This is a genomic window from uncultured Mailhella sp. (genome assembly GCF_944324575.1).
GTDB lineage: Bacteria > Desulfobacterota > Desulfovibrionia > Desulfovibrionales > Desulfovibrionaceae > Mailhella.
In genome coordinates this window covers 1-40,375 of record NZ_CALUWV010000014.1, presented here as the reverse complement: position 1 = coordinate 40,375, position 40,375 = coordinate 1, and the positions used below count along the sequence as shown (strand labels likewise).

At 58.2% G+C, this 40,375-nt stretch carries 35 protein-coding genes, 1 tRNA gene and 1 pseudogene; 23 read left to right on the top strand and 14 right to left on the bottom strand.

What is annotated here, in order from left to right:
• Positions 1 to 187: 187 nt before the first annotated feature.
• The 7 genes from Q0J81_RS03175 to serS all read left to right on the top strand — a co-directional run bounded on the left by Q0J81_RS03175 (position 188) and on the right by serS (position 8,705).
• Positions 188 to 442, top strand: a complete 255-nt coding sequence (locus Q0J81_RS03175) for a ferredoxin family protein (protein ID WP_294445991.1) — start codon at positions 188 to 190, stop codon at positions 440 to 442.
• 70 nt (positions 443 to 512) lie between these two features.
• Positions 513 to 2,183, top strand: coding sequence for an FAD-binding protein (locus tag Q0J81_RS03170; RefSeq protein WP_294445990.1), 1,671 nt, complete (start codon positions 513 to 515; stop codon positions 2,181 to 2,183).
• A gap of 223 nt (positions 2,184 to 2,406) precedes the next feature.
• Positions 2,407 to 3,789, top strand: a complete 1,383-nt coding sequence (locus Q0J81_RS03165; protein ID WP_294445989.1) for an SLC13 family permease — start codon at positions 2,407 to 2,409, stop codon at positions 3,787 to 3,789.
• 126 nt (positions 3,790 to 3,915) lie between these two features.
• The gene (locus Q0J81_RS03160; RefSeq protein ID WP_294445988.1) at positions 3,916 to 5,295 is read left to right on the top strand and encodes an anion permease; all 1,380 of its coding nucleotides are present in this window, start codon (positions 3,916 to 3,918) and stop codon (positions 5,293 to 5,295) included.
• A gap of 53 nt (positions 5,296 to 5,348) precedes the next feature.
• Positions 5,349 to 7,010: an FAD-binding protein gene (locus Q0J81_RS03155; RefSeq protein ID WP_294445987.1), complete on the top strand. Its 1,662-nt coding sequence runs from the start codon at positions 5,349 to 5,351 to the stop codon at positions 7,008 to 7,010.
• Between the two features lie 2 nt (positions 7,011 to 7,012).
• Positions 7,013 to 7,249, top strand: a complete 237-nt coding sequence (locus Q0J81_RS03150) for a ferredoxin family protein (RefSeq protein WP_294445986.1) — start codon at positions 7,013 to 7,015, stop codon at positions 7,247 to 7,249.
• A gap of 175 nt (positions 7,250 to 7,424) precedes the next feature.
• Complete coding sequence (serS, locus tag Q0J81_RS03145) at positions 7,425 to 8,705, top strand: serine--tRNA ligase (protein WP_294445985.1); 1,281 nt, start codon at positions 7,425 to 7,427, stop codon at positions 8,703 to 8,705.
• Here serS and Q0J81_RS12290 read toward each other — a convergent pair.
• A complete protein-coding gene (locus Q0J81_RS12290; protein WP_366937503.1) occupies positions 8,666 to 8,827 on the bottom strand; it encodes a hypothetical protein in 162 nt (53 codons plus the stop codon). The genes serS and Q0J81_RS12290 overlap by 40 nt on opposite strands.
• A 310-nt stretch (positions 8,828 to 9,137) precedes the next feature.
• On the opposite strand from Q0J81_RS12290, the gene Q0J81_RS03140 reads away from it, so the two are divergent.
• A complete protein-coding gene (locus Q0J81_RS03140) occupies positions 9,138 to 10,673 on the top strand; it encodes a carboxylesterase family protein (RefSeq protein WP_294445984.1) in 1,536 nt (511 codons plus the stop codon).
• Between the two features lie 131 nt (positions 10,674 to 10,804).
• On the opposite strand, the gene Q0J81_RS03135 is transcribed toward Q0J81_RS03140, so the two are convergent.
• From Q0J81_RS03135 to Q0J81_RS03115, 5 genes are all read right to left on the bottom strand, one after another.
• Positions 10,805 to 11,980: a GTPase gene (locus tag Q0J81_RS03135; RefSeq protein ID WP_294445983.1), complete on the bottom strand. Its 1,176-nt coding sequence runs from the start codon at positions 11,978 to 11,980 to the stop codon at positions 10,805 to 10,807.
• Positions 11,977 to 13,146: a GTPase gene (locus tag Q0J81_RS03130; protein ID WP_294445982.1), complete on the bottom strand. Its 1,170-nt coding sequence runs from the start codon at positions 13,144 to 13,146 to the stop codon at positions 11,977 to 11,979. The genes Q0J81_RS03135 and Q0J81_RS03130 overlap by 4 nt, the downstream gene beginning before the upstream one ends.
• A 46-nt stretch (positions 13,147 to 13,192) precedes the next feature.
• Positions 13,193 to 13,912 carry a hypothetical protein gene (locus tag Q0J81_RS03125; protein ID WP_294445981.1) on the bottom strand — a complete coding sequence of 240 codons (720 nt, stop codon included), beginning with the start codon at positions 13,910 to 13,912 and terminating at the stop codon, positions 13,193 to 13,195.
• A gap of 55 nt (positions 13,913 to 13,967) precedes the next feature.
• Positions 13,968 to 14,543 carry a hypothetical protein gene (locus Q0J81_RS03120; RefSeq protein ID WP_294445980.1) on the bottom strand — a complete coding sequence of 192 codons (576 nt, stop codon included), beginning with the start codon at positions 14,541 to 14,543 and terminating at the stop codon, positions 13,968 to 13,970.
• Between the two features lie 328 nt (positions 14,544 to 14,871).
• Positions 14,872 to 14,947 (bottom strand) — tRNA-Ala (locus Q0J81_RS03115).
• Positions 14,948 to 15,473: 526 nt separating this feature from the next.
• Between Q0J81_RS03115 and Q0J81_RS03110 the strand changes: the two genes are divergently transcribed.
• Positions 15,474 to 16,463 (top strand): metallophosphoesterase, encoded by a 990-nt coding sequence (locus Q0J81_RS03110; protein WP_294445979.1) that lies wholly within the window; start codon positions 15,474 to 15,476, stop codon positions 16,461 to 16,463.
• On the opposite strand, the gene Q0J81_RS03105 is transcribed toward Q0J81_RS03110, so the two are convergent.
• On the bottom strand, positions 16,439 to 18,088 hold the full coding sequence (locus Q0J81_RS03105) for a sigma-54 dependent transcriptional regulator (protein ID WP_294445978.1): 1,650 nt from the start codon (positions 18,086 to 18,088) through the stop codon (positions 16,439 to 16,441). The two genes, Q0J81_RS03110 and Q0J81_RS03105, sit on opposite strands and share 25 nt — an antisense overlap.
• 230 nt (positions 18,089 to 18,318) lie before the next feature.
• Here Q0J81_RS03105 and Q0J81_RS03100 point away from each other — a divergent pair, with 230 nt between their 5' ends.
• The 8 genes from Q0J81_RS03100 to Q0J81_RS03065 all read left to right on the top strand — a co-directional run bounded on the left by Q0J81_RS03100 (position 18,319) and on the right by Q0J81_RS03065 (position 27,282).
• Complete coding sequence (locus Q0J81_RS03100) at positions 18,319 to 19,404, top strand: TRAP transporter substrate-binding protein (RefSeq protein ID WP_294445977.1); 1,086 nt, start codon at positions 18,319 to 18,321, stop codon at positions 19,402 to 19,404.
• Positions 19,405 to 19,590: 186 nt separating this feature from the next.
• A complete protein-coding gene (locus Q0J81_RS03095) occupies positions 19,591 to 21,498 on the top strand; it encodes a TRAP transporter large permease subunit (RefSeq protein WP_294445976.1) in 1,908 nt (635 codons plus the stop codon).
• A gap of 24 nt (positions 21,499 to 21,522) precedes the next feature.
• On the top strand, positions 21,523 to 21,753 hold the full coding sequence (locus Q0J81_RS03090) for a ferredoxin family protein (RefSeq protein ID WP_294445975.1): 231 nt from the start codon (positions 21,523 to 21,525) through the stop codon (positions 21,751 to 21,753).
• 9 nt (positions 21,754 to 21,762) lie between these two features.
• Positions 21,763 to 23,445 carry an FAD-dependent oxidoreductase gene (locus Q0J81_RS03085; RefSeq protein ID WP_294445974.1) on the top strand — a complete coding sequence of 561 codons (1,683 nt, stop codon included), beginning with the start codon at positions 21,763 to 21,765 and terminating at the stop codon, positions 23,443 to 23,445.
• Between the two features lie 63 nt (positions 23,446 to 23,508).
• Positions 23,509 to 23,760 carry a ferredoxin family protein gene (locus Q0J81_RS03080; protein ID WP_294445973.1) on the top strand — a complete coding sequence of 84 codons (252 nt, stop codon included), beginning with the start codon at positions 23,509 to 23,511 and terminating at the stop codon, positions 23,758 to 23,760.
• Positions 23,757 to 25,442, top strand: a complete 1,686-nt coding sequence (locus Q0J81_RS03075) for an FAD-dependent oxidoreductase (protein WP_294445972.1) — start codon at positions 23,757 to 23,759, stop codon at positions 25,440 to 25,442. Before Q0J81_RS03080 ends, Q0J81_RS03075 begins: the two co-directional genes overlap by 4 nt.
• 149 nt (positions 25,443 to 25,591) lie before the next feature.
• The gene (locus Q0J81_RS03070) at positions 25,592 to 26,671 is read left to right on the top strand and encodes a LacI family DNA-binding transcriptional regulator (RefSeq protein ID WP_294445971.1); all 1,080 of its coding nucleotides are present in this window, start codon (positions 25,592 to 25,594) and stop codon (positions 26,669 to 26,671) included.
• Positions 26,668 to 27,282 carry a hypothetical protein gene (locus Q0J81_RS03065; RefSeq protein ID WP_294445970.1) on the top strand — a complete coding sequence of 205 codons (615 nt, stop codon included), beginning with the start codon at positions 26,668 to 26,670 and terminating at the stop codon, positions 27,280 to 27,282. Before Q0J81_RS03070 ends, Q0J81_RS03065 begins: the two co-directional genes overlap by 4 nt.
• A gap of 191 nt (positions 27,283 to 27,473) precedes the next feature.
• Here the strand turns inward: Q0J81_RS03065 and Q0J81_RS03060 are convergent, their stop codons facing one another.
• Both Q0J81_RS03060 and Q0J81_RS03055 read right to left on the bottom strand, forming a co-directional pair.
• The gene (locus Q0J81_RS03060) at positions 27,474 to 28,298 is read right to left on the bottom strand and encodes a phosphodiesterase (RefSeq protein ID WP_294445969.1); all 825 of its coding nucleotides are present in this window, start codon (positions 28,296 to 28,298) and stop codon (positions 27,474 to 27,476) included.
• Between the two features lie 260 nt (positions 28,299 to 28,558).
• Positions 28,559 to 29,890, bottom strand: a complete 1,332-nt coding sequence (locus tag Q0J81_RS03055) for an MFS transporter (RefSeq protein WP_294445968.1) — start codon at positions 29,888 to 29,890, stop codon at positions 28,559 to 28,561.
• Positions 29,891 to 30,216: 326 nt separating this feature from the next.
• Between Q0J81_RS03055 and Q0J81_RS03050 the strand changes: the two genes are divergently transcribed.
• From Q0J81_RS03050 to Q0J81_RS03025, 6 genes are all read left to right on the top strand, one after another.
• On the top strand, positions 30,217 to 31,293 hold the full coding sequence (locus tag Q0J81_RS03050; protein WP_294445967.1) for a LacI family DNA-binding transcriptional regulator: 1,077 nt from the start codon (positions 30,217 to 30,219) through the stop codon (positions 31,291 to 31,293).
• 61 nt (positions 31,294 to 31,354) lie between these two features.
• On the top strand, positions 31,355 to 31,777 hold the full coding sequence (locus Q0J81_RS03045; RefSeq protein WP_294445966.1) for a C-GCAxxG-C-C family protein: 423 nt from the start codon (positions 31,355 to 31,357) through the stop codon (positions 31,775 to 31,777).
• A 37-nt stretch (positions 31,778 to 31,814) separates the two neighbouring features.
• On the top strand, positions 31,815 to 32,771 hold the full coding sequence (locus Q0J81_RS03040; RefSeq protein ID WP_294445965.1) for an ABC transporter substrate-binding protein: 957 nt from the start codon (positions 31,815 to 31,817) through the stop codon (positions 32,769 to 32,771).
• Positions 32,768 to 33,526: an ABC transporter ATP-binding protein gene (locus Q0J81_RS03035; RefSeq protein WP_294445964.1), complete on the top strand. Its 759-nt coding sequence runs from the start codon at positions 32,768 to 32,770 to the stop codon at positions 33,524 to 33,526. The genes Q0J81_RS03040 and Q0J81_RS03035 overlap by 4 nt, the downstream gene beginning before the upstream one ends.
• The gene (locus Q0J81_RS03030; protein ID WP_294445963.1) at positions 33,523 to 34,284 is read left to right on the top strand and encodes an ABC transporter permease; all 762 of its coding nucleotides are present in this window, start codon (positions 33,523 to 33,525) and stop codon (positions 34,282 to 34,284) included. The genes Q0J81_RS03035 and Q0J81_RS03030 overlap by 4 nt, the downstream gene beginning before the upstream one ends.
• Before the next feature lie 5 nt (positions 34,285 to 34,289).
• A complete protein-coding gene (locus Q0J81_RS03025; protein WP_294445962.1) occupies positions 34,290 to 35,324 on the top strand; it encodes a low specificity L-threonine aldolase in 1,035 nt (344 codons plus the stop codon).
• A gap of 253 nt (positions 35,325 to 35,577) precedes the next feature.
• On the opposite strand, the gene panF is transcribed toward Q0J81_RS03025, so the two are convergent.
• The 5 genes and pseudogenes from panF to panC form a co-directional block, all read right to left on the bottom strand.
• Positions 35,578 to 37,047, bottom strand: coding sequence for a sodium/pantothenate symporter (gene panF / locus Q0J81_RS03020; RefSeq protein WP_294445961.1), 1,470 nt, complete (start codon positions 37,045 to 37,047; stop codon positions 35,578 to 35,580).
• Positions 37,044 to 37,325, bottom strand: a complete 282-nt coding sequence (locus Q0J81_RS03015) for a YhdT family protein (protein WP_294445960.1) — start codon at positions 37,323 to 37,325, stop codon at positions 37,044 to 37,046. The genes panF and Q0J81_RS03015 overlap by 4 nt, the downstream gene beginning before the upstream one ends.
• A gap of 40 nt (positions 37,326 to 37,365) precedes the next feature.
• Positions 37,366 to 38,243, bottom strand: a pseudogene (locus Q0J81_RS03010) (bile acid:sodium symporter family protein).
• A 154-nt stretch (positions 38,244 to 38,397) separates the two neighbouring features.
• Positions 38,398 to 38,787: an aspartate 1-decarboxylase gene (panD, locus tag Q0J81_RS03005; RefSeq protein WP_294445959.1), complete on the bottom strand. Its 390-nt coding sequence runs from the start codon at positions 38,785 to 38,787 to the stop codon at positions 38,398 to 38,400.
• A gap of 3 nt (positions 38,788 to 38,790) precedes the next feature.
• On the bottom strand, positions 38,791 to 39,636 hold the full coding sequence (gene panC / locus Q0J81_RS03000) for a pantoate--beta-alanine ligase (RefSeq protein ID WP_294445958.1): 846 nt from the start codon (positions 39,634 to 39,636) through the stop codon (positions 38,791 to 38,793).
• Positions 39,637 to 40,375: the final 739 nt, after the last annotated feature.

Below are 40,375 nucleotides of genomic sequence, written 5' to 3'. Positions count from 1 at the left end.
CGGTGGTACTGTTTCTTACTATTATTATACGCTATTTCTCGTCAAAAATCAACCATTTGTTGTGACAGAGCCTTTAAAAAAAATGTCGCACGCGCGATATTTTCCCTTCCCGCTTTGTGAAAAAGTGTACGCATCACCAAACAAGATGCCCACCACGCAAGTTCACTTTTTGCGAAGGAGAAGGAATATGCCCCCGGTCATCGACAGAGAAAAGTGCCTCGGCTGCGGCGTATGCGCCGATGTCTGTCCCCTGCAGGTATTCAGTCACAACAGAAAGAAAGACAGGATTCCCGAAGTCAAGCGTCCTTACGAGTGCTGGCACTGCAACGCCTGCGTGCTGGACTGCCGCGCCCACGCCATAGAGCTGCGCCTGCCGCTCACCCACATGCTGCTCTATGTGGATTCCGACACCCTGAAGCCCAGGGATCTGCCCGTCCGCTGAACAAAGCCCGAATCCACCGTGTCATTCCGAAAGGGAATTCTCTTCACTCAACATTTTCCGGAGGTCATCCATGATTCCTCTCAATCAGCAGCATGAAGCCGACGTCGCCGTCATAGGCGGCGGCATAGCCGGACTCATGGCCGCCATTGCGGCGGCGGACAAGGGCGCGAGCGTCGTTCTTCTGGACAAGGCCAACACGAAGCGAAGCGGCGCGGGCGCCACGGGCAACGATCACTTTCTGTGCTGGATACCCGAAAAGCACGGCGACATCAGCGTAGTATACAACGAGTTCATGGACAGTCAGAACGCCACCAGCAACGACACCCCGCTCGTCATGCGCTTTCTTGAGACCAGTCCTAAAATCGTGAACATGTGGAACGACTGGGGCATCAACATGAAGCCCACCGGCGATTACCACTTTGAAGGCCACGCCTATCCCGGTCGTCCGCGCATATTCCTCAAGTACGACGGTCACAATCAGAAAGCCGTGCTTACCGAACAGGCAAAAAAGCGCGGCGTGAAGATTCTCAACCACGCTCCCGTGCTGGAAATGTTCCGCGACGCGGAAGGCGTGACCGGCGTGCTGGCTCTCGACGCATCCGGCGACGAGCCTTCGTTCATCACGGTGAAGGCCAAGGCCGTGGTTGCGGCCACGGGCTACGTGAGCCGTCTGTTCACCACCGATCCCACGCCGAGTCAGATGTTCAACACCAACATGTGCCCTTCCGGCACCGGCGATTCCATAGCGCAGGCGTGGCGCATAGGCACCTATCTCGTGAACATGGAAAAGACCTACCGCCATGCTGGACCGCGTTTTCTCGCCCGCTGCGGCAAGGCTACATGGATAGGCGTATATCGCTATCCCGACGGTCGTCCCGTCGGCCCCTTCATCACGAAGCCCAATGTGGAGACCGGCGACATGACGAGCGACGTATGGTCCTCGGCCTTCACCGACCTTAAGCTGAGCGGTCGCGGTCCCGCCTACATGGACTGCTCCGGAGCGAGCAAGGAAGACCTTGAACACATGCGCTGGGCCATGAAGTGCGAAGGACTCACCGCCCTTCTGGACTACATGGACAAGGAAGGCATTGATCCCGGCAAGCACGCCGTGGAATTCGGCCAGTACGAAGCCAACCTCGTCACCAACGGCATAGAAATCGACATCAACGGCGAAAGCAACGTACGAGGACTTTTCGCCGCGGGCGACATGATGGGCAACATCAGCGGCGACATCGGCGCGGCAGCCGTGTACGGCTGGATAGCCGGCCATCACGCGGCGGACTACCGCACCCGAGCCCTTGGCGACATTTCCCAGGAAAGTGCCGAAGAGCGCATGGCCTTCTACAGCTCCATCTACGAACGCAAAGTCGGCGCGTCCTGGCAGGAAGCCAACTTTGCCCTGCAGCAGATCATGACCGAATACGCCGACTGCGGCCCGCACCGCGTGCGCTCGGACACCATGCTGACGGCAGGCATCAAGTATCTCGGCGACCTGCGCAAAAAAATCGAAACGCAGCTGTACGCCACCGACGCCCATGAACTCATGCGCGCCGCCGAGGTCGTCAACCTGCTCGATCTCGGAGAAGCCCTCATGATCTCGGCCAGAGAACGCAAGGAAAGCCGCGGACGTCACATCCGTTCCGACTACACCTTCACCAACCCGCTCCTGCGCGACAAATTCCTGCGCGTATGGAAGGAAGGCGATGAAGTGAAAACCGCCTGGCGCGATCGTCTCATCTGAGTTCTCTCTCCTCCCCCGGTTTCCCTCTGAGGAAACCGGGGCATGGCGTTGTTTAACGCCCGCGCCGTCCGACATTTACGATCTCACTCTACGGAATTCTTCTCTTCCGCTTCACCAACGCGCTTCAGCACGTTGCCATGCTTCCGCCTTACGGACCGGCGTGCCCCCTCTTCATGAACTTGTCCGGCAACAGCCCGGAACATCCGCCCCACCCGGAGTCTCCATGAAAGTTCTGCCCATGCTCCGTTGGCCCCTTACCCTCATTCTGCCCATCATAGTCTACTTCGCCGCGCCCTCCGACATTTCTCCGAAGGCTCCGCTCTTCATGGCCATGACCAGCATGGCCGTGCTTGCCTGGGCCTTCAACGTGTTTCCCGCCATCGGCGTGGCCGCGCTGCTCACCTTCGGCTACGTGCTCGGCAACGTGGCCCCCATGGAAGTCATTTTCGGCCCGTGGGCCACGGTGCTGCCCTGGATTTCCTTTGCCGCCGTGGTCATAGGTGAAGCCATGGACAAAACAGGACTCGCCAGACGGCTTGCTCTGAGCTGCCTCTCTCTTGCGGGCGGCAGCTTTTTAGGGCTTGCATGGGGCTTTTTTGCAGGCGGTCTCGTTCTTGCCCTTGTGCTGCCTTCTATTCTGGCACGTCTTGTGGTGCTCTGTGCCATAGCCTCCGGCATCATCGACACCCTGAGACTCAATCCCAAGTCCCGCATGTCCTCCGCCATCATTCTCATGGCATTCATGGCGGCAGCCGCTCCTCAGTTCATGTTCCTGCACACTTCCGAGTGCTTCATCTGGGCCTTCACCATGCTTTTCAAGGACGGTACTACCGTGGACTTCTGGCAGTATGCCTGGCACGGTTCCCTTTTCTCCGTCATCTACACGCTTGCCTCCATGAGTGTCGTGTGGCTGGTAAAGGGTAAAGAACAGCTTACCTCCATGGAGAATGTCCGGGCCTTCATCGAAAGCAGCGGCAAGGAGCTCGGACCGCTCAGCTCCAAGGAAAAAATTCTTCTGCTTCTTGTGCTCGGCATGGTACTCGCCTTCATGCTTCAGCCGTGGACAAAGCTCGACCCCGTCTTCATCTTCGCTGTGCTGGCCATGATCTGCTACCTGCCCGGCATACGCATTCTCTCCGAGGAAGGCATAGGCAAGCTGGAGATCATGTTTCTCGTCTTCATCACCGGATGCATGTCCATCGGCTTCGTAGGCGGAGCCGTGGGCTTCAACGCCTGGGCCGTTCAGCAGGTTCTGCCCTTCCTGCAGGGATGGGGAGAAACCATGTCGGTGCTCATTGCCTATGCTTCCGGCGTAATAGTCAACTTTCTGCTGACTCCCTTTGCCGCCACGGCAGCCTTCACTCCCGCCATCGGCGATCTTGGACAGGCACTGAACATGAACCCCCTGCCGCTGTTCTATGCCTTCCAGTATGGTGTGGATCAGTACATTCTGCCATATGAGGCCGTGTACTTCCTCTACATCTTCATCACCGGCCGCGTGACGCTCTCCCACGTCATTCCCGCGCTTGCCCTGCGTGCCATTCTGTGCGGCATTCTCCTCGCTCTTGTAGCCATTCCCTGGTGGAATTTCGTGGGCATCATGTAACCGCTCCAGAAACGCCGGCGTACCGGCAGTTCATGTTCATAAAGGGAACAGCCCCGATATCTGTACCCTTACCCTCTTTACGCGCAGGTCCGTTTTCAGCAACGCTCTACCAAGGTTCGGGTCTCCATGAAAAAAACAACTCTTTTCTGGCTGCTGACCATCATCATCCCCTGTGTCGTCTATGTGGCCGCGCCTCAGGACGTATCTCCCAAAATGCCCCTTTACATGGCCATGACCAGCATGGCCGTGACCGCGTGGGTTTTCAACATCTTCCCGGCCATCGGCGTGGCGGCACTTCTCACCTTCGGCTATCTTCTGGGCGGCGTCGCCGGACCGGGCGTAGTCTTCAAGTCGTGGACCACCGTACTGCCCTGGCTGTCCTTCGGCGCCATCATTCTCGGGCACGCCATGGAGCAGACGGGACTTGCCCGACGCGTAGCACTCCGCTGCATACGGCTCTGCGGCGGCAGCTTCTTCGGACTTGCCTGCGGATTCGTCATCGGCGGTCTGGTACTGGCTTCCTTCATGTCCTCCATTCTGGCCCGCATGGTCATTCTCTGCACCATTGCAACGGGCATCATCGACGCCCTGAAAATCAAGGAAAACTCCCGTCTTTCCTCGTCCATCGTCTTCATGGCGTTCCTCGCCGGCGCCGGGCCGCAGTTCCTCTTCCTGCATTCCTCGGAATCCAACATCTGGGCATTTCAGGAGCTGTTCAAGGGGACCGACGTCATCATCGACTTCTGGACCTATGCCCTGCACAGCACGCTCTTTTCCGTCATCTACACCGTGGTATCCATGGGCTTTATCTACATGGTCAAGGGTAAGGAACAGCTTACGAGCTCCGAGGTCATGGCCTTTCTGTCCGACAGCTACAGCAAGCTCGGCAAGATGAACGCTGGAGAAATCAAGCTTTCCGTCATCTGCCTCATTCTCGTCGCGGCCTTCATGGTTCAGCCATGGACCGGCATCGATCCCGTGTACGTGTTCTGCGTGCTCGCCCTTCTGTGCTACATGCCCTGCGTCAAAATACTCGATCCCGGGACTATCAGCGAACTCGGCATCATGTTCCTTGTCTTCGTTACGGGCTGCATGTCCATAGGATTCGTAGGCGGAGCCGTGGGATTCAACACCTGGGCCGTGCAAAGCATCGTTCCCCTGCTTTCGGGATGGAGCGAAACCGTTTCCATATTCATGTCCTACATGCTCGGACTTGCCGTCAACTTCCTTCTCACCCCCCTGGCAGCCCTCGGTGCCATCACTCCCGCCATCGGCGAGCTCGGCAGAGCCATGAACGTCAATCCTCTTCCCGTGTTCTATGCCTTCAACTACGGGCTCGACCAGTACCTGTTCCCATACGAAACCGTCTATCTGCTCTACATCTTCATCACCGGCAAGATCACGCTCAGACATATCATGCCCGCGCTCTTCGCCCGCATGATAGTGACCGGAATTCTCATTGTCTGTGTCGCCATTCCCTGGTGGAACTTCATCGGTCTCATGTAAGCCGGGCCTTCACGCTTCACTCCATCATTCCCTGAGAAACAAGGAGGACATCCATGTCGCAGAGCCAGTTCACCATATCTCGATACGACACCGACTTTCTATGCATCGGCGGCGGTATCGCGGGCCTCATGGCGGCCATAAACGCCGCGGATTCAGGCCTCAAGTGCATCATCGTGGAAAAGGCCAACATCAAGCGCAGCGGCTCGGCCGGTCTGGGGAACGATCACTTCATCTGCTACATTCCCGAAGTACACGGCGAGTATGAAACCTTCATAGAAGACGTCTTGCGTCTTCAGAACGGCGACCGCCTGCGCCAGATGGGGCCGGAATGGGCGCGAAAGTTCTTCTTCAAGACCAACGAGATCGTCAAAATGTGGGATGCCTGGGGCATTCCCATGAAACATGAGGGCTCCTACTACTTTGCAGGCCATTCCCTCCCCGGACGAACCAGAGCCTTCCTCAAGTACAACGGCCGGGATCAGAAGTCCGTTCTCACTTCCCAGGCCAAAAAGCGCGGCGTGGAAATACACAACCGCCGCATGGGGTATGAGCTGCTTCTCAACGACGACGGGAGCGTTGCCGGAGCCGTGGCCGTGGATACCAGGGAAAGGGCCCTGTACGTCTACCACGCCAAGGCCGTTCTTCTGGGAACGGGCCTGGTGAACAATCTCTGGCCATTCTGCAGCCGCGGCTCCGTGGGCGCGACCCCGGACATGCTCAACCTTACCGCCGACGGCCGCATGATGGCCTTCCGTGCCGGCGCGGAACTGTGCAATCTGGAAATGCCTTCGCTGCACTCAGGCATCAAATACTTCTCGCGCAACGGCCAGGCCACATGGGAAGGCGTACTGCGCGATCCTTCAGGCAAACCTCTCGGCCCCTTCCTTGATGCGCCCAATCCCCTGTACGGCGACATCACCATGGAAGTGCGCAAGGAATTCATCGAAGAGTCCAACAAAGAAGGCCGCGGCCCCATCTTCATGGACATGACGGGCCTGACGGAAAAGCAGATGGAAACCATGCATCACTGGCTGCGCCAGGAAGGCAACTACACGCTGCTTCGTCACTTCCGTCAGGAAGGCGTAGACCTTATGGACACTGCCGTGGAGTTTGCCACCTATCCTCTGCTCATGCCCCCTTCCAGCGGCATCGTCTTCAACGACCGCTCGGAAACCTGCGTGCCCGGCCTCTATGCCGGAGGCGATGAAGGCTACGGCGGCATAGCCGGAGCCGCCGTCACCGGCTGGTGGGCAGCCGATGCCGCAGCCGAATATGTGAGGAACAAAAAAACGTGTGCCGACACCGATGCCGACGCCGTCGTCGGACGCGTCGTGCAAAGATTCAACGCCATGCTCGACAGGGAAAGCGGGGCCCACTGGACGGAAGCTCTGCAGGCGCTTCAGAACATCACCTGGGACTACTGCGGCGAAGTACGCAGCGCCGCCGGCATGGAGCACGGTCTTTCCCATCTGCGCCGCGTGCATGAGCACGCCCTTGCCACTCTGAAGGCGGAAAATCCCCATGAACTCTCCATGTGCCTCGGCATACTCAATCTGTACGAACTTGCCGAGCTCATGTTCGAAATGGCGCTGGAACGCCGGGAAAGCCGCGGCTACCACAAAAGGGCCGACTTCCGGCTGCCTGACCTCCGCCTGAACGGAAAGAAGCACTACATCCGCAAGGATGGCAATCACAACCTCATGAGCTGGAGATAACTATGCCCCCCGTCATCAACAAGGAAAAATGCATTCACTGCGGACAGTGCGTCGATATCTGCCCCATGGACGTCTTTTACGGCTCGAAGAAGGGAGAATTCCCCATAGTTCGCTATCCTGAGGAGTGCTGGCACGCAGAAGCCTGCGCCCTGCAGTGTCCCGTGGACGCCATTGATTTCCGCATCCCGCTCACGCTCATCGTTCCCGTTAAAAAGCTTCCGCACGACGCCATGTCATAGGAAGCCGGCCTTCACCAGGTTTTCCCGCCCGCGCTGAGTCTTCGGCTCAGCGCGGGCTTTCCGCGTTTCCGGCCGTGATTGACGCTCCTACGCTGTAGGGCTAGAATGTTCGTTCCTTTCAAATGCCCGGGCATGAAGCCCTACCGCATAGTACGCAGATTCGAGGAAATCAGCCATGCTTGATCTCAAACTTCTCCAGAAACATCCCGAAGTGGTGGCCAAGGCGCTGGCCGACCGCCATTCCAACATTTCCGTCGACGACTTCCTTAAACTGGATGAACGCCGCCGCGCCGCGCTCACCGAAGTGGAAACACTCAAGAGCAAACGCAATGCCGAATCCGCTGAAGTGGCCCGCATGAAGCGTTCCGGCGAAGACGCTTCCGCTCTTGTGGCCGAACTCGGCAAGCTCTCCGACCGCATCAAGGAGCTGGACGCCGAAACTTCCGAGATCAAGGAGCAGGTCTATCAATGGATGCTGCGCGTGCCCAATATTCCCGACGCCTCCGTACCCGTGGGACTCGACGAAAATGACAATCCGGAACTCCACCGCTGGGGTACGCCGCGCGAATTCACCTTCCCGATAAAGCAGCACTTTGAAGTAGGTGCCGCCCAGAAGGGACTCGACTTCGAGCGCGGCGCCAAGCTCGCCGGTTCCCGTTTCTGCGTGTCCCACGGCGTGTTCGCCAGAATGGAACGCGCCCTCATGAACTTCTATCTCGACACCCAGACCACCGAGTTCGGCGCCACTGAAATTCTGCCTCCCTTCATGGTCAACGCCGCTACCATGCAGGGCACGGGGCAGCTGCCCAAGTTCGAGGAAGACCTGTTCAAGATGCCTGCCTGGGACTACTATCTGATCCCCACGGCCGAAGTGCCTGTCACCAACCTGCACGCCGGCGAAATTCTTGAAGAAGATCAGCTTCCCCTGCGCTACACCGCCGGTACTCCCTGCTTCCGCTCCGAAGCCGGCTCCGCAGGCAAGGACGTGCGCGGCCTCATCCGTCAGCACCAGTTCATCAAGGTGGAAATGGTGCGCTTCGCTCATCCCGACAAGTCCTGGGAAGAACTGGAACACATGCGCCGCTGCGCGGAAATTCTGCTGGAGAAGCTGGAACTTCCCTATCGCACCATCACGCTCTGCACCGGCGACATGGGCTTCGGCTCCGCCAAGACATATGACGTGGAAGTCTGGCTCCCCGGTCAGAACTCCTACCGCGAAATTTCCTCCTGCTCCAACTGCGTGGACTTCCAGGCCCGTCGCGCCAACATCCGTTTCCGTCCCAAAGGTGGCGGCAAGCCCGAGTTCGTGCACACGCTGAACGGCTCCGGACTGCCTACCGGTCGTTCTCTTGTGGCCATCATTGAAAACTATCAGCAGGAAGACGGCTCCATCGTCATTCCCGAAGTGCTGCGTCCCTATATGGGCGGCCTTAAGGTCATCACGCCCGACATGTAATCTCCCTCCAACAGGCACAGACATCGACAGCGGGAGACGGCTTCGGTCGTCTCCCGCTGTTTTTGCGCGCTTTTCCCAGTAAAATCGGCTGGAAGCAGCCCGCCCTTCGCCGTTTCGGACAACCGGCGGAAACAGCCTTTCGAGCCGAATAACTGTCGAGCCCGGACTTATTTGTGCAAAACGAAACATTCTGTCTCGAATTCACGACTCGTCTTCCGTTTCAACGCCGAAAAACGCCTTTCCATCCCCCTGTACACGTCGTTTAGAGCCATTATATCGGCATACTTTTTAACTTGTTGCTTTTCATTGAACAACAATGTGAAATTTTGAGCTTTATTTTTTTGATGTCTTCTGATTCTTCTGAATAACGAAATCCGTTCTTTCTCCTGTACGGATATTCGCCTTTCAACCATTGAATTTCAGGAGTTTCAGATGAACAGACGTCAGTTTTTATACGGAAGCGCGGCCATGGCTCTCATGAGCGCCATGCCCTTTTATGCTCATGCGACGGAAGGCCCTGTCGTCAAGACGCCCAAGGGCAGCGTGCGCGGTCTTGTCATGGACGGCGTGCACGTCTTCAGAGGCGTACCCTGCGGCATGCCTCCGTATGAAGGAAAGTACCGCCTCGCCCTGCCCGAGCCCGTGCCGGCCTGGAACGGGGTCATCGACACCGTCAAGTTCGGCGACATTCCGCTGCAGCCCGGCAGCAAAAACAAGCCCATCGGCGGCGGAGACTGCCTGCGCCTGAACATCTGGACTCCTGCCCCCGGCAAGACCAAGTGCCCCGTCATGGTCTACATTCCCGGCGGCGGAAGCACCCGCTGCGACAACAACGACGTGCGCTTCGATGGTACGGCCTTCGCGCAGGACGGCGTTGTGCTCGTCACCATCAACTACCGCGTGAACGTGGACGGCTTCCTAAAGATCAAGGGCGTGCCTTCCAACATCGCACTGCGCGACATGATATTCGCACTGCGCTGGGTGCAGGACAACATTGCCGCCTTCGGCGGCGATCCCGACAACGTCACGGTATTCGGACAGTCCGCGGGCGCCACGCACATCACCTCCCTCATCTCCTCCGACAAGACGAAGGGCCTTTTCCGCCGCGCCATTCTCCAGAGCCCCTCTGCCATTGCGCAGTACAACGAACAGCAGGCTTCCATGGCGGCTTCCGAACTGCTGTCCTTCTACGGTATTGAAGACAGCCGCGAAGCCGTGGCCGCTCTTTCGCCGGAAAAGCTGCTCACCTTCACCGCCTTTGTCGCCGCCAAGAGCAAGGATCCCGAATGGGGTCGCATGGTTCAGGGCAACGTTGCCGTGTTCAAGCCCTACTTTGACGGCGACATTCTCATGAAGCGTCCCGTGGACGCCATTGCCGAAGGCGCTGCCAAGGACCTGGACATCATAGTCGGCTCTGCCGAGCAGGAATGGCGCTACTACACCGTGCCGAGCGGAGCCATCGACAAGATCGGTGAAGACGCACTCAAGAACTTTGTGTACACCACCGGATTCCCTGCCGACATCGTGGAACGCTACCGCAAGGCCGGCCGCGGCGACACCACCGGTGACCTGTTCACGGCTCTTCAGTCCGACCTCATCTTCAGAATGCCCGCCAACAAGGTACTGGAAAGCCAGAAGGCCGCCGGAGGCAAGGCCTGGGCCTACTCCTTCGCCTGGAAGAGCCCCTGCTACAACGGCAGACTCGGAGCTGCCCACAGCGTGGATCTGCCCTTCGTCTTCAAGACGCAGCACAAGGACTCGCAGCGCGTAAAGAACACCCTCGGAACCAATCCTCCGGATTCTCTGGCAGAAGCCATGCACAAAGCATGGGTAAGCTTTGCTACCACGGGCAATCCCGGATGGACGCCTTTCGACCTCGATCGCCGCATGACCATGCGCTTCGATACCGAAAGCAAGGAAGTCTCCGATCCGTGGAAGACGGAGCGCGAGAACATGCCGCTGAAATAATTCAGCCGTGCAGGTACGAGCCTGTCCTGTCCGCATGACGACAGTTCTGCCGGAATTCTGAACAAGGCAGCCTCATAAAAAAGTAAGGGCGGAGCCATCCTTTCCCGGATGGTTCCGCCCTTACTGTTCTGCTACTTCCAGGAAGGAAAAACGATGCCCGTTCTTCGTTCCAGCTCCTTCAAAAAAGCGCCGATATCCATGCCGTTCCATATCTTTTCCGCCTGACGCAGCAGTACGTCGGAATCAACATGCCATGAGCCGCCATGCATCAGCGCATGAAACGCCATGCCGAGACAATAGGTAAGAGCCCCGGCCACGGCGGCCCCTGCAAGGGATCCCGCCACGGGCACGAACTTGCACAGCTGCGAGGCCAGCATTCTGCCTGCCGAACGCGCCAGCAGAGGCCCGAGGAGTCTGACGGCCACATCCCAGGTGAACGGCCTGTCGTACAGCCTGCTCAGCCGTATGAGCATCCCGATCTGTATGGGAATAATGAACAGGGCGTCAGGTATGCCGGGCAGGGGATTCAGCCCGGCCATCGCCGCACTGACGGAGTGTTCAACAATGATGTCCGCCGCACGCCTGTCGCAAAGCGCGCCGTCAAGTCTGGCGAAATATGTGCGTGCGGCGTCTGGCAGACTTTCATAAATTCTGTTCCGCAGCGCCTCTATGCCGTACCTCTCTTCCGCTCTCTCCCAGCTCTCCCCCGCGCAGCAGGGCAGAAAAGACGTCGCTCCCCCGAACGGCTGACGGATATGCGGCCCCATCGTCCTTTCTACATAGTTCAGCCAAGCGATGATGTTTCTTTCCTTCTCCGATGCCGGAGACGCGAGGTTCAGCGCGGCGGGATTCCAGTCCCTGACGGGCGCTGCGGCATCTATCTTCGTGCACGCCACGATGCAGGGCAGCGGAAGCGCCGTTCCGTAATGCATCTGCACGGCGCCGACAAGCTCCCGTTCATACGTAAGATCCCGCGATGCACAGGGCACCGTCACCAGCAGAATGTGCGCCCGAACAAGGGATTCGAGCAGATGTTCCAGTCTCTGCGCATGCCTTCCCGCCTCGCCCACTCCGGGCAGGTCCACGACGCGAAGCGGCAGCCCGCCTTCCGCAAGCTCATGCTCCACCGGCGTCTGCGTTGTGGGAATCACGCCGGTCTCGCTGACGAACCTCCCGGCCAGCGCGTTCATCAGGCTGGACTTGCCGCTGCCGGTCCGCCCCGCAAGAACAATCGTGGGCACTTCGTCGCAACTGTCGAACTTCGACTTCGCCTCAAGAATGATGTCGGCAATCTGCTGTGCGTTCATGCGTTCTCTCCCCGGCCGGGGCGTCTGCTCGCGGCCATGTTCAGGGCAGAGGCCTGCGCCTCGGCCTTCTTTCTGTTCTTCTCCATGCGCTTCTGAATTTCCTCCGCGGTAGGCCGGAAATTGCCCCCGGCAAAAAGCTCCCGGAAGGAGTAGCCGAGCGCGAGCGTCGTGGGTCCGGCCACGGCCGCGCCGATGACGGCGCCGCCTACGGTGCCCAGGCCGGGAACGAATTTGACAAGCGCCTGAAAAAGCATGCGGCCTCCCACAGCGCAGCCTGCCGTTCCCACCAGACCGGCGGCCGTTCCCAGTGTCATGGTGCAGTTGTAGGTATGCGCCAGCGCAACGATCATGCCCGCCTGTATGGTGGTAATGGCCACCATGTCGGCTATGGGAATCGGCGTGGCGGCCGCCACGGAAGCGGACACCGCCGCGCTCCAGATGATGCCGTCGGCCGTGGAATCCTTGTCCATCTTCACGTTCATGATGCGTGCAAGCATGGCCTTCCGGGCGTCCGGCACGGCATCCACCATGCCCTGCTTCAGAGCCTCAAGTCCGTAACGGCTCTCCGCATCCTCAAAGCCTTCCCCCGAGCATACCGGGAACACCCTGCTGGCACGAATGCTGCACGCGCGACGCAGCGCTTCGATCCATGCGGCAATGTTCCTTTCCTTCTCGCTGGAGGGATGTTTCAGGTCCATGCTGCGGGGATTCCACTGCCGTACCGGAGTCATGAGGTCGATCTTGTTGGCCACCACGAGGATGGGAAAATCTGGATCGCGCGCAAGCACTTCCTGAATGAACCTGCGCTCCAGCTCCCAGGCCCTGTCGGGGGCTCCCGCCACGAGCAGAATGAGATGCGTCGAGGAAAGTCTGTCCAGCATGGCGGCCTGACGCTCTTCATGCCTGCCCTTCTCACCGAAGCCGGGCACGTCGGTGATGACGGTTCTTATGGTCTCCCGTCCGCCGGCGTCCTCCCGGACGACGTCCCAGACATAGTCGCGGATGTCCTGAGTGACGGGCCCTCCACCTCCGACACTGCAGAGCTTCCGCCCGGTCAGCGCATTGATGAGGCTTGACTTGCCGCTGCCGGTACGCCCCGTCACCAGCATGTGAAAGCATCCGTCGTCGGTCATGCCGTTCTCGTTCAACAAAGTATCCATGTCCATGCTTCGTTCTCCATGACAGAAAAGATGATGAAACGCAGGGCCGCGATTAGAAGCGCTTTCCGAATCTTCCGTAAACCGTGCGGAAAAGAGCCTCGAGCAGAGGATCGGACGAGACGCCGTCACGAGTGCGGGAGCGCTGCGCATGGTCTTTCTGAATGTTCCGCTTCCAGTCGCCGTCGATGACGCCCCTGGCGGCGAACAACGAACAGACACCGGCGAGGGATTCGTAAACCGTATGTATGCCTTTGCCGTCGTTCACGAAGTCCACGGCATTTTCCTCGGACAGGCCGAAGCCTCGCGCCGTAGCCACGGCGTCGATGTTTGCGCCGAGGAAGAGAAATTCCCAGCCCTTCTCCCGGGCCTCGGCAATCATGCGCTTCACGTCGCTCTCGGAAAAGCGACGGCTGGCGTTTTCCATGCCGTCCGTAGTGATGACGAAAAGCACGTGATCGGGCACATCTTCCGGCCTGATGTAGCGATGGACATTGCCGACGTGACGCACGGCCCCGCCCACGGCGTCGAAAAGCGCCGTGCAGCCGGAAACCTCATAGTCCTTTCCGGTAAGTGCGGGAACGTCGAGAACGTTCACCCTGTCATGAAGGACGACGCTCTCCTGATTGAAAAGGATGGTGGAAAGAAGAACCGTTCCCTCCGCCTTCTTCTGCTTTTCCAACATGGCGTTGAATCCGCCGATGGTGTCGGACTCCAGTCCGAACATGGAACCGCTGCGGTCGAGAATGAAGACAAGTTCGGTCATGCCGTTCATAGAACCTCCTCAAGGCGTTTGATCGTTAACTGCCTTGTAGAGGAAACGGCACGGCTTAAGGTCGCCGATCCGGCGACAATTCACGGCAGGAATCAGAACCGATCAGCGGAAGGTCGAGTTCCTTCAGGTACTCGTTGATTTTCATGATGTCATACATGCCGGCACGGATGAAAAAGTCGACGGCCAGATCAAACCTTTCATTGGGGGAAAGGGCGTAGCCTGCCCGCGCCAGAAGCTCCCGGGCCTGCTCCGCGTCCAGCTCAAGGGCCAGGGCAAAGGCCAGCACCGTCTTCTTGGCAGGACGGTAATGTCTGTCGCTCAGAATTTTGGAAAACAGCTTTCTGTCGATGTATGCCCGCTGATAGCACTCGGCATTGGTCATGCCCGCTTCCCGTATCTTGCGCAGAAGCAGGTCCGAAAATCCTTCGTCCGGCGAAGAAATGGCCTTTTTGAGTCTGTCCAGCAGGCCTTCCTGTCTGGCATGAAGGCCTTGCCAGAGGACATGCTCGCAGAGAACGACGGCAGGCTTCGACAGCCCCCTTGTCGCGACGAACCCGGAAGGCAGGGAAAAATCCTGCCCACGGGAAGCGATGTAGCGAACAAGATGTTCCTTCAGTGCATCATCCGTCATGATCTCCCCTCCTGCCGGGAACGTCGGCCCCACAACGTAGTACTCAAAAGTTGCCCAAGAAACACACACGGGGCAAAAGGCTTCCGTCAGTTTCAGAACTCCAGGAACGCTGCGTGCGCGGAAAAAGTACCGTGCAAGCGCTGCGGCAGCCCTGCCTTGCGAGAAGAGCCGTTCCGCTTTCGAAATCGCCGACCGGCGTTCTTATTTTTTATGCGGAAGATATGCCTGCTGCAATACCCTTCTCTCTCCTGCAATCCCGTGCGCAAAAGACGAACGAAGATTAAACGAAAAAAAGCTTTCGACGTTTGCCGAAAGCTTTTTCAAATTCTGGTGGAGATGAAGAGAATTGAACTCTTGGCCTCTTGAATGCCATTCAAGCGCTCTCCCAACTGAGCTACATCCCCGTTGCGGAGATTCTTTTGCCAGAATACCCAGCAATAGTCAAGAAAAAAATGGGGACTTTTTTACGACGTGACGCATCCCGTTCCAGGGCAGCCCTCAGGCAAGGCACCGAATGCCGCATTCCCCTGGCAGCGTAAGCGAGTCGTTCCCTTTCCGTTCGACTTTCCCCCTTCTTCCCGACAGAACCTGGTCCTGCTCTTCCCGTAAGTCCGGCCGGGCTTTCGAGCCTTCTTTCCCCTGAAGGCCCGCTCCTGCAGCTCAAAAACAAACGTTACCATATCTCCATACATCCGACATAATGGCGTCATGATTCCGCCGCATGTATATATGCGTGAAGGCAATACCCTTCAGGACGGAAGAATTCATGTCGTCTACCATTCCTGCATTCATGCCGTTCCGACTGCGCCGGAAAGGAGTTCCGACTACGGATCAGGCAAAAGCAGAGCCGCCTGAAGGTCGCCTTCTGCATAAATTAAAAATAAAAACTTTCACTATACAGACAACAACGTCAATCATGGGAGAAAGAGCATGGCAAATAACATTGCCCGCCGCGACCTTCTGAAGATGGGCATGGCCGCCACGGCCTGCGCTGCCGCCGGCATACTGACCGGCGCCTCCTCCGCCGAAGCCAAGGATCAAAAGCGCATTCTCAAGGCCGGCATCATCACCGACATGCACCAGACCACCAAGGCCGACAGCACCACCCGCATCTATTCGGCCTCCATGGACAAGATGAAGGTGTTCATCGATACCATGAAGAAGGAAAAGCCCGCCTTCATCATAGAGCTCGGCGACTTTGTGGACACGCTTGCCAAGGGCACTGATCCCGCCGCCAATCTCCGTAAAATCGAAACGCTGTACACCTCTCTCGGTATTCCCGCCTATCACGTGCTCGGCAACCACGACTTCGACAATCTCAAGCGCGACGAATTTCTTTCCGGCGTGACCAACACCGGCATTGAAAAGGGCAGAACCTACTACTCCTACGACGCGGATGGCGTGCACTGCATCGTGCTCGACGCCGACTACACGCCCGGCAAGTTCCGCCCCTACGACATGAACACGCCCGAAGACACCTTCTGGACCTGGGTGGACACCATCATTCCTCCGCAGGAAATGGACTGGCTGAAGGACGATCTCAAAAAGACCGACAAGCCCGTGATCGTATTCAGCCATCAGACCCTCGACCGCGTGGATACCCAGGATCACAACATCAAGAACGCCTCGGCCGTGCGCGCTCTTCTGGAAGAAAGCGGCAAAGTACTCGCCGTCATTTCCGGACATGACCATCAGGGCGGCTACTCCAACATCAAGGGCATCCACTACGTCGTGCTCAACGGCAACGTCGGCGTGAACGACTACCGCACCTGGGAAGCCACCAGCACGGAAAAGGGACGCGGCGTTCACAAGGACAACCAGTTCTCCATTCTGGAAGTGAGCAGAAACGGCAAGTCCTACCACATTTCCATTTCCGGCTACGGTCGCCAGCCCAGCTACGAACTGGAAAGATCGCTCTGATTCACGGCATTACGGTTTACAACATCTCCCCGTCTTTTACGACTCTTTGACGAAGACTCCGTGTTCCTCCCGGAAACGGAGTCTTCGTCGTTTTCAAGAAGCCCCATCTGAAACATACGGGAACGCAGCGTAGTATAATGAATGTCCAGCAGGCTGGTGGCAGAATCCGTGCCTGTGAGCTTGCCGCCGCAGTGCTCCAGCACTTCGCGGATATATCGATCTTCCACTTCGCGCAGCGTAGGCCACTCTCCCCGACCGCGCAGTACGGGCTCTTCGCCTTTTTTCCCGTTCTGGGCCGCCGTCGGCTCCGGAAGGGAAATAATTTCAAAGTGCACGCTTTTTGCCGAGGTTTCCAGGCTGAACTTGACCAGCGCGCGTTCCACGGTGTGCTCCAGTTCCCGCACGTTGCCCGGCCACTGATACCGGAGCAGGGCGCGCATTTCCTCTTCCGGCACGTGAGGCAGATAGGGCAAGCCCAGCCGGTGCGCCTTCATCTGCATGAAGTGTTCCACCAGAATGGGAATGTCATCGAGCCTCTTCCGCAGCGGCGGCACGCTGATGGGCAGAACGGAAAGCCTGTACCACAAATCCCGGCGGAACCGTCCCTCCACAACCTTGCGCGGCAGATCGTCGTGCGTGGCGGCAATTATCCTCACATTCACCGGCATTTCTCTGGCCGCGCCCACGCGGCGGATCCTGCCCGTATCGAGCACACGCAAAAGACGCACCTGGGATGACAGCGACATGTCGCCAATTTCATCCAGAAACAGCGTTCCGCCATCTGCCATTTCAAAATAACCTGCCTTGGTGCCGGCCGCGCCGGTAAAGGCACCCTTTTCATGCCCGAACAGTTCGCTGTCCACCAGTTCTTCCGGAATGGCGCCGCAGTTGACCTTGATGAAAGGTTCCCCATGACGCGCCGACGTCTGATGAATGGCGTCGGCCACCACCTCCTTGCCTGAACCGGTTTCTCCCAGCACAAGCACGGTGACGTCGCTGCGCGCCACATTTTCCACAGTCTGCCGCACATGGACCAGCCCGGGACTCAGCCCGAGCTTGTCCATGCCGGTAAATTCGGGCTGAGCCTGCGGTCTTGCTCCGTGCAGCTTCATGTCCGAAAGATTGATGCTCAGCTCTTCGGCAAGAGGCTCCAGCAGACGGGAAAGCTCACGCAGATCATCATGGGTGAAGGCCCCTTTCTCATCGGACCAGAAGTTGATGAGAAACACGCTGCTGCTGTTGGTGAACAGAGGAAGCCTCAGCATGGAAGCATGATACAGATAAGGCATGTCGCTCCACTGCGGATTGCTGAGCACCTCGGGATCGCGCTGATAGGGCGAAAGGTCGCCGACAATGACGGGAGAGGCGATTTTATCGCTCATCACCAGAGGACGCGCTTTTGCGGAGCCGGCGGCCTTGTTGGAAACGCTCACGGTACTGGTGTCGGCCATGTTGATGATGTACCGGGCGTCCTTGTCGCAATAGATCGTATTGATGCGCACCACGGGAAGCCGGGTACGCAGAAGGTCATGAAGATAAAGAAGCACATGTCTGAGCCCACCCATACGGTACATGACCAGGCAGGACTTTGCCGCCGTTTCGGAATAGAAGCCCGGATATCCCACGCTGTCTCCCTCCCTGAAAATTATATTTTCGCTTAGTGTTTATATCATAGCTATGTTGTTTTTACAATATATCCCATTAAGACACAAACACTTAACCCACTGTAAATAAATATAATTATAGAATGGCATGAATATTGCTAATAAAATAACAAGCAAACTTTCCTTATTCATCACAATTTGTCCGGAAGGCCGGATCAAGCCCGGATTTCCGCGACGCCATGGAGGTCTCGATGAACAACGCCGGTAAGTTTATCTGTTCCGCCCTGCTGGCTCTGGGCATGATGATTCCCGCCTCTGCACAGGCAGCGCCCGAGTATGTGCTGAGCCTCAATCTTCCCATTCCGCCCATTCATACCCGCTGGCAGGGTCCCCTGCAGGCATGGGTGCAGGAAGTGGAAAAACGCAGCCAGGGCAGACTGAAGATAGAGCCCTATTTTGCCGAAGCTCTCAGCCCCCGCGCCGAAGCCTTTGAATCCGTCAAATCCGGCATTGCTGACATTACCGAATGCGCCTACGAGGCCAATTCCGGCCAGTTCCCCTTCCATGAAGGCATTCTCTCCATTTCCTCCCCCGAGCTCTATCTTGAAGACGGCACAGCTCTGGTGAAGGGCCTGTACGCCAAGTATCCGCAGGCTCTCAAGGAACTCGACGGCGTCAAGCTGCTCTTCACCCACGCCAGCGGTTCGCTCGTCATAGGCACCACCAACAAACCCATCCGCACGCTGGAGGATCTCAAGGGGCTGAAGATCAACGCCAACAGCGCCATGATTGCCGAACGTCTGAAGCAGCTCGGCGTCACCGTGGTTTCCCTGCCTCTTTCCGACATTTATTCCGCCATGGAACAGGGCGTTATTGAAGGCACCACCATGTCTCCCGAACTGCTGGTTTCCCGCCGCTATGGTGACTGCCTGAAGTACGTCACCGAGCTCGCCGTGCAGAACACGCTGTTCTACTGCATCATCAATCAGGACGTGTACGACTCTCTGCCCGAAGATCTGCGCAAGGTGCTCGACGAAGTTTCCGGCGACTTCGCCGACAAGGCCTTTGCCAACTACTGGGAAAGCGTGGATATCGATGCCACGAAGAAATGGAGAGCCGACATGGGCGGCAAGGAATTCATCCTGTTCTCCGACGCCGACTACGCCAAGGCCCGCGAGCTCATGCAGCCCCCGGTCGACGAATGGTTCGAGTCCCTCAACAAGGAAGGTCTGCCCGGCGCCGACATCAAGAAGACCTTCTACGAACTGGAAGGCAAGCTCGGCATCAAGTGGAATGATTCCCCCATCTACAAGGGATATCTGGAAACCGTGAAGTAATCTTTTCCAGAGAGCGGACCTGCTGCGGGAATCGCCCGGAAGAGGCGATTCCCGCGGCAGGTCCCTGAAACCACGTTTCCGCCCCGGTCGACAAGCTTCGGCAGCGGATGCATTCCAGACCCCCGCTTTTTTCCTCCGCTTCCAACTTTCGTTCAGCCCCACGTCTTCGCCTTTTCGGGAGAGCCCATGTCAACGTCAACGATGCCCCGCGAATATCCCATGCTGGAAAAGCTCTGCAACGCCAGCGCATTCATTGAAAAACCGCTGCGCTGGTGCGGCAACATAGGTATTTTCTTCTTCTTCCTCATGGTGATCATCACCTTTGTGGACGTCTTTCTTCGCTACTTCTTCGGCAGACCGCTGGACGGCACCGTAGAAATCACCGGTCTCATGATGGCCATGATCGTGTTCTCGTACACCGGCTACGCCCAGTACACGAAAACGCACATCAACATGGACATCATCACCCACAAGCTCCAGCCCGACACCAAGGCCGCGCTGGAATTCGCCACCACGGTATGGTCCACCTTCACCATTGCCATGTGCATATATGCCATGACCCGCTACGGCATGACCAACCAGAAGGCGACCCCCATTCTCGGCATTCCCTACGCGCCCTTCATCTTCCTCGGCGTGGCCGGCGTGTGCCTGCTCTTCCTCGCCCTCGTGCGCGATACCCTCGTCACCCTGCTGGAAATGCTGCGTCAGGCCGGAAGTACGAAAATCATCATCGGCGTGGCGCTCGCCGTCATACCCCTGCTCGTGGCATGGTACTTCGGCACCCACCGCATCATGGGCCTGAGCGGCCTGCATGTGGGCATCATAGGCATCGTCGTTCTGTTCACCCTCTTTTTCCTCGGCATGCCCATAGGCTTCGCGCTCATGGCCACGGGCCTGCTCTTCGTCTGCGTGCTTCGCGGACAGATGGCCGGCATCAACATGTTCGGCAACTCCTGGTTCAACACCGTATCCAACTACACCTGGGCGCCCCTCATGTCCTTCATGCTCATGGGCTACGCCTGCTACTACAGCCGCTTCGGCGAAGATCTCTACCGTCTCGGCACGGCCTGGATAGGTCACATGCGCGGCGGCCTCGCCATCGGTACCGTGGCGGCCTGCACCCTGTTCGGCGCCGTGGTGGGCGACACGCTCTCCGGCACCATCGCCATGTCGGCCATCGCCCTGCCCGAAATGCGCAAGGCCCGCTACGACGACAAGCTCGCCCTCGGCACTCTTTCCTGCTCCGGCACCATCGGTTCTCTCATTCCGCCTTCCACTACCTTCATTCTTTACGGCGTGCTGGCCGAACAGTCCATCGGCGACCTGTTCATGGCCGGCATTCTGCCCGGTCTGCTCTGCATGATCTGCTTCATGGGCATCATCTGGCTCATGGTGCTCAAAAATCCCGATCTGGCTCCCCGCCGCGAAAAAGCTCCTCTGTCCGAACGCGTCTCCTCCCTCAAGGGCGGACTGCCCATCGTGCTGCTGTTCATTCTCGTCATCGGCGGCATCTACGGCGGCCTGTTCACCGCCACCGAGGGCGGCGCCATCGGCGCGGCGGGCACCCTCATTCTCGGCCTCGTCATGGGCAGGCTGAAGTGGTCCAACTTCCGCAAGTCCATGGAGGAATCCAGCCGCTTCACCGCCATGTGCTTCACCCTGCTCGGCGGCGCCACCATCCTCGGCTACTTCATGACCATGTCCCGCATGCCCACCATGCTTGCCAACTCCATTGCCTCGCTCGACGTGGCTCCCATCGTGGTCATGTGCGTCATCGTCATCGTCATGTGCGTTCTCGGCTGCTTCCTGCCCGCCATTCCCCTCATCCTCATCACGGTGCCCATCTTCCTGCCCATCGCCAAGAGCTTCCACTGGGATCTGGTCTGGTTCGGCGTGATCTTCGCCATTCTGAACAACATGGCGTCCATAACGCCGCCGTTCGGCATCAACCTGTTCGTCATGAAAGGCGTGGCGGACGTGCCTCTCGGCCTCATCTTCCGGGCGGCCATGCCCTTTGTGCTGGCCCTGTTCGTCTGCCTTGCGCTCATCATCGCCTTCCCCCAGATTTCCCTCCTCATTCCCAGCCTCATGTAGGCCAACCGCATCAAGGAGATTCTCATGCCCCCCATCATTCATGCCGACCGCTGCACTCATTGCGGCATGTGCGCGACCATCTGCCCCATGAACATCTTCAAGCACGAAAAGGGGCAGACGCCGAAGGTGGCCTACCCGGAAGAATGCTGGCACTGCAACGCCTGCGTTCTCGACTGCCCGGCCCATGCCGTGGAACTGCGCCTTCCCCTCAACTATATGGTTCTGCATGTCGATGCCGATACCCTGCACGCCTAGGAGACAGCCATGCTTGAATTCAACGCTCCCCTTTCCACTGATGTCCTCGTCGTCGGCGGCGGCATAGGCGGTCTCTGCGCAGCCATTGCCTCTGCCCGCACCGGAGCCAGAACCATGGTGGCCGAAAAGGCCGACACCCGCCGCTCCGGTTCCGGCGCCACGGGCAACGACCACTTTGCCTGCTATTACCCCAAGGCCCACGGCAGCGACATCCGCGTCATCCTCAAGGAACTGCGTCAGAGTCTCGTGGGCGCCTACCACGATGAAAAGCTTTCCCTGCGCTTTCTTGAAGAAAGCATCCACATGGTGGACCGCTGGCAGGAATGGGGCATCAACATGAAGCCCTTCGGCGACGACTACGAATTCATGGGCCATGCCTACCCCGGTCGTCCGCGCATCTGGCTCAAGTACGACGGCCACAATCAGAAGCAGGTGCTCACCAGACAGGCCAAAAAGGAAGGCGTGGAAATAGTCAACCATCTGCCCGTCATCGACCTCATTGAAATGGACGGCGAAATTGCGGGCGCTCTGGCTCTGGACGTTTCCAAGGACACGCCCACCTTCACCGTCATCCGCGCCAGGAAGGTGGTGCTCTCCACGGGTACGGCCAACCGTCTGTATCCGGCCGCAGGCTCCCCGGGCTGGCCCTTCAACACGGCCTTCTGCCCCGCCTGCACGGGCGCCGCTCAGGCTCAGGCCTGGCGCATAGGCGCGAAGATGGTGAACATGGAAATGCCCAACCGTCACGCCGGCCCCAAGTTCTTCGCCCGCGCGGGCAAGTCCACGTGGATAGGCGTATACCGCTATCCCAACGGCAAGCTGCTCGGCCCCTTCGTGGACAGAGCCACCCGCTATGTGGGCGACATCACCTGCGACGTGTGGAACTCCGCCTACACCGACGTGCTTCTGAACGGCAGCGGCCCAGCCTACATCGACTGCACCCAGACCAAGCCCGAAGACCTCGCCTTCATGCGCGAGGGCATGATCAGCGAAGGCCTGACCACGCTGGTGGACTACATGGACCGCACCGGCCTCGACGTTTCCAGGCACGCCGTGGAATTCATGCAGTACGAGCCTCACATCATCGGCCGCGGCCTTGAAATCGACATCGACGGCCAGACCTCCGTTCCCGGCCTCTACGCCGCGGGCGACATGGTGGGCAACTTCCGCGCGGACATCGCGGGCGCGGCCGTATACGGCTGGATTGCCGGCGGACACGCCGGCGCCTCCGCCGCCTCCTGCGAACTCAAGAACGCCGAAACCTCGCCCTGGGTCGCGGAACGCGCGCAGCTCTACAGCAGCTTCGTGGAACGCGAAAGCGGCGCCGCATGGAAGGAAGCCAACCTCGCCGTGCAGCAGATCATGGATTCCTACGCCGCTGCGGGGCCGCATCGTCTGCGTTCGGCCACGCTGCTCACCGCCGGTCTGAAATACATGGCCGATCTGCGCAAAAACGCGATCAACGAAATCTCCGTACCGGATGCGCACAGCCTCATGAGAGCCATTGAAACCCTCGACCTCATGGACAACGGCGAAATCGTCATGCACGCCGCCCTCGAACGCAAGGAAACCCGCGGCATGCATCAGCGCTCCGACTACACCTTCACCAATCCCCTGCTCTCCGACAAGTTCCTCGAAGTCTGGCAGGAAAACGGCACCGTCCGCACCGAATGGCGTCAGTGCTGGAATTAGCCCCTCTGTTGCAGCGCCGCCCGGCAAAGGAGCGGCGCTCCCCGCTCTTCAAAGGAGAAACTCATGCCTCCCGTTATCGATCCCAGTAAATGCGTAGGTTGCGGAACCTGCGCCGATATCTGCAACTCCAACATCTTCGTGTTTGACCGCTCCAGAGACAAAATGCCTCAGGTCAAATTTCCGGAAGAGTGCTGGCACTGCGACTCCTGCGTGCTCGACTGTCCCAAAGGCGCCATCACGCTCCGTATTCCTCTGGCCTTCACGCTGCTCCACGTCGATGCCGGTTCCCTTAAACCCCAGGAGGCAAAGTCATGATTCCCGTTTCAAAGACTATTGATGCCGATGTTGTCATTGTGGGCGGCGGTATCGGCGGCGCCATGGCTGCCATTGCCGCTTCCGAAAGCGGCGCAAAACGTGTGGTCGTGCTGGAAAAGTGCCACGTGAAGCGTTCCGGTTCCGGCGCCACGGGCAACGATCATTTCAGCTGCTACATTCCCGAAGTGCACGGCGACGATGTGGAACCCGTACTCACCGCCCTCATGAACAGTCTTGTGGGACAGGCCAAAGACGTGGAACTCATGCGCCTGCATCTTCTGGAAAGCTTCGACATCGTAAAGAAGTGGGAAGAATGGGGAATCAACATGCGTCCCCTCGGACGCTGGAACTTCCAGGGACACGCCCTGCCAGGCAAGCCCCGCGCCTTCCTGAAGTTCGACGGCCGCAAGCAGAAGGCCGTGCTCGCCGAACAGATGAAGAAACACGGCGTCACCGTGCTCAATCATCATCCCGTAGTGGAACTGGCCAAGGAAAACGGCCGTGTCTGCGGGGCGCTCGCCATTGACGCCAGCACTCCCGACCCCTCGTTCGTACTGGTGAGCGCTCCCTGCGTCATCCTGTCCACGGGGCTCACCCATCGCCTCTACGTCAACGGCACCACGCCCAACTATCTGTTCAACACCGCCCACTGTCCCAACAACGCCGGCGGTCAGGCGCTCGGCTGGCGTATAGGCGCAAGCATGGTCAACATGGAAATTCCCTACACCCACGCCGGCACCAAGTACCTGCAGCGCGCAGGAAAGGCCACGTGGATAGGCGTGTACCGCTATCCCGACGGAAAGCCGCTCGGCCCCTTCGTGACCAAGCCCGATCCCGAATACGGCGACGTCACCTCCGACATCTGGAACTCCGCCTTCCTCGACGTCATGCACAACGGCCGCGGCCCCGCCTACCTCGACTGCTCGGAAAACACGCCCGAAACCCTGGCCTACATGCGCAAGGCCATGTTCGACGAAGGCCTCTCCGCGCTCATCGCCTACATGGACGCCAAGGGCATTGATCCGGCGAGGCACGCCGTGGAATTCACCCGCTTCGAACCCATCCTGCACGGACGCGGTCTCGACGTGGACAAGAACGGACAGACCACCGTGCCCGGCCTCTATGCCGCGGGCGACATGGTGGGCAACGCGGGCTGCGGTCTCGGCCTCGCCGCCTGGATGGGCTGGAGAGCCGGTCACGCCGCCGCGGCCGATGCCGCCAACTCCACAGGAAGCGCAGATCTCGCTTCCAACCCGGCCATCAAGGCCAAGATGGAACTGCTCTCATCCTTCATGAGCAGGAACATCGGCGCCGAATGGCAGGAAGCCAACATCGCCCTTACGCAGATCATGAGCGACTACGCCAACGTAGGCCCCTACAATGTGCGTTCCGAAACGCTGCTCAAGGCCGGTCTCGGCTATCTGGCCCAGCTGCGCGAGGAAACGAACGCCAGCATGAAGGCCTCCTGCTCCCACACCCTCATGCGTGCGGCGGAAGTGCTCGACCTGTTCGACTGCGCCGAATGCATCATGCGTTCCGCGCTGGAACGCAAGGAAACCCGCGGCAACCACAAGCGCTCCGACTACACCTTCACCAATCCGCTTCTTGCCGACAAGATGCTGGACGTCACCAGAAAAGACGACGGCTCCGTCGTCACCTCGTGGCGCAACATGAAACACTGATGGAATGAAAGGAGGGGGCGTCCGCCCCTCCGCCATTCTGACAAGCCGGGAGTATCCGTCCTCCCGGCTCTTCTTTTTTTCGGAAAACGAGCGCGGCCATTTGACGAAACCCCGGCATATCGTTAGCCTTCCAGTTCTGGAGAACCGCCGTGAACAGCAAGAAAAAAGTAACGCTGGGAGACGTGAGCCGCCGCGCCGGCGTGTCGCTGAGCTCCGTTTCCATGATTCTCAACGCCCGGGCCGACGTATCCTTCGCCCGGGAAACGGTGCAGAAAGTCCGACAGGCCGCCAAGGATCTTGGCTACCTCGCGCCGTCGCGCCTTTCCAAAGGACGGCTTCCGGGAAGAAACGTGGTGTTCATCGTCACGCCGAACATAGCCAACGCCTACTATTCAGGACTCGTGCAGGCCATACAGCAGGCCGCCGAGGAGCACAGCTATTCCACGCTCATCTTCACCACCTACCGCGAAGCCCGCAAGGAGGAAGAAGTCCTGGACATGGCGCTCGCCCTGGGGGCGGCCGGCATGATATTTACCCTCACGCCTCAGAGTCTGCGCAAGGTGGAGAAGGTCAACGGCAAGATTCCCATTGTGGTTCTGGGTGACAGAAACTCCAGCCCCAAGGTCGACACCGTGGAGCTCGACAACTACAGCGCCGGCGTCATCATCGGCCGCCATATGCTCGAACTCGGGCACAGGCACATAGCGTTCATCTCCGCCATGATGAACGCCGCCAACGCCATACGCCTGCGCCGACTGCAGGGCGTGAAGGACACCTACGCCGAGCGGCCGGGCTGTTCCGTTCAGGTGTTCACGCGGGACTACACTCCACAGGAAGAACTCCACAGCATAGACCTGGAACAGAGAATAGGCTACGAACTCACTCTGGAGTGCCTCAAAAAGAAAAGCCGCATTTCCGGTTTTGTGGCCGTCAACGACTTCATTGCCTACGGAGTGCTCGACGCTCTTGCGGCAAAAGGGTTCAGGGTTCCCGAAGACTACAGCGTATGCGGCTTCAACAATCTTTCCTCCTCCCGCATTGCCCGCGTCGGACTCACCACCGTGGAACAGCAGACCGAGGCCAGAGGGCGCAGCGCCTTCGACATTCTCTACGAACGCATCTGCGGCGGCAGCTGCGTCAGCGACATCACCCGCATGGAATACACCCATCGCCTGCTGGAGCGCCGCTCCACGGCGCCCTTCCGACAGCCTCTGCAGGAGAAATCATGAAACACCTCGCGCTCTGCGTTCTTTCCCTTCTCATGCTCGCAGGATGCAGCAAGCTGCCCTTCTCTCTGCCCTTCACGGGGAATGAGGAAACAACGCCTCCCGCCGCCGAAGTCAGACAACCGGACCGCAAGGCCACCTACGGCGTCTCTCCCGAAGCTCAGAGCTATCTTGCTCAGGCCCTGGAATACTGGACGGCTTCCGGTGAATGCACGAACCCGGAACAGGCTGCTGCACTTCTGGACAAGGCCATATCCGCCGATCCGCTTGACCCCGCTCCCTACCTCATGCGCAGCCTGGCCCTGAGTGATCTCGGCTACTTCAACGAAGCCTTCGATGACGCCACGCGCGCCATACGTCTTTCCCCAACAGCGCAGGCCTACGCCACGCGGGGACTCGTCTGTCTCAAGCAGCATCAGCCCGAAGGGGCCCGGCGGGACTTCGCCTACGCGGAAAAAATCAATCCCGGAGAACCTCTCATCTATGTGTACCGATCCGCCGGGGCCTTTCTTGAAGGAAAAAACTCCGAAGCCTGCGACGACCTGAAACGAGCCTGCGAGCTCGGCCACTGCCGCCCCTGGAATACCGCTACGGACAACGGCCTCTGCCGCTGATGACTGCCGGTCAGAACGGACGCCCCCTCTGCTCCGCATTCCAAACGTCCCCCTTTCTCCGCATTTACGGAAAAAGGCCGAGCTTCAAAGAAAGCAACGGCCTTTTTCGAGGAGGAATGACAGGGACAGGGACCCCTGGCATAATGCGCGGCATCCGGCCCGGGGACTGGCTGAATGCCGCGAAGGCAGCATCATTCTTCCGTCGGATTCACGGAATCAAGAAAACGGTACGGTCCGGCATAGGTAGGCGTGCCGTAAATCTGGCAGACATGCGTGTTCCACGCACCGTTCTGCCAGTCGTGGAGCAGATAGCCGGGCGCCTCCATGACAAAGGTGTCGCCGCCTTCCGGCGAAATGTCGAGATCTATCTGCATGGAGGCCGCGGGTGCGGTGAGCGCCAGTACTCCGGCCCACTGCGTGAATATGGGACGATGCATATGACCGCAGCACAGACGCACCCAGGGAGCCTTCTCCAGAATTCCACGCAGACGATCGACGTTCTCATACGGCTCATCCATGGCGCCCATGCCGGTGACGAACGGCGGATGATGCATGAAAAGCAGCGTGGGTACGCCCGGACGACGCGCCAGTTCCTTCTCCAGCCATGCGGCGCATCGCTCGGGTATATGTCCGGAGTGCGAGCCCGGGCTCATGCTGTCCATCATGAGAAAACGGACCTCGTTTTCTTCCACGGCATAGCAGAGCCACGGCCCGGTTTCCTCGTTCTCCGGACACCAGTCCTTGAGAATGGCGCGCATTCTGTCGCGACGGTCGTGGTTTCCGGGAACGGCGTAGATGGGGAGGTGAAGAGGAGCAAAGGTTTCATACAGCATTCTGTAGGCGTGCTCGTCACCGCTGTCGGCCAGATCTCCGGTAATGACCATCATGTCCGGCTTCTGGACAAGTCCGAAAATATGCTTCGCCGCAGCTTCCAGGCATTTCGGAGTGTCCACCACCCTGAACGAAAGCCTGCCGTCACCGCGAAGATGAAAGTCTGAAATCTGAAGTATGCGCATATCGTTTCCTTGCGGAAGGGGGAATCCCTTCCGCGTCCGGGTCAGATGCGTCTTCCCTTCGTCACCCGGGGACGAACCGACGACAAAAACATCAGACAAGGTCATGAACCGCTACAGGTGCGCCTTCATGGCTCATGCCTGGGCCCTGGTCGTCTGATTCCCTGCGGCAGACACGGGACAGGAAACAGCGCCCGCCGCAGAGCATCGGGAAAAGGATGCACGATGAATATACCTGTTGCCGGCAAAAATCACGTCGAAAATCAGACGTGTTCCATATTATCGCCGAGACGACGGACGGCGGCATTGTGCTTGCGCTGCACGATGAAGGCCGAAACTCCGCTGGTCAGGGCCGCGAGCATGGTATACAGGCACACATAAATGGGATCGCCGTCGGCAATCTTGATGAGATAGGTACAGAGGCCGGGTACGATGCCGGCCACGATAAAGCCGGGGAACTGGTACACGATGGAAATGCCGGTATAGCGCACGTCGGCGGGAAACAGATCGGAGAAAAGCGCGGCTTCAGGACCGAACACACCGGCATAAAACACGCTGACCGGCACGATGATGGCAAGGCCTATCATGAACAGATTGCCCTCGCTCGCTCCCATGAGCCAGAAGGAGGGGAAGATGGACAGCCCGCAGAGAATGCTGGCCACGCCGTACACAAGGCCACGACCGTAACGGTCGGCAAGACGCCCGGCAATGAGAATGAAGGGACACATGACAAGGGCGGACACCATGACCATGGACAGCGCCTGCGTGCGCGGCACATTCACATACTGCACAAGGTAAGTGATGACGAACACGGCAAGCACATTGAAGAACACGCCGTCTATCCAGCGGGCACCGATGCCGAGGGCAATGTTGCCGGGGTGTTCCCTGCACACCTTCACGATGGGCAGCGTCTTCCTGGCCTTATCCTGACTGGCCTTTTCCTGAGCCTTCTGAAAGTCGGGAGTCTCAAGGATGTGCATGCGGACATACAGGGCGACGCAGACAAGAATGACGCTCACAAGGAAGGCCAGCCGCCAGCCCCAGGAAAGGAACTGTTCATCGGAAAGCCCCCAGGAAAGAAGCGCCACGACGCCGGACGAGAGGCACAGGCCCGTAGCAAGTCCCATCTGCGGGATGCTGGCATAGAAGGCGCGCTCCTTCTTGCTGGCGTATTCATAGGTCATGAGCACGGCCCCGCCCCATTCACCGCCGAGGCCGAGCCCCTGGCAGAGGCGAAAAGTCTGCAGAAGAACGGGAGCGGCAATACCTATCTGCGCATATGTGGGCACAAGACCGATACCTATGGTGGCAAGACCCATGATGAGCATGGTGAGCACGAGCATGCTCTTGCGGCCCAGACGATCGCCGAAGTGACCGAACACGAAGCCGCCGAAGGGACGGGCCAGATAGCCTATGGCAAAAGTACTGTAGGCAAGAAGCGTACCGATGAAGGGGTCTTCCGTGGGGAAATACAGCTTGTTGAAGACAATGCCTGCAACAACGCCGTACAGGAAGAAATCATACCATTCAATGGTTGCTCCGAGGAGACTGGCCAGTACCACCTTGCGGATTTCTTTTTTGCCGGGCGTGCTCATAGTGAAAAAGCTCCTGATGAAGGTTGAGGGAAAACTTCCCGTGCATCGAGGCAAACTTTATTAAAATTTTAATGATAAAGTTTAAAAACTTTTATTAAAATTTTAATCAATTTTTCCTTTACTCGCGGTTATTTTCCCCCTTCTACGATTATTATAGTAATTAATCAAGGCTAATTATTATTTTTTTAAAATTAAAATTTTAATATCAAATTATAAAGTTCTCCAACAAATACCATACTAATTATTAAATTTTTATCTTTTCTTCTTCTCTTCCCTCGTTTGACGAAATTTTCCCCAGCCGTTAGCTTTTCCGTGGAGTTCTGACCATGACGACGAAAAAAAGAATTACCCTGGAAGACGTGAGCCGCGCGGCCGGCGTATCGTTGAGCACCGCATCCATGATACTCAGCGGACGGCCGGACGTGTCCTTTTCTCCGGACACGGTGCAGAACGTCCGGCATACGGCCGACGCTCTGGGATACCGCACGCCCGTGCGGCGCAGAATCCGCCCTCTGACCGCAAGAAAGCTCGTGCTCATCGTCAGCCCCAACGTCGGCAACGCCTACTATGCCAACATGGTGCAGGCCATACAGCAGTCCGCCGAACAGCACGGAGCCTCCACGCTCATATTCACCACCTACAGGGACGCCGAAAAGGAAAGAGAAATTCTCGACATGGCTCTGGAAATGGGAGCCTCCGGCATGGTCTTCACCATGATGCCCCAGAGCGTGGACCTCGTGGAAAAGGTCAACCGGAACATTCCCGTCGTGGTCATCGGCGACAGAAATACCAGTCTCAACGTGGATACCGTGGAACTCGACAACTACAGCGCCGGAATGCTGGTCGGTCGACATATGCTCGGTCTCGGACACAGGCACATTGCCTTCATCTCCACCACGCTCAACGATGCCAACGCCATACGCATACGCAGACTCGACGGCATACGGGCCGTCTACTCCCGGGAACCGGACACGTCCGTGCAGCTCTTCACGCGGGAAATCACGCCGATGGAAGAGCTCAACGACATAGGCATTGAGCACCGCACGGGCTACGAACTCACCATGGAATGTCTGAAGCGCAACGACGAGATTTCCGGCATCGTAGCCGTCAACGACTTTGTGGCGTACGGTGTGCTCGATGCGCTCAAAGAAAAGGGACTGAACGTGCCGGACGACTACAGCGTCTGCGGCTTCGACAATCTGTCCGCCTCCCGGTTCTGGAGCGTCGGACTCACCTCCGTTGAGCATCATATTGAAGAAAAGGGGCGAAATGCCTTCAACATTCTTTATGAGCGCATGACCGGCGCCGGCGCTCCCAACAACATCACCCGTGTGGAATTTTCCCATTATCTCGTGGAAAACAGCTCCACCGCGCCTTTCCGTCAGACGGAAAGAACACGCTGAAAGCCGTACTTTCAGACGCTCCTGCAATACGCGCCTGAAGTGCCGCGCAAAGGAAGGATTCATGATTTCTACCGCCGAACGCGTTCACGAGCTTTACCGAAACCGCAAATGGAACTGCGCGGGAACCATGCTTGCCTGTCTTGGCGAAGCGTTCGACACGCCCGTATCCAGGCAGACCCTGCATACCGTACTCAGAATGCACGGCGCAGGCGGCGTTCCCGGGCCGTGCGGTCTTGCAGAAGGTGCCCTCATCTTCATCGGCATTGCGGGAACCGCGAGAGGCCTTTCCGGCAACGACGTGGAAGCCATGAGCTTCCGCTTTGCCGAAGCCTTCAAGACACGCTTCGGCTCTCTGCTCTGTCAGGATATCCGGCCCGGAGGTCTTTCCGGCCCGCCTCACGTCTGCGAGTCTCTCACTGTCGAAGCCGTCGACTTTGCCGTACACTTCATGCAGAATGATCTTTTTGCTCAGGTTGACGCCTGACGCCGCATTCTCCCACAGCACACTCACGAGGTCAGCCATGCCCATGCTCAAACGTGCGCTCTGCGCTTTCATGCTGCTTGCCGCCGTTTTCTGTCAGAAAACAACCCTTGCCGCCGATACTCTGAAAATCGGCTCTCTCCCTGCAGCCGACTCCCTCATTCTTCATGCCGCAAAACAGGACGGCGTGTTTGCCGCCCACGGACTCGATGTGGACATCGTTCCCTTCCAGAGTGCTCTGGAACTTGGCGCTGCCATGCGGGCAGGCTCGCTGGACGGTCATTTCGGCGACATCATCAACGTGCTCATGCAGAATGAAAACGGAGCGCCGCAGATCATCGTGGCCACAACGTCCCATTCTTCCCCCAGAGCCCGATTCTTCGGTCTTGCGGTAAAACCCGATTCTCCGGCAAAAACGCTCGCCGACCTCAAGGGAAAAACCTGTTCCATCGGCCGCGCCACCATCGTGGACTTTGTGCTGGATTCTCTTCTTGAGCAGGAAGGCGCGGCAGGCTCTCTGGACAAACGCGACATCCGTCAGATTCCCGTCCGGCTCCAAATGCTGCTTTCCGGCCGGATAGAGTCTGCCCTGCTGCCCGAACCTCTGCTCTCGCTTGTGGAAGGCCAGGGCGCCCGCGTGCTTCTCGACGATCGGAACCTGTCCATGCCGCTGGCCGTCATCGCGCTGAAAAAACCGGAAAAAAGCGACGACGCATTTACAGATCGCATCCGGCGCTTCCGCGCCGCGCTTGCCGAGGAAGCCGGGCGCATCAATGCCGAGCCCGACGTCTACAAGGCCATGATGCAGAAACTCGGCCTGCTCTCAGACAAGGCGGCAGAACACTATGTCATGCTCCGCTTCGAGGAGTCTCTCACGCCGCTCGGCCTTCCTTCGGAAGAGGATATCCGGCACTATGCCGAATGGATGAAGCAGAACAGACTGCTGAAAAAGGACGTGCCCGCCCTTGCCGACATCGTCTTTCAGGACGTGAAATGAACGGAAACGTGCTGCGCGTTGAAAGACTGGGCAAGACCTTCGGAGAAAACAGCGTTCTTTCAAACGTTTCCTTTTCTCTGCCCGAAGGATCTTCTCTTGCCATCATAGGCCCTTCCGGATGCGGCAAGAGCACGCTTCTTGCCATTGTTGCCGGGCTTGCCGCAGCGGACTCGGGCAGCGTCGCGCTGCCTTCGCACTGGAAGACGGCCTTCATACTTCAGGACTACGGACTGTTTCCGTGGAAAACCGTGCGCGACAATCTGGCGCTGCCTCTTCAGCTTCGGGGCGTCGCCCGAAAGACGCGCTTTGCCGCCGTCTCCTCCATGCTGAACGAACTCGGCCTTGAAGGACTGGAGCGCCGCTTCCCCGTGCAGCTTTCCGGCGGTCAGCGACAGCGCGTGGCCATAGGCCGAGCCCTCATTTCCCGACCAGATCTGCTGCTCATGGACGAACCCTTTGCCGCACTTGATGCCATCACCAGGGAGCATCTGCAGAATCTTCTGCTCAGCGTATGGCAGCGCCGCCGCATGAGCTTCATGCTGGTCACGCACAACGTGGCGGAGGCGGTGTTTCTCGGGCGTTTCATCATGGTGCTCAGCGGACGCCCGGCCACCAGAACTCTGTGGCTGGACAATCCCTGTTTCGGCGATGCCTCCTGCCGCAACAGCGAAGAGAGCCTCTCCCTTATGCGAAACATTCGCGAAGCGCTGGAAGAGCCCGGAATCCGGGAGTCCGGGGAGAAGGTCATGCCATGAAAATGCTCGACATCCTTTTCCGCTACGCCGTGGCTTTTCTCGCTCTTCTGCTGCTCTGGCAGGTCGGCGCGTGGGCCCTCGGCCCCTATCTTCTTCCGGCTCCGTCGGAAGTGCTCGAGGCCTGGGCGCAGTCCCTGCATGACCCGGTCATGCGCGGGCATGTAGCAAGCAGCGCCATGCGCGTGGGTGCGGCCATGACCTTGGCATTTGCCGTCGCATTTCCGCTCGGCATTCTGCTCGGCTACCGCAGACGCATCGACCGCTACGTCTCGCCCATGGTCTTTCTCACCTATCCGCTGCCCAAAATCGTCCTTCTGCCCGTATTTCTCACGCTGTTCGGGCTCGGAGACCTGTCTAAAATACTCATCATCGCCCTGACCACGGGATATCAGATACTCGTGGTCACGAGAGACGGCATACGCCGCCTTGATGCACGCTATCTCGACGCATTCCGCACGCTCGGAGGTTCCTGCGTCCAGCTCATCCGTCACGTACTCGTTCCCGCGGCCCTTCCCAGCGCCATGACGGCTCTCAAGGTAAGCAGCGGAACGGCCGTGGCCGTGCTGTTCATGGCAGAATCCTTCGCCACGCAGAGCGGACTCGGCTTCCTCATCATGGACGCCTGGGGCCGCGGCGATCAGCTTGAGATGTTCTGCGGCATCCTGTCCATGAGTCTGCTCGGTCTTGCCATTTATGAAATCTGCCATGTTGCCGAAAGGGTGATCTGCCGCTGGAAGCGACTGGAAAACAGGAGATGACGTTCATGCTTCGCTTTGAATCGGACTACGAGGAGGGCGCGCATCCGCGCATTCTGGAACTTCTCACGGCCACCAACCTTGACCAGACCCCGGGCTACGGCGAAGACCGTTACTGCGACGAGGCCCGGAGCCTCATACGCGCAGCCTGCGCCGCGCCGGAAGCCGACGTGCACTTTCTCATAGGCGGCACCCAGACGAACTTCGTCGTCATCGAATCCGCCCTCAGACCGTGGCAGGGCGTGCTGTGTGCCGAAAACGGCCACATCAACGTGCACGAGACCGGCGCCGTGGAAGCCACGGGTCACAAGGTGCTCGCCCTTCCTGCCCATGAAGGAAAAATCACCGCAGCGCAGATCCGGGAAGCCTGCGCCGCGCATCATGCCGACGAGTCCCATGAACACATGGTGCAGCCCGGCATGGTGTATCTTTCCTCACCCACGGAGTTCGGCACGCTGTACTCGAAGGCCGAGCTCAGGGACATCAGCCTTGCCTGCCGTGAACTTGCCCTGCCCCTGTTCGTGGACGGCGCGCGCATGGGGTACGGCCTCATGTCCGAAGCCAATGATCTCACGCTCGCCGACTATGCCGAACTCTGTGACGTCTTCAGCATAGGCGGGACCAAGGTGGGCGCGCTGTTCGGCGAAGCCGTGGTCGTCACCGCCCCCTCGCTCAAAAAGGATTTCCGCTACCTCATGAAGCAGCGCGGAGCCATGCTGGCCAAAGGCAGACTGCTCGGCATTCAGTTTCTGGCACTTTTTCAGGACGACCTTTACATGCGCATTGCCAGGCAGGCCGACGACCTTGCCATGCGACTGCGCCGCGCCTTTCTGGAAAAGGGCTGGCCGCTGCTCCATAACTCCTTCACCAATCAGCAGTTTCCCATCGTGCCCGACGAGGCGCTCAACAAGCTTGCGGAACGCTACTCCTTCAGCTTCTGGCAGAAAACGGACGCAACGCACAGCGCCGTGCGCTTCTGCACCAGCTGGGCCACGACCGAAGAGGCCGTGACGGCCCTCATTGAGGATATCAGAAACATCTGATTTTGCCTCATCGAAACAACCGTAAAAACGGGGATCCATGGGCCATGTCGGTGGAGCCTCGTTTATGCTACGCTCTTTTTGACCTGCCTGATGGACAAATGCCAGCCCTTGTTCTCAGCAAATCAAAAGGAGTGCTCATAACCATGCCCACAGCTATGAGTTTTCGAGAGCCCTCAGCCTGCTTGAGACGCTTTAACCCAAAAGGGCCGTTCTGAAAACGACTTCAGAACGGCCCTTCATACGGTCAGAAGGACTAATCTTCCCAGAAAAGCTTTGTCACCTCGGCAGGCACGGGATTTCCCAGTCTGTTCCCCAGCCAGAAGGCAATCAGGGAAATCACGCATGTCGGAACTATGGCGTGAACACCACCAAGCGGTACATGAAAAACGGAAAGAAGCACGAAGGCGACTACGCCTGCGGCCATGGAACACAGAGCTCCCGTGGCATTGGCGCTCTTCCAGTACATACCGAGCACAATGGGCCAGAGAAACACGGCTTCCAGTCCGCCGAACGCGAACAGATTTATCCACACCAGAAGATCCGGCGGATCAAAGGATGCAAGAAACACCAGGACGCCCACGACGAGTGTGCAGATGAAGCTCATGCGCCCTATCTTACGTGCCGAAATCTTCGATTCATCATTTCCGAGCCTGTAACGGACATACAGATCCTTGATGATGGATGCCGAAACCAGAAGCAGCATGGTGTCCACGGTGGACATGATGGCGGCCAGAGGCCCGGCCACGAACACCCCCGCCCAGAACGGCGGCAGAAGCTCAAGAATGAGCGAGGGAATGATGAGATCGCCGGACGTGAGTCCGGGCATGACGGCCCGGCCGAGAACCCCTGAAAGATGCATGAACAGCAGCAGAAAGCCGATGATGAGCGTGCCCATGATCATGGCGTCGTGCATGGAGCGAGAATCCCGGTAACCAAAGCAGCGCTGCGTGGTCTGCGGGAGACCGAGAATGCCGAGGCCAACCAGAATCCAGAAGGAGAACAGCATAGGCGCAGGAATGCTGCCTCCCGCGCCGGAAGGCGTAATCAGACCGGGATCAATGCCCTTCAGAGTCTGTATGCACTGCTCCATGCCGCCTCCGGCACGAACCACGGCGAACAGAATGACAACGGAGGCAATGAGCATGACAACGCCCTGCAGCGCGTCCGTGACGGCCACAGCCCGGAACCCGCCGACCGCCGTGTAGACGACGACGGTAACGCCGAACAGCGCAAGACCGACTTCATATGGATAGCCTGTGACGGCCTGAAACACACGGGCGCCGCCTATGAACTGCGCCACCATGGATGCCGCAAAAAAGACGAGCACGGCAAGAGAACACAGAATGACGATGGCGTCGCTGCGATACCTGGCATAAAGAAAATCCGTGATGGTGACGGCATGGATGCGCCGGCCGAGAATAGCAAAGCGCTTGCCTAGAACGCCGAGGGTGAGAAACGTCGTCGGCACCTGAATCATGGCCAGCAGCACCCAGCCGAGCCCCAGCTTGTAGGCCACGCCGGGCCCTCCCACGAAGCTGCTCGCGCTCGTGTAGCTGGCAATGATGGTCATGGCCAGTACGAAACCGCCCATGGTACGTCCGCCGATGAAATATTCTTCAATAAAGCTTCTGCCCGCGCCCTTTCCGGCCTGACGCTGAGCCCATATGGCCAGCAGAAGGGTAAGCAGAAGATAGCCGACAAGAGGAACCAATGCGACGTTCATGCCTTCTTCTCCTCGTCATCGTTCTGCTTCTTCGCCTCATCCAAAGGAATGTCGGCAAAAAAGCGCCGCACCACAATCCAGAGAATGAGCGTCATGACAGGGTACCCCAGCACGCAACTGTAAAAGAACCATGCAGGCAGTCCGAACACATAGCTGTATTCTTCAGGATCTCCGGCACCGAGTACGAAGGCGAATACCGTCCACCACACGAAAAAAAACACATAGAGACCCAGCGTTATCAACGCCTCACGGTCGGCCTGTCTGAACGCTCCGCGCATACTCTTTCCTCTTGTCGCCCGTATGTGCCGCAGAGACACATCAGAGCGCTGTCGGGACATTCCCGAGTTTCTTCCGTTCCCTTCGCCTCCAGCCCGCAAAGAGCGCACCGGAAATATTCTGCCATGCGCTGAACAGGGCTCCCGGCAGCGTAGCCAGAGGACTGGCGGCAAAGTTGATCGTAGCCAGAGCCACGGCAAGCCCGCTGTTCTGCATGCCCACTTCTATGGAAACGGCCGTTCTTCCGGCATAGCTCAGGCCCAGCACAGACGCAATGCCGAGTCCGATGACAAGCCCTGCTCCATTATGCAAAAAGACAAGCAAAAGCACCAGCAGACCGCTTTCGGCAATCTTTTCCGCATTCACGGCGATAATGCCGCCCACAATCAGTGCTATGCCGAGAACTGATACCAGCGGACAGAAATCGACGACACTACGCACAGCCCTCTGTGCCGCACGACGCAGAACAAGTCCGGCAACAACGGGAAACAGAACGATCTTCATAACCGAAGCCATCATGGCTCCAAAAGAAACCTCCACCCAGCTTCCGGCAAAACATAAACAAGAAGAGGCGTCATGACGGGTGCAACAAGCGTAGATACCACCGTCATGCCCACGGAAAGCGCCACGTCGCCGCGTGCAAGATAGGTGATGACGTTGCTCGCCGTTCCTCCCGGAGCGCATCCCACCAGAATGACGCCGAGCGCAAGATCCGCCGGCAGAGAAAACAGCTTCGCCAGCATAAAGGCAAGCAGCGGCATGACGGTGAACTGCGCCGCGCAACCGATAACAAGAGCCTTAGGACGGGCAAACGCCGCCCGAAAATCCTGCGTTTCGATGGTGAGCCCCATGCCGAACATGATGACGGCAAGAAAAACGGATGTGTACGGCACAGTCCAGGCAAAAAGAAAAGGAAACATCCAGGCCAGAACGGAACAGAGCAGTATGATGACGCCTATATGTCCGGCCAGCAGCATACTGAGCCGCCTGAAAAAAAACATATGTCATCTCCATAACGACAAAGGCCGGACATTTTCGACAGCATGTCCGGCCTTTGTCCTTCCGGGAAGGTAGCTACACGTCCGCAAGACAGCCGTGCCTTTCATAGTCGGCCACCCGGACCACCCGATTGCGCGAATCCACGAAAACCACGCTCGGCCTGAAGGCCCGGGCCTCCTCCGGCTGCATGAGCGCATAGGCCATGATGATGACCTTATCTCCCGGCGCCACCAGCCGCGCAGCTGCGCCGTTCAGACATATCACCCCGCTGTTTCGCTCACCGGCAATGGCATAGGTTTCAAGGCGCTGTCCGTTGTCCACGTCGACGACCTGAACCCTTTCGTATTCCTGAATACCTGCCGCCTCCATGAGCTGCTCGTCAATGGTAATGCTGCCCACGTAATCAAGCTCTGCCTGCGTCACCACCGCCCGATGAATTTTGCCCTTCAGCATCGTCAGCAGCATACGCTACCCTTCAAAAATAAAGTTGTCGATGAGACGGGTCTTTCCCACATACACGGCCATGGCGCACAGAACGCTTCCCTGAGCCTCTTCCACGGGCTGCATGGACACGGCATCCACCATTTCCACATAGTCGATACGGGCAAGAGGTTCGCCTTCAATAAGCTCCCTCATGGCCGCAAGCACGACGGAAGCTTTTCTCTCGCCGTTTTCCATCAGGCTTCTGCCGAGATTCACGGCCCGACTCAGCACCACCGCCGCCTTGCGCTCTTCCGCGTTCAGGTAGGTGTTGCGGGAACTTTTTGCCAGACCGTCTTCTTCGCGGACAATGGGACAGCCGACGATCTCGATATCGAAGTTGAGATCACGCACCATGCGGCGGATCACAGCGAGCTGCTGGGCGTCCTTCTGGCCGAAATAGGCCCTGTCCGGGGCAACAATATGAAAAAGCTTGCTCACCACCGTGCACACGCCCCGAAAATGCGTGGGACGAGTTTTTCCGCACAACCCTTCGGTCAACCCCTTCATGTCCACATAGGTGCAGAAATCGGGGGCATACATATCCTCTGGAGCGGGGTGAAAAATAAGATGTGCACCAGCCCTTTCACAAAGGCGAGCGTCCGCTTCAATGTCGCGGGGATAGCTCTCAAGATCCTCACTCGGACCGAACTGAATGGGATTGACGAAGTCACTGACAACAACGCGGTCATTTTCAGCGACGGCGCGTACTATAAGACTCCTGTGTCCTTCATGAAGGTATCCCATGGTCGGCACCAGCCCGACGCTCAACCCCAGGCTACGCCATTTCTTCACCTGTTCCCGAACCTCGGCTACAGAAGAAACAATGTCCATGCAATGCTCCTCATAATATGTTTCCGCCAGTTCCCTATTGGAACTGGTCCAAAAGAATAGCGACTAAAATCAGATAGCAGCTTCAGAAACAACGACCCTAGTCACAAAACAATAACCACGCAACCATACCCGCTTTCTCTCCAGTTTTTTCCCCGTCTAAAAAACTTGTATGGACTGACCGAAAAACAACTGAAAAATATTCAGCGACGGCAGCATGGATGTCGCCCCGGCATATTGACCATGCTAAAACTCTTCATTGAAATGCTCCCACGCTGAAAAAGCACACCGCCGACCGTGCGCATATTCTGCCGCCGGAAAAATTCTATGCCCGGCATTGCGGAGGACGCTTTCAGAGGCCGCAGGAGCACGTCTGATGAAAAAAAACTCCCAGGAAGAAGCCCGACATGGCATTTTCAAAAAACGCCCTGGAGTCGAGAGAAAAAATAAAAGCAGACACGGCTCACCCTGCCCGGCCCTGAGCAAGGCTGAGTCGTGTACGTATTGCCCTCGGCTCTTCCTCAGGTTCAGCATCATGTTCCCTCGCCTGTACGCAGACTTTCAGAACAACCTTTCCGCTTTCCTTTGCAACAGGAAGCAACTGACGAACCTGCCGGGAAGGACGCAGGAACATTCTTTCCATGGACGTTTTTTAAACGCAAAAGGGCCGCGTGACGATGCGGCCCTTAAACGACGAAAGGCTCCTCAAAAGGAGCCTCTCTAAAGATAACCTTGGCATCGG

Coding starts and splice junctions, on each gene's coding strand:
- Q0J81_RS03175 (WP_294445991.1), top strand. CDS start 188: ATGCCCCCGGTCATCGACAGAGAAAAGTGCCTCGGCTGCGGCGTATGC.
- Q0J81_RS03170 (WP_294445990.1), top strand. CDS start 513: ATGATTCCTCTCAATCAGCAGCATGAAGCCGACGTCGCCGTCATAGGC.
- Q0J81_RS03165 (WP_294445989.1), top strand. CDS start 2,407: ATGAAAGTTCTGCCCATGCTCCGTTGGCCCCTTACCCTCATTCTGCCC.
- Q0J81_RS03160 (WP_294445988.1), top strand. CDS start 3,916: ATGAAAAAAACAACTCTTTTCTGGCTGCTGACCATCATCATCCCCTGT.
- Q0J81_RS03155 (WP_294445987.1), top strand. CDS start 5,349: ATGTCGCAGAGCCAGTTCACCATATCTCGATACGACACCGACTTTCTA.
- Q0J81_RS03150 (WP_294445986.1), top strand. CDS start 7,013: ATGCCCCCCGTCATCAACAAGGAAAAATGCATTCACTGCGGACAGTGC.
- serS (WP_294445985.1), top strand. CDS start 7,425: ATGCTTGATCTCAAACTTCTCCAGAAACATCCCGAAGTGGTGGCCAAG.
- Q0J81_RS03140 (WP_294445984.1), top strand. CDS start 9,138: ATGAACAGACGTCAGTTTTTATACGGAAGCGCGGCCATGGCTCTCATG.
- Q0J81_RS03135 (WP_294445983.1), bottom strand. CDS start 11,980: ATGAACGCACAGCAGATTGCCGACATCATTCTTGAGGCGAAGTCGAAG.
- Q0J81_RS03130 (WP_294445982.1), bottom strand. CDS start 13,146: ATGGACATGGATACTTTGTTGAACGAGAACGGCATGACCGACGACGGA.
- Q0J81_RS03125 (WP_294445981.1), bottom strand. CDS start 13,912: ATGAACGGCATGACCGAACTTGTCTTCATTCTCGACCGCAGCGGTTCC.
- Q0J81_RS03120 (WP_294445980.1), bottom strand. CDS start 14,543: ATGACGGATGATGCACTGAAGGAACATCTTGTTCGCTACATCGCTTCC.
- Q0J81_RS03110 (WP_294445979.1), top strand. CDS start 15,474: ATGGCAAATAACATTGCCCGCCGCGACCTTCTGAAGATGGGCATGGCC.
- Q0J81_RS03100 (WP_294445977.1), top strand. CDS start 18,319: ATGAACAACGCCGGTAAGTTTATCTGTTCCGCCCTGCTGGCTCTGGGC.
- Q0J81_RS03095 (WP_294445976.1), top strand. CDS start 19,591: ATGTCAACGTCAACGATGCCCCGCGAATATCCCATGCTGGAAAAGCTC.
- Q0J81_RS03090 (WP_294445975.1), top strand. CDS start 21,523: ATGCCCCCCATCATTCATGCCGACCGCTGCACTCATTGCGGCATGTGC.
- Q0J81_RS03085 (WP_294445974.1), top strand. CDS start 21,763: ATGCTTGAATTCAACGCTCCCCTTTCCACTGATGTCCTCGTCGTCGGC.
- Q0J81_RS03080 (WP_294445973.1), top strand. CDS start 23,509: ATGCCTCCCGTTATCGATCCCAGTAAATGCGTAGGTTGCGGAACCTGC.
- Q0J81_RS03075 (WP_294445972.1), top strand. CDS start 23,757: ATGATTCCCGTTTCAAAGACTATTGATGCCGATGTTGTCATTGTGGGC.
- Q0J81_RS03065 (WP_294445970.1), top strand. CDS start 26,668: ATGAAACACCTCGCGCTCTGCGTTCTTTCCCTTCTCATGCTCGCAGGA.
- Q0J81_RS03060 (WP_294445969.1), bottom strand. CDS start 28,298: ATGCGCATACTTCAGATTTCAGACTTTCATCTTCGCGGTGACGGCAGG.
- Q0J81_RS03055 (WP_294445968.1), bottom strand. CDS start 29,890: ATGAGCACGCCCGGCAAAAAAGAAATCCGCAAGGTGGTACTGGCCAGT.
- Q0J81_RS03050 (WP_294445967.1), top strand. CDS start 30,217: ATGACGACGAAAAAAAGAATTACCCTGGAAGACGTGAGCCGCGCGGCC.
- Q0J81_RS03045 (WP_294445966.1), top strand. CDS start 31,355: ATGATTTCTACCGCCGAACGCGTTCACGAGCTTTACCGAAACCGCAAA.
- Q0J81_RS03040 (WP_294445965.1), top strand. CDS start 31,815: ATGCCCATGCTCAAACGTGCGCTCTGCGCTTTCATGCTGCTTGCCGCC.
- Q0J81_RS03035 (WP_294445964.1), top strand. CDS start 32,768: ATGAACGGAAACGTGCTGCGCGTTGAAAGACTGGGCAAGACCTTCGGA.
- Q0J81_RS03030 (WP_294445963.1), top strand. CDS start 33,523: ATGAAAATGCTCGACATCCTTTTCCGCTACGCCGTGGCTTTTCTCGCT.
- Q0J81_RS03025 (WP_294445962.1), top strand. CDS start 34,290: ATGCTTCGCTTTGAATCGGACTACGAGGAGGGCGCGCATCCGCGCATT.
- panF (WP_294445961.1), bottom strand. CDS start 37,047: ATGAACGTCGCATTGGTTCCTCTTGTCGGCTATCTTCTGCTTACCCTT.
- Q0J81_RS03015 (WP_294445960.1), bottom strand. CDS start 37,325: ATGCGCGGAGCGTTCAGACAGGCCGACCGTGAGGCGTTGATAACGCTG.
- panD (WP_294445959.1), bottom strand. CDS start 38,787: ATGCTGCTGACGATGCTGAAGGGCAAAATTCATCGGGCGGTGGTGACG.
- panC (WP_294445958.1), bottom strand. CDS start 39,636: ATGGACATTGTTTCTTCTGTAGCCGAGGTTCGGGAACAGGTGAAGAAA.